Origin of the sequence: Paenarthrobacter sp. NPDC091711 (assembly GCF_044756605.1) — a bacterium.
Classification (GTDB): Bacteria; Actinomycetota; Actinomycetes; order Actinomycetales; family Micrococcaceae; genus Arthrobacter.
In genome coordinates this window covers 57,091-103,374 of the sequence record NZ_JBIVTF010000015.1, presented here as the reverse complement: position 1 = coordinate 103,374, position 46,284 = coordinate 57,091, and the positions used below count along the sequence as shown (strand labels likewise).

The following is a 46,284-nucleotide window of genomic DNA, read 5'->3' as shown; positions in this document are numbered from 1 at the left end:
TTCGGCCCGGCCTCCGGCCGGGCTTTTCCCACTCGCAACGCCCCGGCGCTCTATAACACCCACCCCCCCCCTGGCGTGTTTGGGGTGTTTGTCCCCCCCCCCCCAACCCCCCACAACTGCCACCTAGCTGGGAGAGCCCACATCACCGGTGAGGTATCGCTGAATGTTGGGGGCAACCCAGCGGACCACGTCGTCCTGATCCGCCGATGCCAGCGGCTCGAGTCGGATCACGTACCGGACCAGCATCAGCCCTACCACTTGAGTTGCCACAAGATTGCCGCGGACGCGTACTTCTTCGGCCGGGCCGGGAAGTCCTGCCATGATCCTGGACAGGATGGTGCGGTTGACCATCTCGCGCATGAGCGCCGTCTTGGCCTTGGAACCGATGGTTCCGCGCACGAAGGCCACCAGCCCGTGCTGGGCGGGGCCCTCCCACAGCCGCAGTACGGCGCGGACAATCGCTTCTGCCCGCGCTGCGGGGTCCAGGGTTTCGACGCCGGCAAGAACCTCTGCCGGGTCGGCGGGCAACTCCACGCTGGCGGCAAAGAGCTCATCCTTGCCTCCGAAAAAGTGGTGCACCATGGCAGGATCCACTGATGACTCCCGTGCGACCTGGCGCAGGCTTGTCCCTTCGAACCCTTGCTCAGCAAAGAGTTTCCGTGCAGCTGTGAGGATTGCTTGCCTCGAATGGTCTCCTGCGCTTCGGCGTCCCCGGCGCGACGGGGGGATGCTCATCGGGTTTGCCGTCGGAGGGTCAGTGATGCCAGGACCAGGACTGCCAGGACAATCCCGCCCATGATCAGGGCGTCTTGCCACATCGTTGCTGTGGCCTCGGCGTTCCCTGCAATTTCTTTCAAGGCATCCACGGAGAACGTGAGCGGCAGAACACCGGAGATAGCTTCCAGGACCTCGTTCATCTCGTCCCGCGCCACGAACAAGCCGCACAACAGGATCTGCGGGACCACCACCACTGGCATGAACTGCACGGCCTGGAACTCGGTTCGGGCAAAGGCGGAACACAGGAGACCCAGGGCGACGCCCAGGACGGCGTTGATGACGGCAATCATCACCACGAAGCCGGGGCTTCCCTTGATGTCGAGGCCGAAAACCCAATAAGCCACAGCCGTCGCCACCAGCGACTGCAGGGTGGCCATGATGGAGAAGGCCAGGGCATAGCCGAACAGCAGGTCTGCCTTATGGATGGGGGTGGTCAGGAGACGTTCCAGGGTGCCGGACGTGCGCTCCCGAAGCATGGTGATGGAGGTGACCAGGAACATGACCACGAAGGGGAAGATGGCCAGCATCATCAAGCCAACGCGGTCAAAGGTGCGGGGAAACCCCGGTGGGAGTGTTTCGTTTTCGAAGAGGAAGTAGACGGCGGTCAGCAGCAATGCGGGGACCACGAGGATGAGCGCAACGCTCCGGTGATCGTGCCGCAGTTGTCCAAGGACCCTCGTTGTTGTGGCAAGTGTCATTCTCAAGTTCACGTCGCCACCTGGCGTTCTTCCTGACCACGATCAGCGGCCTTAATGATGGTCAGGAAAGCCCGCTCCAGATCCTCGCTCCGTCCGCGGCGGGCCAGTTCCGCAGGCGTCAGTTGCGCCAGCAGGAGGCCATCACGCAGGAGTAGCAGCGAGGAACAATGGGAGGCTTCCTCCATCACGTGGCTGGAGACCAGCAGGGTTGTTCCGGCGGCCGCCATGGCGGCAAAGCGCTCCCATAGTTCGGCCCTCAGCACCGGATCAAGCCCGACGGTGGGCTCGTCCAGGACCAACAGCTTCGGGTGGGCAACCAGGGCGCATGCGAGGGAGACCCGGCTGAATTGTCCGCCGGACAGGTCCGCAGCCTTATTGCGGGCAAGCGATTCAAGTCCGACGGCGGCAATCGCCTCCGCGGTGTCCGCCGCCGTCGCGTTGTGCATGGCGCCGAAGTAGCGCACGTTCGCTTGGACGCTCAGGTCCGGGTACACGCTGGCACCCTGGGTGACGTATCCGACGTCGTGCCTGAGCGGTGCGTTGCCGGCCGGGCGGCCGAGGACGGTGACGCTACCCTGGCTGATTCGCTGGACCCCGACAATTGCCCGCATGAGAGTTGTCTTGCCGCTGCCGGAGGGGCCCAGGAGTCCTGTGATCCGGCCAGCCGCAACCTCAAAGTCCAAGCCTCTGAGGATCTTGCTGCGGGACCGGGACACATGAAGCCCCGTCGCCTCGATTGCTGCTGGAAGGGGCGTCATGCGGGCCTCCGATGCGGCTCCATTAATTCACCAGATGATGAATTAAAAGTAAGTCCGGCGTGCACCACGGTCAAGGGTCGCAACCCCGGCGCAGCTGGCAATCTTGAAAATGTGTCTGCGATCACATAGGTTCTTTCCAAGCCGTGTCGTTGGGGTGCGGGTGGTACAGGGGGGAATCATGATCAAGACCTTGACGGGCGCCATCGGCGGCCAGGCCATCCGTGAGCTCGGCAGTTTCCATTGCTTCCCAGCCGCAGGCGATCCCGTTCCGCTGGAGGGTACGGCGATCTAGTCTCCGGACAGAGTCTGCGGCCGGCCGGCCGCTGAGCCACGCCATCGCAGGATGACCAGCCGGTTGCGGCCAGGGGCTTCCAAACGCGACGGCGTGGCTCTTCTATGTGCACGCCCTTGGTATGAGCAGGCTCTTGGAGCACGCCAACCTGGCCCGTTCGAGTGGCCGCGCTGTCTGCCGGTAGATTAGTAGACAGTTGTTTTTGCCACATCTGCCATAGAAACGGATACGTACCCGTGGTCCTTCGCCTTTCCCAGCTGTTCCTGCGCACCCTGCGTGAAGATCCCGTCGACGCCGAGGTCGCCAGCCACAAGCTCCTTGTCCGCGCCGGCTACATCCGCCGCGCCGCACCCGGCATCTACACGTGGCTGCCACTGGGGCTGAGCGTCCTACGCAAGGTGGAGGAGATCATCCGCCAGGAGATGTCCGCCATCGGAGCGCAGGAAGTCCACTTCCCGGCGCTGCTTCCCCGCGAACCCTACGAGGCCACCAACCGCTGGACCGAATATGGCGAGGGCCTGTTCCGCCTCCAGGACCGTAAGGGCGCGGACTACCTCCTTGCCCCCACGCATGAGGAAATGTTCACGCTCCTGGTCAAGGACCTGTACTCCTCGTACAAGGACCTGCCGCTGAGCCTCTACCAGATCCAGAACAAATACCGCGATGAAGCACGTCCGCGGGCGGGGCTCCTCCGTGGCCGCGAGTTCATCATGAAGGATTCTTACTCCTTCGACATCGATGACGCGGGCCTGGACGCAAGCTACGCTGCACACCGCGGCGCCTACCTGAAGATCTTTGAGCGCCTCGGCCTGGAAGTCATTCCAGTAGCAGCCACGGCCGGTGCCATGGGCGGCTCCAAGAGTGAGGAATTCCTGTTCCCCACCGAGATCGGCGAGGACACGTTTGTACGCTCCGCCGGGGGCTACTATGCCAACGTCGAAGCCGTGACCACTGTTGTCCCGGACGAGATCGATTTCAGTAATGCACCGGCCGCCCAGGTGCTGGACACGCCGAACACCCCCACCATCGATACTCTGGTGGACGCTGCCAACCAGCTGGCTCCGCGCAGTGAGTCCGACGGCGGCGCATGGACTGCCGCTGACACGCTCAAGAACGTCGTCCTTGCCGTCACGCTGCCCACGGGTGAGCGCCAGATCGTGGTCATCGGTGTTCCCGGCGACCGCGGAGTGGACCTCAAGCGTGTGGAAGCAAACATCGGCTTGCACCTGCCCATCGCCGGCGAAATCGGCCTGGAAGCAGCCAACGAAGAAGACCTCAAGAAGTTGCCGTGGCTGGTCAAGGGCTACATTGGACCCGGCTTGTCCCTCGACGAGCCGGTTCTGGGCCTTGAAGGTTCGTCCAAGGTTCTCTTCCTTGTGGATCCCCGCGTTGTCTCCGGCACCAGCTGGGTGACAGGGGCCAACGCTGAGGGCAAGCACGTCTTCGGCTTGGTGGCAGGCCGCGACTTCGCGTGGGACGGCGTGATCGAGAGCACCGATGTGCGTGCGGGCGACCCCGCCCCGGACGGCTCAGGACCGCTGGAAACTGCACGAGGCATTGAAATGGGCCACATTTTCCAGCTCGGCCGCAAGTACGCTGAAGCCCTGGATCTGAAGGTCCTGGACCAGAATGGCAAGCAGCAGGTTGTCACCATGGGCTCCTACGGCGTGGGCGTGACGCGTGCCGTCGCAGCGTTGGCTGAAGCAAACCACGACGACCGTGGCCTCGTGTGGCCGCGCTCCGTGGCCCCTGCAGATGTCCACGTGGTGGCAGTCGGCCGTGGCGACGAGATCTTCGAAGCCGCTGAAAGGCTCTCCGCTGAGCTCGAAGCCGCCGGCCTGGACGTCATTTTCGATGACCGTCCCAAGGTCTCTCCCGGCGTGAAGTTCGGCGATGCGGAACTGGTGGGCGTACCGACCATCCTGGCCGTTGGCCGCGGACTGGTGGACGGTGTCGTCGAGATCAAGGACCGCCGCAGCGGCGAAGCCGAGAACATTGCGGTGGACAAAGCCGTGGATTACGTGGTCAACGCTGTACGAACCCGGTGATTTCCGGCTTCGAATCGATCCAGCTCACCACTCTCATCCTGATTGTGGTGGCTGGATTTGCAGCCGGCTGGGTTGATGCCGTCGTAGGGGGCGGGGGACTGATTCAGCTCCCCGCCCTGCTGCTGGTACCGGGCATCACTCCGGTGCAGGCCTTGGCAACCAACAAGATGGGCTCCATCTTCGGGACCACCACCAGCGCCGTGACCTACTACCGCCGCGTTGGACCGGATCTGAAGACCGCTATTCCCATGGCGGTGATCGCCCTGGCCGGCAGTTTCGGCGGAGCCATTCTTGCTGCGTCTCTTCCAGCCAGTGTTTTCAAGCCGATCATTGTGGTGGCGTTGATCGCCGTCGCCGTGTTCACCGCACTGCGTCCCGGTGCCGGCGAACTGACCGCGCTGCGCCACGACGGTCACAAACACTATGTGGTGGCATGCCTCATCGGCGCCGTCATTGGCTTTTACGACGGTTTGATTGGGCCTGGCACCGGCTCGTTCCTGGTGATCGCACTCGTGTCGGCCATGGGCTATGCCTTCCTTGAGGCCAGCGCCAAGGCGAAGATCGTCAACATGGCCACCAACGCCGGAGCTTTGATCTTCTTCCTGCCGCACGGGTCACTTCTGTGGGGCGTGGGACTGGTTCTCGGACTGGCAAACATGGCAGGCGGCTATCTTGGGGCCCGCACTGCCGTGGCCAAGGGGAGCGGCTTTGTGCGCATCGTTTTCCTGCTGGTGGTGGCCGCCTTGATCATCAAGCTCGGCGTGGATGTCTGGAACGAGAACTTCGCAGCGTAGGGCTGCCGCAGCCGGTTTCAGATGAAGCTGCCGTTGGCGTTGGCGAGGGTCCTCAAACCGCGGACGACGGCGTGAGGCACCAAGGCGCTCGACGCCGGGTTGGCAGGGGAAGCCTCGTTCGTCACGCGGATGTCGAAGGTGCCCAGGGAAGTCTCCGCTGTGACATGGTGGGACGTCTGCCGGGCTGCAGGGTCCGCGATCAATACAGCCTCCACCACACCCCAATCGCCCGCGGCGAGGGCCAACGCGGACACCACGTTGGTGGATTTGGGGAAAGCCTTGATCAGTTCGGCCGGTCCACCCCGCAGTAACTCCACGGGGTGGACAGCGGTGAGAAGTCGATCCTTCGTTTCGCCATCCATCCATGGCTGGATCAACGCAGCAGGAAGCTTTCGCGATTCCACGGTGATGCGGTGAATGGTGCCACCTGCGCAGGCAGCGGTGATCGCGTCCAGTCCACCCAACGCCCCGGTTGTCAGGTGCGTCCGGCCGGGACCGTCGTCGAGCAGCGTTTTCCGTAGGGACGCATCACACAGCGCCCCTATCGAGGTGACCAGCAGATCCTTCCCGGCCGAAACAACCCGGGGACCGAACTCGGCAATTGATCCAACGCCGGCGCACTCCACCACCACATCAGCGATGTCCAGGGCTTCTTCGAAGCTGAAACCTGTCCCTGCGTCGCCGTGGGGAACCACACCGGTGAGTTCTACTCCCGGGGCGGCCCCGGCGTCGAGCAGTTCGGCCACCCGCGATCCAATGGCGCCGGAACCGATCATTGCGACCTTCAGGGTCATGGTGTCAGGCCCCTTCGCCAGGGTCGGGGAGATCATGTGCCCGCGGCAGGGAGTCCAGTGTGCTGCCGGCCAGGGTGCTGGCAACCCAGAGGGAACGGGCAAGGTCACCGGCGTGCCGGGGTTTCGCGGCGTACCACAAGGCGTTCTGCACCTCCCGGGCGATGCTCCATTGCCGGGCAATCTCAGGATCCAATCCGGCGGCACGGCTAAAGTCATGGCAGCGCTCCAGCAGCGCGGCCTCCGGATCCGTCCGTGGAAGATCGTGGATGCGGTTCCATAGGATGGGGGCCACCGCGAACTCAGCCTCGCCGATCTGTGGCTGTGGATCGATGGCCAGATAGTCGCCGCGGAGGGACGGTTTTTTGGCGTCGGGGGTGGCAAGAATGTTCATGAAGTGAAGATCCGTGTGCACCAGGACATCTGTTCCGGAGCGGCGCCCTACGGCCCCGCGCGTCTGGCACACCTCCAGTGCCGCTTCCAGCAACCACCTGGGGAAGGGGCGATCCAGATGGTCCCATTCGGCTGGCAGTTCGTCGCTCCACCGCTCGGCGGTGGCGGCAACATGGTCCAAAGCCCGCCATTCTCCCCGGAGGTCCGGCTGGATGGAGAGCTTGCGCATGATGTCCCCCCACGCGTCCCTGGCTTCATCCAGAGGGGCGTCCTGAAGCCAGCGGGAGGCATCCAGGCGTTCAAGCAGCATGGAGCAACTTGCGTCATCCGAGGCGAGAAGCCGGACGGCGCCGTGACCGTTCCACAGAGCCAGTGCGTAGCGCTCCACCAGTGCTTCTTCGTGGGGAAATGCAATCTTCAAGGCAGCGGGGGTATCACCCTGAACGACGGGCACCACCAGGGCTCCATGGCCGTTCCAAGGCTCGCCGCCTGGCGCCAGGTCCACGGAAAGCTCCCAACGCTCCAACGCCTCAGAGATGAGCCCCGGGAGGCTTGCCAGCCAATCCCTGCCCGCCGAGTCGCGGTTGTACCGGGCGTGGAGGTCGCCCGGGATGGGAATCATCGCGTGAAGGGTCACGCCAACAGCCTAACTCTGCCTCGCCATGCGCCCCTTAGAAAACGCCGCTGGCCCCCAACAGGGTTCCCATCAAGAAGGTGGCGGCCAGGGCCAAAGCCCCGCCGAGCACTACCCTGACCGCGGCGCGGAAGCGGGAAGCACCGCCGATCCAGGCACCCACTGCACCGGTGATCGCCAGAGCCAGCAAGACTGCTACGAACGTCAGGGGAACCCGCATCCCGGGTGGAGGCAGCAGCATGGCCAGCATGGGGAGAGCAGCACCCAAAGTGAAGGCTGTGGCGGAAGCCCAGGCTGCGCTCCAGGGGCTGACGATGTCATCTTGCTGGATATTGAGCTCGGCTGAGAGGTGGGCAGCCAAGGCGTCGTGTTCGGTCAGTTCCTGTGCCACTGTCCGGGCCGTCTTTGCGCTGAGCCCTTTGGACTCGTAGATGGCGGCCAACTCCTCAAGTTCATCTTCGGGTTGCTCCGCCAGTTCACGCTTTTCCTTGTCAATCAGCGCTTTTTGGGTGTCGCTCTGGCTGCTGACGGATACGTACTCGCCCAAAGCCATGGATATGGCGCCACCCACCAGGCCTGCGGTGCCGGCAGAGAGAATAACGCCGGTGTTGGTGGTGGCACCGGCCACACCCACCAGGATCGCAGCGACGGAAACGATGCCGTCATTGGCGCCCAGGACGCCGGCCCGCAACCAGTTCAACCGATGTGCCAGATCGTCCCGGTGGGGTTCGTTTTCATGCGTGGTGGCAGTTTCCGTGGAAGCCATGCATCAAGCCAAGCACCGGCAGGCGGTCCTGACCAGCATGGATAGGCTCGCCTATCCGCCCTGGAAAGCGCCAGTGGAGGAGGCCGTGGAAGCGCCAGTCGAAGCGACAGTTGAAGTGGGCGTCGGCAGCGAAGGGAGCTCCCCGGCGTCGAGCATGAGTCCAGGCAGCGGAGGCAGCGGCGCTCCCCAGGCCATGCTCCTGCGGGCAGCGGCCACAAGGCCGTCAACGGCCCAAACACGCGTCTCGTCCGTGGACAAGGCAACAAGGTCACCGAATCGGGGCAGGGAGGCAAGTTCAACGGAACCAAGGAATGTTGCCGGATCCTGGGCAAGCTGTTCCGGTACCCGGTAGCCCGCCTCGCTCGTGGGTGCGTCTGCGCAGTTGGCGCTGGTGAGTGATTCTGCCTGCTGGAGCAACGCCTCGTGAACTTGCAAATGCTTGGCAGCGGCCACCGACTTCGTCTCATCCAGCCGCTTCAGGGCCACTTGGTAAACGTAGATCGCTTCCTGCTGCGAGCGAACCACCGCAGCCAGAGCGGTGTCGGTGGTAGCGGAGGTCGGTTCCGGGGTGGGGATGGCTGAGGGGCAGGAGACTGCCAAAGGTGTTGGCGCAGGAGCCCTGGTTTCCAAGACCGTTGTCTGATCCGGCAGCGGAAGCTGCCACTCCGCAGCCAGCTTTTCGGCCTGAAGCACCTGTGCGGATCCGACGGCGGCAAGCAGGCGGGCCATCCCGCCGTCGGCCGTGCGGGCATCAGCCAGGCGCTTCCAGCCACTGCCGGCCAACCCGGTCAGGAAAGAGCCGCGGCCGCTCGGTGCCGTTGCGGCCGTGGCCGAAGTGCCGGATGGGGTGGCGCTGGATGTCTCGCTTGATGTTGCGCCGTTGGGGTCGAATAGCGCTTGAGCGTGGGTTGTCAGCAAAGTCACAGCAGTGCCCAGTGCCGGCCTTCCGGCCTCGGGAGCCGCGGACTCTGCCAGCGTGGTGGCCGATTCCCGGAGCAGCAGCGTGTCCTCCAACGCCGTCAAGCGCGCAGTTTCGGAGAACGAGACGGCCGGGGGAGTACCGGAATCACGCGGAATAAGCACCATTCCGGTGCCGGCAACAAGCAGTGCCACCACCGTAACCAGTAAAACCCGGCCCCAAGGTGGTGTTCGTCGTTTTTCGCTTGTCTCCCCGTTCACAACAGACCATGGTGTCACGTGGACGGGGAAGTCCGTGCACCATGTTCCCGGGAAAATCGTTAGGCTAGTAGTCACAACAACATCTATCGGGAGGCGGCGGGCAACGTGAGTGACTCGGAAGCCACGACTTCAACAGACCGTTCTGAATCGAACTCAACGGCCACCATCCACAACCCGGAAGAGAGCAGGCTCAAAGCGCTGCTCGAACCGGCCGTCCTTGCCAGCAGGCTCTACCTCGAGGATGTTTCCATCCACGTTGCCGGTTCACACCGCACGGTCCACGTCGTGGTGGACCTTCCTCAGGAAGAGACCGGAGGCGTCAGCCTGGACGCTATCGCGGACGTCTCACGTGGACTGTCCGATATTTTGGACAACGATCCCCATGACGACGGTCGCCCCTATGACCTCGAGGTTTCTTCCCCGGGAGTAAGCCGCCCCTTGACCGAACCGCGTCACTGGCACCGCGCCCGCGGCCGCATGGTCAGGGTCAACGTCATTCAGGGCGACAACCTCCTGGGGCGTATTGCCTCTGTGGGTGACGACGCCGTGACCCTCATCCCTGAGCATGAGGTCAAGAAGGGCATGAAGCCCAAGCAAGGCGAACCCATCACTATTCCTTTCGACAGGATCCGCCAAGGAAAAGTCGAGATTGAATTCAGCCACCTCCATGAGGCTGCGCTGGAAGACGAGCACAACGGACCTTCCGAGGAGGCCTAATGGATATTGACATGAGCGCACTGAGACTCCTGGAGCGTGAGCGTGAAATCCCGCTGGATCTCCTGATTCCCACCATCGAGCAAGCACTGCTGGTGGCGTACCACAAGACGCCCGGCGCCTTCGAAAAGGCCCGTGCCGAGTTGGACCGCAAGAGCGGCCACGTGACCATTTGGGCTACGGAAATCGACGACGACGGCGAGCCCATCGGCGAGTTCGAGGACACCCCGGCCGGTTTCGGCCGCATCGCTGCCAGCACAGCACGCCAGATTATTCTGCAGCGCCTTCGCGATGTGGAAGACGACAACGTGCTGGGCGAATTCAAGGGCCGTGAAGGCGAGCTCGTGGCCGGCATGATCCAGCAGGGCAACAACCCGCACATGATTCAGGTCAACCTCGGAGCTGTGGAAGCATTGCTGCCGCCGCCCGAGCAGGTTCCCGGTGAGAAGTACCTCCACGGAAGCCGCTTGCGTGCCTTCGTGGTGGACGTGCACCGCGGCGCCAAGGGTCCCTCCATCACCTTGTCCCGTTCCCACCCCGGCCTGGTCCGCAAGCTGTTCGAAATGGAAGTTCCGGAAATTGCGGATCACTCGGTGGAGATCGTGGCACTGGCCCGCGAAGCCGGTCACCGTACCAAGATCGCGGTCAAGGCCAACATTCCCGGCGTCAACGCAAAGGGTGCGTGCATCGGCGAGATGGGTTCCCGTGTGCGGGCAGTCATGACCGAACTCAACGACGAAAAGATCGACATCGTTGACTTCAGCGAGGACCCCGCCACCTTCATCGCCAACTCGTTGTCGCCGTCGCGAGTGAATTCCGTCACTATCACGGACGAATCAACCCGCTCCGCCCGCGTCGTGGTGCCCGATTACCAGCTTTCGCTGGCGATCGGCAAAGAGGGCCAGAACGCTCGGCTCGCAGCCAAGCTGACCGGTTGGCGCATCGATATCGTCTCGGATGCCGCTCCGGCCAAGACGGATTAGCGGTTGAACTGGCGGCCCGTGCCGCCGGTTCCGCGCCGCGCTGGCGGCGTCCTTGGTTTCGGGAGACCGGCGCCGGGGGGCTAGACTAGATGGAACCGGGCTTACGTCCGGTATCCGCGCGCTTTGGCGTGCCTCAGCTGCATGCGCAGGACCGGGGCCCGTCGGGTGCCAGTAGCGTAAGGCAGGTTGGACACGTCGTGGCTGAACTGCTTGAACACGGCCATGGGCCTGTTCGCACGTGCATCGGATGCCGGAAGCAAGGCTCCCGGTCCGAGCTTGTCCGGCTGGTCGCCCAAGGCAGCGGTTCGTCCGCTGTTCTGGTGGATGAACGACGCCGGATGGCCGGCAGGGGTGCGTGGCTGCACCCCAGCGAAAAGTGCTTGGCATTGGCGATCAAGCGGCGAGCTTTTGGAAGGGCCCTGGCGGGTGCTTCCGACACAGACGCCGTGGAACGATTCCTGAAGCCAGGCACGCCACTTGCGGAGGCCCAGGCCGCCGCAGGAAAACCGTCCAAACCTGAAAGCGGGTCAGAAAACTGATGGAAACCCGATGAGTTCCCAGCGATGAGTGCGTAACGATGACAACTTTGTTGCGCTCTGCAATGGGCCTTTCAATCGCGCAAGCGGCGAAGGCCCGCAGTAAGAAGTAGACGGTTCGTGCCTGGCTCGGTGCGGACCGAGACAGGAGAAATGTGGCCAAGGTCCGCGTACATGAGCTCGCCAAAGAGCTCGGTATTACTTCCAAAGATGCAGTAACCAAACTGCAGGAATTGGGCGAATTCGTTCGCTCCGCCTCGTCAACAATTGAGGCCCCCGTCGTGAAGAAGCTTCGCGACGCCTACCCGGGTGCCGGCGCTGCCAAGGCCGCCGCTCCCGCAGCAGCTCCGGCGGCGAACCGCCCCGCAGCATCCCGTCCGGCCGCTCCGGCACCGGGACCTGCAGCTCCGAAGGCCCCGGCCCCGGCACCTGCAGCCCCCGCTCCGGCAGCTCCGGCAGCCGCTGCTCCGGCAGCACCGTCAGCACCTGCCCCGGCAGCCCCCGCAGCTCCGGCTGCATCCACTCCGGTTTCGGCCAAGCCCGGCGCACGTCCTGCTCCCAAGGCAGAGACTCCGGCTCCGGCACGCCAAGGTGGCCAGGCTCCGCGTCCCGGTGGTCCCCGTCCGGGTAACAACCCGTTTGCCACGTCCCAGGGAATGCCCCGTGGCCGTGGTGGCGACGGAGATCGTCCGCCGCGTCCGGGCAATAACCCGTTTGCACCGTCCCAGGGCATGCCCCGAGGCGAACGCCGCAATGATGGCGAACGCACCGGCGGTCCGCGTCCCGCGGCCGGTGCCGGTGGACCCCGTCCCGCAGCTGGTACCGGTGGTCCCCGTCCGGGCGCTCCGCGTCCCGGTGCACCCCGTCCGGGCGCACCGCGTCCCGCTGGCGGTCCCGGTGCAGGAAACCGTCCTACTCCGGGCATGATGCCCAACCGCACTGAGCGTCCGGCTCCCGGTGGCGCAGGCCGTCCGGGTGGCGCAGGCCGTCCCGGTGGCGGACCCGGTCGTCCCGGTGGCGCACCTGGTGCAGGTACCGGTGGCGGCGCTCCCGCCGGCGGTGGCTTCGGCAAGGGTGGCCGCGGTCGCGGTGGCACCCAGGGTGCCTTCGGTAAGGGCGGCGCCGGTCGCGGCAAGCAGCGCAAGTCGAAGCGTGCAAAGCGCCAGGAACTGGAGCAGATGAGTGCTCCGTCGCTGGGCGGCGTATCGGTACCCCGCGGTGATGGCGAGACCATCATCCGCCTGCGTCGTGGCTCGTCCATCACGGACTTTGCCGAGAAGATCGATGCAAACCCCGCGTCGCTGGTGACCGTGCTGTTCCACCTCGGTGAAATGGCAACGGCAACGCAGTCCCTCGACGAAGACACCTTTGGCCTGCTTGGCGCCGAACTTGGCTACAAGCTCCAGGTTGTTTCCCCTGAGGATGAAGAGCGCGAGCTGCTGGATCAGTTCGACATCAACATCCAGGACGAACTCGACGCCGAAGGTGACGACGTTCTCGAGGCACGCGCACCGGTTGTTACCGTCATGGGTCACGTTGACCATGGTAAGACCCGCCTGTTGGACGCCATCCGTAACTCGAACGTTGTGGCCGGCGAGCACGGTGGCATCACCCAGCACATCGGTGCTTACCAGATCAGCCACGTCCACGAGGGCACGGCCCGCGACATCACCTTCATTGACACCCCCGGTCACGAGGCCTTCACGGCCATGCGTGCACGTGGTGCCAAGGTCACTGACATCGCGATCCTGGTTGTTGCAGCCGACGACGGCGTTATGCCGCAGACGGTGGAAGCACTCAACCACGCCCAGGCAGCCAACGTGCCGATCGTCGTCGCAGTGAACAAGATCGACAAGGAAGGCGCCAACCCTGACAAGGTCAAGGGCCAGCTGACCGAGTACGGCCTGGTTCCGGAAGAATACGGTGGCGACACCATGTTCGTTGAGGTCTCTGCCCGCCAGAACCTGAACATCGACGAACTGATCGACGCCGTCCTGCTGACGGCCGATGCCGCCCTGGACCTGCGCGCCAACCCGGACAAGGACGCTCGAGGCATTGCCATCGAAGCGAACCTGGACAAGGGCCGCGGTGCAGTTGCCACCGTCCTGGTTCAGTCCGGAACCTTGGCAGTGGGCGACACGATCGTGGCCGGTACGGCTCACGGCCGCGTCCGCGCCATGTTCGACGAGAACGGCGAGGCACTCGATGTCGCACTGCCGTCCCGCCCGGTTCAGGTCCTCGGCCTGTCCAACGTGCCGCGTGCAGGTGACACCTTCCTGGTAACACCTGACGAGCGTACGGCCCGCCAGATCGCTGAGAAGCGTGAAGCTGCCGACCGCAACGCCGCACTGGCCAAGCGCCGCAAGCGCATCAGCCTGGAAGACTTTGACCAGGCCGTTGCCGAAGGCAAGATCGACACCCTCAACCTCATCCTCAAGGGTGACGTATCCGGTGCTGTGGAAGCCCTCGAAGACGCCTTGCTCAAGATCGACGTCGGAGACGACGACGTTCAGCTTCGTGTCATCCACCGCGGTGTGGGTGCCATCACGCAGAACGACGTCAACCTGGCCACGGTTGACAACGCCATCATCATTGGCTTCAACGTCAAGCCGGCCGAGCGTGTTGCTGAACTGGCCGATCGTGAAGGCGTGGACATGCGCTTCTACTCGGTCATCTACGCAGCAATCGATGACATCGAGATGGCTCTCAAGGGCATGCTCAAGCCGGAATACGAAGAGGTCCAACTCGGTACCGCCGAGGTCCGCGAAGTCTTCCGTTCTTCCAAGTTCGGAAACATCGCCGGCTCGATCGTCCGCACGGGCATCATCCGCCGTAACTCCAAGGCACGTGTCAGCCGCGACGGCAAGGTCATCGGTGACAACCTCACCGTTGAGACGCTCAAGCGCTTCAAGGATGACGCCACTGAAGTCCGCACCGACTTCGAGTGTGGTATCGGTCTTGGCTCCTTCAATGACATCACTGAAGGCGACATCATCGAGACCTTCGAAATGCGCGAAAAGCCGCGCAGCTAGGTTCCGTTTGGGACGGGTCCGTCGGGTAACCCCGGCGGACCCGTTCCGTTCCCTTTTCTACTTTCCAGGAGGAAGTCATGGCTGATCCCGCACGCGCTGCCAAGCTGGCACAGCGGATAAAGGTGGTTGTTGCTGAGGCCCTCGGACGCCGGGTCAAGGATCCGCGCGTCGAGTCCATCACGGTCACCGACGCCCGCGTCACCAACGACCTTCAGCACGCCACCATCTACTACACCGTTTTCGGTGACGATGTAGCCCAGGCAGATGCTGCCAGGGCATTGGAGAAGGCCAAGGGTGTGCTGCGGCAGGAAGTCGGCCGCAACATCACCGTTCGCCTCACTCCCACCCTCGAGTTCGTGGCTGACCAGATCCCGGTCAATGCCTCCAACCTTGAGGAGCTGCTCCGTGAAGCCAAGCGTCGCGACGCAGAGGTAGCCGCTCTGGCCGCCAGCGCCAAGCACGCAGGCGAAGCAGACCCCTACAAGGGCGATGCCCCGGAGGACATCGACGAGGACGACTTCGACGAAGAGGACACCGACCTCTCCGGCGACAACGAGCTCGACGAAGACGCCAACCGCTAAAACTTCAGAGTTTTTGTACAGCTCATGCCCTTAAGAAGCCTTCTTAGGGGCATTAGCTGTACTCAAACTCGCTATGATCGGGAGCATGTCGGCGCACAGTGCTCAGCAACGTGAGGAATACCTGAACCTGGCCATCAAGCTGGCCGTTCAGAACGTTTCCGACGGCGGCGGCCCTTTCGGCGCCGTGGTGGTCACCCCGGACGGAACTGTCCATGAGGGAGTGAACCGGGTGACGCGGGACCACGATCCCACAGCGCATGCCGAAGTGGTGGCGATTCGTCGTGCCGCGGCTGCCACCAAGAGCTTCGACCTGTCGGGTTCCGTTCTTTACGCGAGTTGTGAGCCGTGCCCGCTCTGCTTGTCCGCCACGCTCTGGGCCAGGATCGGGCGCGTCTACTTCGCGGCAGACCGGCATGGTGCGGCAAGGGCCGGCTTCGACGACGCCGTGTTCCATGAGTACTTCGCAGGCGCCAGGCCGGAACTACTGCCAGTGGAGCATGCCGCGTTGGCCGCCTCAGATGAACCCTTCGAGGCGTGGCGCAACCACACCCACCGGACGGCGTACTAAGGACCCGCGAAAACTAGAGCTTTGCTGGGAGGCGGTTGACGCCGTCGAGCAGGTCTTGCTGGCCACCGCAGAGGGCGATCCTGATCCATCCCTCGCCAATCGACCCAAACGCCGTGCCCGGCGCGAACGACACGCCCGATTCCGCCAGGAATTTACGCACCCAGGTCCGTACGTCCCCGCCGCTCACATGCGAGACGTCGGCCCACAAATAGAACGCTCCTTGAGCTCCCAGGAACCGGATTCCCTTTTCGGTCAGCACCGCTGATGCTGCGTCCCTGTTGCTTCGGTAGTGATCGCGCGCTTGGGACACGTAGTCCTGTGGGCCTGTCAGCGCCGCCAGGGCGGCGTACTGCGAAGGCGACGCTACGCAGGACACGATTGATTCCATCACGTTGTTCATCTTCTGTTCCAACCCCGGCGGGCAGATCAGGGCACCGATCCGCAGGCCTGTGAGTCCGTAGGTCTTGGACAGCGTCAGGGACGTGAAGACCCGGGCTTCACCGGGGACTTCGCTGTCGAACCGGGCGGGACTGACATGGGGGACATCGAACGTGAAGGCTTCATAGCACTCGTCCGAGATGATCCAGAGGTCGTGCCGGACTGCCAGCTCCACCAGCTCCCGGGTGGCCTTTTCACTGATCACGGCACCCAGAGGATTGGACGGGGAGTTCACCACGATCACGCGGGTCCGGTCCGTAATGAGGGCCTCAATGTCCTCAATATGCGGCTGGAAGTCGTTCTGCGGATACAGCGGGTACTGCACAGGTACGGCGTGCAGCAGCCGGCTGGTCATGACGAATGTGGGGTAACCGGGGTTGGGAATGAGAATCTCATCGCCGGGGGAGAGGAGGAGGCTCATGGCAAAGTGCAGTCCCTGCTGGGCGCCGTCCACTACATAGACGCGCTCCGCGCCGATCTGCACCCCCTGCTGTGCTCGGAAGCGAGCGGCAAAGGCTTCGCGGAGCGCAGGAATCCCGGCATTGGGTGTGTAGTTGGTCTCATCCCTGTCAAGGCAGGCGATGCCGGCGTCCAGGATGTGCCGCGGGAGGGCAAAGCCGGGTTCGCCGATGCTGAGGACGATCGATCCGGGGGTCGCCCAGGCGGCCTCGGTGATTTCGCGGATCTGGTTCACGGGGACGTCACGGACATGTGCGGCAAGCTCAGGCATGGGAGCCATCCTAGCCACCCATATACTGGTAAGCGTGCTTTCTGGACTGGTAATCGTTGACAAACCGCAGGGATGGACCAGCCATGATGTGGTTGGCCGGATGCGGCGGCTGGCTGGTACCCGGAAAGTGGGCCACGCGGGAACGCTGGATCCCATGGCCACCGGCGTGCTGGTGCTGGGGATTAATAAGGCAACGCGCCTGCTGACCTACATCGTGGGCACGTCCAAGACCTACACCGCCACCATCAGGTTGGGCGAGACCACCATCACCGACGACGCCGAAGGTGAGGTCACCGAAGCCCGTAGCGCCGCTGAGGTTACGGACCACGCCGTCACTGCCGGCGTAGCCGCGCTGACCGGGCCCATTCAGCAGGTCCCCAGCAGCGTGAGCGCCATCAAAGTCAACGGCGAACGCTCCTACGCCCGCGTCCGCTCTGGTGAAGAGGTCAAGCTCGCGGCCCGCCCGGTCACCATCCACCGCTTTGATATCCACTCCATCACCAGGATCGACGGCGGCAGGGTAATTGACGTCGACGTCACCGTGGAATGTTCGTCCGGCACGTATATCCGGGCCTTGGCACGGGACCTGGGCAACGCGCTCGACGTCGGGGGACACCTGACAGCCCTGCGCAGGACCCACGTTGGCCCTTATTCCCTTGATCAGGCCCGCACACTGGAAGAACTGGCAGAAGAGCTCGAGGTTCTGGACATGTCCTTGGCGGCACGCTCCCTGATGCCCAACCGGGAACTAAGCGAGGACGAAACCACAGAGATCTCCTTCGGCCGCCGGATCGCTGCCGGACCGGGAGCAGGAACCCCGAACGCCGCCACGGCAGAGAATCCCGCCGCAGCGTTCGCGCCGTCGGGGGAGCTCGTGGCACTGTTGGCAGATACCGGCAGTTTTGCAAAACCCGTGCTGGTCTTTGCGCCTGGAACCGGGACGGGTCAGGCGAAATAGGCATGGACGGATACTTTTACGCCATCCTCATCGTCGGATTGGTGTCCACCATCATGTGCATCGTGGCCGGTTTGATGAAGAAAGCCCCTAACGACCCCACCATCTTCTCGGTACTCGCTGTTGAACTGGCCCTGGTGGTGTACCTGGTGGGCTCGATCGTCCGGGTGGCCATGGGTGAACAGATGGCAGGTGAAGCCTGGGAGTTCTGGGGCTACCTCATTGTTGCCATGATGATCCCGTTAGGGGCCGTCTATTGGGCCATCCTTGAACGAACCCACTGGAGTAACTTCGTCCTTGCCGCGGTAGGCGTTACGGCGCTGGTGATGGCCGCCCGCATGAATCAGATCTGGTACTGACCTTGAAAGAAGAACACAACGTGACTGGAACCGAGACCAACCCGGCTAACCGGCAGCCGCAGCCCAAGGACACCCGGAACACCGGTCCTGGACGCTTGCTGATTGCGGTCTACGCCATCTTCGCGTTGTCGGCGACGGCACGTGCCGGGTACCAGATCGCCACCAAGTTCGCCGAAGCGCCGTTGGCACACATCCTCTCGGCCTTCGCCGCCGTCGTCTATATCGTGGCCACCATTTCGCTGGCGAAGCCCGGCCGGACCTGGTTCAAGGTTTCCGTGGCCGCTGTGCTCACTGAGCTTGTTGGTGTGCTGGTGGTAGGAGCGATCAGCCTCTTTGATCCCGTTGCGTTCCCGCACGACACTGTGTGGTCCCTGTTCGGACGCGGTTACGGCTTTGTCCCGTTGGTCCTGCCGGTCCTGGGCCTTCTGTGGCTCAACAAGCGCCGACCGTCCTGAGTCAAACACCCTAGCGGGTAACCTTAGAATGTTCCGGTGCCGGGAGGTTGCCGGGCGGAACGAACATCTGCAGTAAAAGGCGAGGTTGATGGTCCACATCTGGAACGATCCCACTGAAGTCCCCAAGGACTTCGGACCTACTGTCGTTACCATCGGGAACTTTGACGGTGTCCACCGGGGCCATCAGCACGTCCTGGCGCAAGTGACCGGCACGGCCAAGCGGCACAACATCCCGTCGGTGGCCGTGACCTTCGATCCCCATCCCGCCCAGGTGCACAGGCCGGATTCTGCTCCGGAGCTGATCATGGGGCTTCAGGACAAGCTCGAAGCGCTCGGCCACACCGGAGTGGATGCCGTGCTGGTGATGAAGTACACCCTGGACCTCGCCGCGATGACCCCGCTGGAGTTTGTCCGTGAAATTCTCGTTGAGGGTCTGCACGCCGCGCACCTCGTAGTAGGTCACGACCTCCGCTTCGGCGCGGGCAATTCAGGCGACGTCGTCACCATGCAGGAGCTGGGCGCTCAGCTCGACTTCGGGGTGCAGGTTGTCAACGAATACGGTGCGGGAGGCTTCCCCGTCCACGACGACGGCGACACCGACCGCCGCTGTTCCTCCACCTGGGTGCGGGAGGCCTTGAGTGAAGGCGACGTGGTGACTGCTGCTGCAGTATTGGGCCGCCCCCACAGGATGCGTGGGGAAGTGGTGCACGGAGCTGCCCGCGGGCGGGATCTCGGCTTCCCCACAGCGAACCTTTCCCACGATTCCACCGGATATGTGCCGGCGGATGGCATTTATGCGGGGTGGCTGATCGATCAGGCCGGCACGCGCTGGCCCGCCGCCATTTCCGTTGGTTCCAACCCCACCTTTGACGGCGTCAGCCGGCAGGTGGAGGCCCACGTGATCGATCGCCCCGAAGAGAACGTGGAAGACTTCGACCTCTACGGGCAAAACGTTGCCGTCGAATTTACGCAGCGGCTTCGTGGCATGGTGGCCTACCGTGGGCCGGAGGCGTTGGTCGAACAAATGTGCCTGGACGTAGCCCAAGCGCACGAGCTGTTGACCCGGCGCCAGGGGCATTTCGACAACACTGCTGACGTGCCGGTAAACTGATAACTGGATCCGGCTGCAGTCCGTGGCGGCTGGACCTGTTTTTGTGTGCGGCAACGCACCAAAGGCAACCCGGCAGCGAGGCGCTGCACCGGGAGGCACGGCACAACTCTAGGAGTTCACGTGGCACTTGACGCCGCTGTAAAGCAGTCCATCATCAAGGAATACGCAACCTCTGAAGGCGACACCGGTTCGCCCGAGGTTCAGGTTGCAGTCCTGACTCAGCGGATCAAGGATCTGACTGAGCACATGAAGGAGCACAAGCACGACTTCCACACCCAGCGCGGTCTGCTGGCCATGGTTGGTCGTCGCAAGCGCATGCTTTCCTACCTGAAGAACACTGACATCGCCCGCTACCGTGCGCTCATCGAGCGTCTCGGCCTGCGCCGCTAGTCTGCCTTTAGGGGCGGCCCGCTCCTTTCCGGAACGGGCCGCCTTCTTCACCAACAACTAAAAACAGGAATCAACCGCATCGCGCATTCGCGGTCCTCGGTAGTGATTCCCGGGAGAACCATCTGTGATGATGGCGCCCGTGGATCTCGATCGATGACCGGGTGTAGTACAGGCCAGGAAAAAAGAAGAGGCCTGGGTTGATGTGGCGGACTTCCGCTAACAGAAACGGAGGTGACTCTCTATGGAGGGTCCCGAAATCCAGTTCTCCGAAGCCATTATTGACAACGGACGTTTCGGCAAGCGAGTCATTCGCTTCGAAACCGGCCGTCTTGCCAAGCAGGCAGCCGGCGCGTCGATGGTTTACATCGACGAAGACACCGCACTGCTCTCGGCAACCACCGCAGGCAAGCAGCCGCGCGAAGGGTTCGACTTCTTCCCGCTGACGGTTGATGTTGAAGAGCGTATGTACGCTGCCGGCCGTATCCCGGGTTCATTCTTCCGCCGTGAAGGCCGTCCCTCCACGGAAGCCATCCTGGCTTGCCGCCTGATGGACCGCCCGCTGCGCCCCGCCTTCGTGAAGGGCCTGCGCAACGAGGTCCAGATCGTCGTCACCGTTCTGGCGATCAACCCCGATGAGCTTTACGACGTCGTCGCCATCAACGCGTCCTCGATGTCCACGCAGCTTTCCGGCCTCCCGTTCTCCGGCCCGATCGGTGGCGTCCGCGTCGCCCTCATCGCCGACGAACAGGGCTCACAGTGGGTTGCTTTCCCCAAGCATTCCCAGCTTGAGAACGCCGTCTTCAACATGGTTGTAGCCGGCCGCATCACCGGTGACGACGTCGCCATCATGATGGTTGAAGCCGAAGCCACGGACAACTCCTGGAACCTCATCAAGGAACAGGGCGCCACGGCTCCCACCGAAGAAGTTGTTTCCGAGGGCCTCGAGGCTGCCAAGCCGTTCATCAAGGCACTCTGTGAAGCACAGGCAGACCTGGCAGCACGCGCCGCCAAGCCCACTGTCGAGTTCCCGGTATTCCTTGACTACCAGGACGACGTCTACGCCGCTGTTGAAGCCGCAGCTGCTGACAAGCTGGCAGCTGTCTTCCAGATCGCTGACAAGCAGGACCGCGACACCGCATCCGACGAGCTCAAGGACGAAGTCCTGGGCGCACTTGCCGGCCAGTTCGAAGGCCGCGAGAAGGAACTGTCCGCAGCGTTCCGCTCGGTCACCAAGCAGGTTGTGCGCCAGCGCATCCTGAAGGACCAGATCCGCATCGACGGCCGTGGCCTGACGGACATCCGCCAGCTCACCGCCGAGGTAGAGGTTCTTCCCCGCGTCCACGGTTCGGCCATCTTCGAGCGCGGCGAGACCCAGATCATGGGTGTCACCACGCTGAACATGCTCAAGATGGAGCAGCAGATCGACTCGTTGTCGCCGGTGACGCGCAAGCGCTACATGCACAACTACAACTTCCCGCCGTACTCCACCGGTGAGACCGGCCGCGTCGGTTCCCCGAAGCGCCGCGAAATCGGCCACGGTGCTCTCGCCGAGCGCGCCCTGGTTCCGGTTCTGCCTACCCGTGAAGAGTTCCCGTACGCCATCCGCCAGGTATCCGAGGCGCTCAGCTCCAACGGTTCCACGTCCATGGGTTCGGTCTGTGCTTCGACCCTTTCCATGCTCAACGCCGGTGTGCCGCTGAAGGCCGCTGTTGCCGGTATCGCCATGGGCTTGGTTTCCGACCAGGTTGACGGCCAGACCCGCTACGCAGCGCTGACCGACATCCTCGGCGCCGAAGACGCCTTCGGCGACATGGACTTCAAGGTTGCCGGTACGTCCGAGTTCGTTACGGCCATCCAGCTGGACACCAAGCTCGACGGCATCCCCGCTTCCGTGCTGGCAGCAGCACTTAAGCAGGCCCGCGAAGCCCGCCTCCACATCCTCGAGGTCATCAACGCAGCGATCGACACGCCGGATGAGCTCTCCGAGTTCGCCCCGCGCGTCATCGCCGTCAAGATCCCCGTGGACAAGATCGGCGAGGTCATTGGCCCCAAGGGCAAGATGATCAACCAGATCCAGGAAGACACGGGCGCGGACATCTCCATCGAAGATGACGGCACTGTCTACATCGGCGCCACCAACGGTCCGTCTGCCGACGCAGCACGTTCCGCCATCAACGCCATCGCCAACCCGCAGGTACCGGAAATCGGTGAGCGCTACCTGGGTACGGTCGTCAAGACCACTGCCTTCGGTGCTTTCGTTTCCCTCACCCCGGGCAAGGACGGCCTGCTGCACATCTCCGAACTCCGCAAGCTGGCCAACGGCAAGCGCGTGGACAACGTTGATGACGTCGTTTCCGTCGGCCAGAAGGTCCAGGTCGAGATCACCAAGATCGACGACCGCGGAAAGCTCTCCCTCTCCCCGGTTGTTGCCGAGGAAGAAGGCGCAGCCTCAGAGGACGCTCCGGCCGAGGCCGCTGAAGAGTCCGCAGAGTAGTCTGTAAGCATTACACCCGGTAGGGCCGGTGGGCTTGAAAGAGCTCCACCGGCCCTTCCGGCCTTAACCCTAAAACCTGAAAGGCCTTGATGACTGTCGTACCCTTGCCGCTGGTGCAAACCCTTCCCGGTGGCGAATTGATCCATGGTGCCGAGGGCGGTTCCGTCGTACGGCGCTCGGTCCTTCCCGGCGGCGTGCGCGTCCTGACCGAGGCTATGCCCGGCCAGCGTTCGGCCACCATTGGTTTCTGGGTGGCAGTGGGTTCGCGCGATGAAGCGGACGGCCAGCACGGTTCAACACACTTCCTTGAGCACCTGCTGTTCAAGGGCACCAAAAGGCGCACGGCCCTGGAGATCGCGTCCGCTTTTGACGAGGTGGGCGGCGAATCCAATGCGGCTACAGCCAAGGAAAGCACCTGCTACTTCGCCCGTGTCCTGGACACGGACCTCCCCATGGCCATTGATGTCATCGCCGACATGATCACGGGAGCGGTCCTTGACCCGGCCGAACTGGAGCAGGAACGCGACGTCATCCTTGAGGAAATCGCCATGGACAGCGACGACCCCACGGACGTCGCCCACGAGAAATTCGTAGCAGCGGTCCTCGGCGACCACCCGCTGGCACGCCCCATTGGCGGAACACCCGATGCCATCAAAGCAGTGGCAAGGGATTCAGTGTGGTCGCACTATCAGCGCTATTACCGCCCGGAGGAACTGGTCATCACCGCTGCCGGCGGGCTTGATCACGACGTCGTCTGCGAACTCGTGCTGGATGCCCTGAGGGCTGCCGGCTGGCAGCTCGATGCGGAAGCTGCGCCAGTAGACCGCCGGGGTACCGGACGCGCAGTCATCACGGGCACCTCGGGCCTGCATGTGGTCAAGCGTCCTGTGGAGCAAGCCAACATCATCATGGGTTGCCCCACGATCGTGGCTACCGACGACCGCCGCTTTGTCATGAGTGTGCTTAACGCCGTACTGGGCGGTGGCATGTCCTCGCGCCTGTTCCAGGAGATCCGTGAAAAGCGCGGGCTGGTGTACTCCACGTACTCGTTCACTGCAGCGTATGCGGACGCCGGGTACTTTGGGATGTACGCCGGATGCACGCCTTCCAAGGTCCGCCAGGTGTTGGAACTCCTGGGCCTTGAACTGGATAAGCTGGCCAAGGAAGGCATCACTGACGAAGAGCTCCGAAAAGCTGTGGGTCAGCTCAGCGGTGGCATTGTCCTTGCTCTTGAGGACACGGGCTCGCGGATGTCGCGGCTTGGCCGGGCGGAATTGGTGTCCGGGGAGTTCCAGGACATTGACGAGACCTTGGCCCGCATCAAGGCGGTTACGGTGGAGGACGTTCAAGACCTGGCCCGCGAACTCGCAGCGGCGCCCCGCACCATCACTGTTGTTGGTCCCTTCGAGGAAACCGAGACTTTCGGCCTTTAGGTTCCAGTCCGGAATCTCTGGACTCCCGCACTGTCAACAGGGCAGCATGATCTCACGATGATGCTGCCCTGACTACATTGGAGACCTGATGGATGTGCCCCCAGGCGGCCATGCCGCGGAGATGCTGCGGGAGTTCCTGGGCCATTGGCGGGGCATCACGGAGCTCGCCGCGTCACCGTGGGGACCTGCGCGGACTGCTGAGGCCGAAGCGGTGTTTACCAAGGCTGCGGGTGGATACGCAGTGGTTCAGAGTTACCGGCACCGCGAAGCCGACGGCACGCATTTCGAAGGCCATGGAATGTTCACCGTTGATCGGGACCATGGTGACACGCTGTGGTACTACGTTGACAGCCTGGGACGGCCGCCGGCCAGCCCGGTTCGCGGGACCTGGCATGCAGGTACGTTGACTCTGGACAGGAGAACTGCCGACGGCGTGGCCCGGCATTCGTTCCGGGTTGAGGACGACGTTCTGGTGCACACTGCAGACCTGAGGCTCGAAGGAACGGCCGGGTACAGCCCGTTGCTGAAGAGCGTGTTCAGGAAAGCCTGAGTTTCAGCCGCCGGCGAATGGCGGCAGGACGTCAATCACGTCATCGTTTCCCAGGGGAACCGTGCGATCCCGCACGGCCACCTCGTTGCGGAGGAAACTGCTGCGCGCCACGATCCTGGCGAGCGTCGGGGTACCTTCGGGAGGCACTGGACGTTCGACGGCGAGTGCCGCTTCCAGCAGCGCCTCAAGGCTGGTGCCTTCCGGCAGGACGTGACGTTCTTCTTCGACCCCGGCGGCCGCGCGCGCGGCAGCGAAGTAACGGACAAGCAAGGGCTCAGCCTCCGATTGCGCTCATGCTGCGGTCCGGCTGGACGAAGTCCGCTGCGCCGAGACCGGTGTGGTCCATGCCGTGGGCCTTGGGCTTGACCCACATGGCATCTTGCCACCGCGATGCCAGTTCGTCGTCCGTGGCGCCTCCACGAAGGAGTCCCAGGAGATCGAATTCTTCGCGGGAGAAAAGGCAGCTCATGATCTTGCCCTCCGCAGTGATGCGGGTGCGGCGACAATCGGAGCAGAACGGCTCCGTGACCGAGGCGATGATGCCGACTGTACCGAGGACCGGACCGGTGGCATCCCCTGTTGCCGTGTCACGGCGTCGTACTTCAAAGCGTTCGGCCGGGGCGCCGTCCCTCTCGCGGGGGTCCGTGCCCAGCACGAAGTCGCGGGAGAGCAGTTCTCGAATCTCGGCGGCCGTGATCATGTTTCGGCGCGTCCACCCGTGGTCTGCGTCCAGGGGCATTTGCTCGATGAAGCGGAGTTCGTAGCCACGGCCCAGTGCCCACGCCAGAAGATCCGGCGATTCGGCGTCGTTAATGCCGCGCATGAGTACCGCGTTCAGTTTCACCGGGCCCAACCCGGCTGCCCAAGCGGCATCGACGCCGGCCAGGACGCGGTCCAGGAAGGGACGCCGGGTGAGTTTTGTGAAGGTCTCCTCGTGGAGGGAATCGAGCGAGACGTTGATCCGGGTGAGGCCGGCGGCCTTCAGGGCTGCAGCCTTCTTATCCAGCCCCACGCCGTTGGTGGTCATGGAGATGGGGAGGTCCGGGTGATCGGACCGGAGACCGGAAATAATGTCTACCAAGTCGGCGCGCACCAAAGGCTCACCGCCGGTGAGCCGGAGCTCCCGTACACCCAGGGAGTTCACGCCGATGCGGACGATGCGGACTATTTCGTCCTTGGTCATCACGGCTTGCTTCGAGAGCCAGTCCAGTCCCTCGGCAGGCATGCAGTAGGTGCAGCGCAGGTTGCACTTGTCCGTCAGGGACAGCCGCATATCCGTTGCACGTCTGCCATAGCGGTCCCACAGCCCTGTGGGCGTGCCTGCTGGACGTGGAGGCGGACTTGCCACGCCGCTTTCCGTGCTGCCCGTGGCGCCGCCCGAAGGGGGCACCGGCATGCCTAGCTGAACACTCATAAATTCAGGCTACGCCACCGTGGCTGGATCAGTGACACCAGTTACAGTCACAGAGTTCCTGCGGCACATAAGTTCTTACGGATTCCATACACTTGTGTCCTTGGGGCCGGGATCGGGTGCTGCCTACAGCCAGCAAACCTATGCTGAAAGCGTGACCACAAATTCGGCAGCATCAGCGGAGCCCGGGAATCGTAGGATCCTGCTGGTAGAGGATGAGCAGACCATTGCTGACGTCGTCCGTGACTACCTGCTCAAGGCGGGATTCCAGGTGGATATGGCGGGGGATGGTTTTACCGCCCTTGAGCTTGCCGCGTCCCGGCAACCCGATCTTGTGATCCTGGACCGTATGCTCCCGGGACTGGACGGTGTTGAGGTCTGCCGCCGGCTCCGTCAAAGCATGAGCGTGCCGGTCATCATGGTCACTGCTCTGGGAACCGAGGACGACCGGATTCTGGGCTTGGAGATGGGTGCGGACGACTACGTCACCAAACCCTTTTCCCCACGGGAACTGGTCCTCCGGGTGAAGTCGGTATTGCGCCGGAGTATCAAGGAGTTCACTCCGGAGCCGCCCGTGGAGGCTGCGGGACTCGAACTTGATCCTGCCTCCCGGACTGTGACGCACCGCGGAGTTCCCTTAGCGTTGACGGTCCGCGAGTTCGACCTCCTGGCCTTCCTGATGCGAAGGCCCCACCAGGTCTTCAGCAGGGAAGAACTCATCAAAGCCGTGTGGGGCTGGGACTTCGGTGACCTGTCCACAGTCACGGTCCACGTCCGGCGCCTGCGGGAGAAGATCGAAGCCAATCCCACCAAACCCGAACTGCTCAAGACTGTTTGGGGTGTTGGCTACCGCTTCGATGGCAAGCGGTCCGAGACGGGCAATGTGCGCCCCGGCAGTGGAGAGGGCAGCTATGGAAGGCAGTGAGCTGTGGACCATCCTGGCGTGGGTCCTGTTCTGGGCCGTTCTCATCGGGGTCGCCACCTGGGTGCTTCTCAGGCTGCTTCGCCGGGCTTCGGTACTCGCCCAGATCTGTTTGATAGTGGTGGCCACGGTTGCGGTGCTGGTGGCAGGAATGGTCAGTGCTTTCAACGCGATGTTCATTTCCGCGAGGGACCTCGAAGTCATGTGGTACATCCTGGCCACTGCATCGGCTGTAGCCGTGGCGTTGTCCCTGATGCTGGGGGCCGGCGTCTCCAGGAACGCGGCCCGCCTGGTGGACGCGGCCCGACGCCTTGGGCGCGGCGAAACCTTGGAACACACCGATGCAGAGGGCCGGGGGAGCGCCCCCGCCATGACGTCCGAACTCGCCGAGCTGGCCCAGGAACTTGAGGCCAGCAGCCGGAGCCTGGCCGAATCGCGTCGCCGTGAAGCCGCCATTGAGACGGCCCGCCGCGAGCTGGTGTCATGGATATCCCATGACCTCCGGACACCCTTGGCCAGCATGCGCGCCATGACCGAAGCCCTTGAAGACGGAATGGCATCAGATGTGCAGGGCTACTACCGGAAGATCATCGGGCAAACAGAGCAGATGACCGCCATGGTCAACGACCTCTTGGAACTGTCCAAGATCCAGGCGGGCACTCTCCGCCTGCGGGCTGAACCGCTGGACCTCTATGACCTCGTCAGCGATGCAATCTCGGACTTGTCGCCGCTGGCGGCCCAACGCGGCATCAGGCTCGAGGGCGGCGGGGACCGGCAGTGCATGGCAGTTGCCGACGGGCCCAGCCTTGCCCGGGCCGTACGGAACATACTGCTCAACGCCATCATCTACAGCAGGCCGGACAGCGACGTCCACATCAGCGTGGGACGGGGCGGAGTGGGCGGAGGTGGCGTGGTACCGGACGGCGTCGCGCTCTCCGGCGGAAACGCCGTGATCGCCGTCGAAGATCGTTGCGGCGGCATCCCTGAAGAAGATCTCCCGCACTTGTTCGAAACGGGCTGGCAGAAAGACCCCGCCCGCCGCACCACCGAAGAGCTTCACGGCAGCTATAGCGGTGCCGGCATCGGCCTCAGCATGGTGGCGGGCATCGTCAAGGCACACGGGGGTTCGGTGAGCGTGGACAACGTCGACGGCGGGTGCCGCTTTGCGTTGTCACTTCCGGCCGGGGCGCCCCCACCGGAGTCATTGATGGCCCCGGGGACATCAATGACTCCCACCCAACAACCCATCAACAGTGATAACCGCCCTGGAGGCATCTCATGAGTACGCTCGCGCCCGGTACAACCCAGCATCGGCGCACTCTGGGCAAGCCTGCGCTGTGGGCCGCAGCCGCCGGCGTGGCAGCCGGCGCTGCCGGGATCGCGGCCGGTGAACTGACAGCCGGTCTCCTGAGCCCGCTGGTCTCGCCCGTTACGGCCCTTGGTGGCGCGGTGATCGATGCCGTGCCGCCGGGAGTCAAGGATCTGGCAGTGCAGTTATTCGGCACCGCTGACAAGATCGTGCTGGTGGCCTGCATCGTGGGCGTCGCTGGAATTCTGGCTGCGCTTGCTGGTGTCCTGGAACGTCGCCGCCCCGGTTGGGGCCTGGCACTGGCCGGACTGGCTGGCGCGGCGGGACTGACCGCCGTCGTAACCCGGGCCCAAACCAGCCCGCAAGCAGCCCTTGCACCGATCGTCGCCGCGGTGGTCACCATGATGCTGCTGCGGATGCTCGTGCGACGACTCGCCACCTGGGCACCGTCGAACGAAGCCCAGGGGCCTGAGCGGGCGCCACTGGCCCGGCGAAGTTTCCTGAACGCCTTGGCCGGGACTTCGCTTGCCGCCGTCGTGGCCGGAACGGTCACCGCCGTCCTCACCAGGGCCACAGCAGTTGCCTCAGGTTTCCGGGGCTCCATGACGCTCCCTGAACCCGCTACGCCGGCACAATCCATCCCGGCAGGGGCTTCCCTGTCCGTGGAAGGCATCAGTCCTTTGGTTACCCCGAATGCGGACTTCTACAGAATAGATACCGCTTTGACGGTGCCTGCCATTGATCCCCCTGCCTGGAGGCTGAAGGTCACCGGCATGGTGGAACGCGAGGTGGACATCGACTTTGCCACGCTCCTCGCCAAGCCCATGACGGAGCGCCACATCACCATCGCCTGTGTGTCCAACAACGTAGGTGGCGACCTCATTGGAAACGCCCTCTGGCTGGGCTGGCCCGTCCGGGAACTGCTGGCCATGGCAGGACCCAAAGCCGGTGCGGACATGGTCCTGTCCACCAGCAACGACGGCTGGACAGCCAGCACTCCTCTGGAGGCCCTCACCGATGACCGTGACGCACTCTTGGCCGTCGGCATGAACGGTGAGCCGCTCCCGCTCGAACACGGATTCCCCGTCCGGATGATCGTGCCAGGACTCTACGGCTTCGTCTCCGCCACTAAATGGTTGACGGAACTGAAAGTCACACGCTTCGCTGACGACACCGCGTACTGGACGCCCAGGGGCTGGAGTGATCACGGACCAGTCAAGACCCAATCACGGATGGATGTACCCCGCAGCGGCCGCAGCGTCCAAGCGGGCATGGTGCAATTCGGCGGTGTTGCGTGGGCCCAGCACAGGGGCATCAACCGCGTGGAGCTCCGCGTCAATCGCGGACCATGGCAGCAGGCAACGCTCGCCGGCGCGATCTCCACAGATACCTGGTATCAGTGGCAGCTGGGCATCGACCTCACCCCAGGCGACTACGAAGTCCAGGTCCGGGCCACCGACTCCACCGGTGTTCCACAAACCGAAGACAAAGCACCGGTAGCTCCGGACGGGGCCACCGGCTATCACACCATCAACGTCAAAGTGAGCTGAGGCCCTAGTCTGGGTATGTCCGGAGAATTCACCGGAAGCCAGCGTGTCCACACAGGAGGATGTCCGTGCCCACATCTGTTGCAGCCCACCGCCAGGCAGTGGTGGAACTGCTGACCGGCGTCCTTGCGGGCAAAGGAACCATCACGCTACCCATGCTGGATGCACTGGGCAAGGCGCTCGCCGTGGACGTTTACGCGCCACTTTCCCTGCCCCCGTTCGCCAACTCCCAAATGGACGGATTCGCCGTCCGCTCAGCAGATATCCCCGACGGCGGCGCGGAGCTCCGGGTAGCGGCGCCGGTTCCGGCAGGTGCCGCACCGGCGGCACTTAAGCCCGGCTTCGCCGCCCCCATCATGACCGGGGCCATGATCCCCGAGGGGGCCGACGCCGTCGTACCCATTGAAAAGGCGACGCCGAACACTTTCCCGGACCCTGCCGCAGAAGAAGCTGTTGTGGAACTACCTCCGGTGCCGCCCGGCACGTATATCCGGGACAGCGGCAGCGACATCGGCAAGGGTACGTTGGCGCTGGCCGCCGGTACCCGGATGGGACCGGCTCAACTGGGCTTGCTGGCAGCCTTGGGCTTGACCACCGTTGACGTCCGGCGTCCGTGCCGCGTCCTCCTGGTCACCACCGGAGATGAGGTGGTGGAACCGGGGGCCGAACTCACGTCCGGCAAGATTTTCGACTCCAACGGAACATTGCTCGAAGCGTCCATGCGGCAAGCCGGCCTCGAGGTGGTTCGCACCGGGATTTCCGACGACGAGCCCTCCACGCTGCTGACAGTCCTCCGCCACCACACCGGGCCGGCGGACAGTCGCGTGGATCTCATCGTCACCACCGGGGGAGTGAGCAAGGGCGCCTACGAAGTGGTCCGGCAGGCCATGGCTGATCAGCCGGTGGATTTCCTCCCGGTGGCCATGCAGCCGGGTGGACCCCAGGGACTGGGCACCTTTGAGGGTGTTCCCTTCCTCGGCTTTCCGGGAAACCCTGTCAGCTGCCTGGTCTCCTTCGAGATGTTTCTCCGGCCGGCCCTTTCGCTGGTCCTGGGAACCCCGGCGCCGCGACAGGTGCTCAGGGCACGCCTGGCCGAACCGCTGACCTCGCCGGAAGGCAAGCATCAGGTCCGTCGGGGGACCGTGGACGCTAATGGATCGGTCCGGATGGAGGGCGGGGCAGGTTCGCACCTGGTCCATTCCTTGGCAAGGGCCAACGCACTGGTACAGATTCCCGGCGACGTCACGGAACTCGCCGAAGGGGACGAAGTGGAAGTATGGATGCTGTGAACCACACTTCCGAAAATTCCGGTGGCCTGACCCACCTCAGGCAGGACGGCACCGCGCAGATGGTGGACGTCTCTCAAAAAGCCGTCACTACACGTGTCGCGACTGCCACGGCCACTGTCCGCAGCACGCCCGCGGTGCTGGCCCTGTTGGGTGCCGGCGAGCTGCCCAAGGGCGATGCCCTCGCCGTGGCGCGCGTCGCAGGGATCATGGCGGCAAAGAAGACCCCCGATCTGATTCCGTTGTGCCATCCGTTGCCGATCTCCAAGGTCACTGTGGACTTTGAGCTGGGCACCGACTCGATTGGCATCCTGGCAACCGTCAAGACCAAAGGCGTGACCGGCGTCGAAATGGAAGCCCTGACGGCGGCCTCCGTTGCGGCCTTGAGCGTCTACGACATGATCAAGGCCGTGGACAAGCATGCCGTGCTGACCGATATTCGGGTCTTGGCCAAGAGCGGCGGAAAAAGCGGGGACTGGGACGTCTCTGGAGTATCGACGCCACGTGAGGCCGGCGCGTGAGTGCGTGCGAGCCGAACACGTCGCGGAAGGCCGGCGTTGTGATCGCGTCAACCCGCGCAGCTGCAGGAGTCTACGCCGACGAGACAGGTCCGATCATCCTCGATTGGCTCAGCGAGCACGGCTTCGATACGTTCCCCGCCATGGTGGTGCCGGACGGTGAGCCTGTTGGAGCTGCCCTGAGAGCACTCCTGACACAGGAACCCGCCGTGATTGTCACCAGCGGAGGAACGGGCCTTAGCCCGGATGACCGCACGCCCGAAATGACCCTGCCGCTCCTGGAACGTGAGATTCCGGGCATCATGGAGGGCATTCGGCGCGCCGGTGCTGCCAAAACCCCCATGGCCATGCTGAGCCGAGGCCACGCCGGGGCGGCCGGCAGCACGTTCATCATCAACCTGCCCGGATCCCCGAAAGGCGTCATGGACGGATTGGCTGTCCTGGACCCTTTGATCGGGCATCTCTGTGAGCAATTGGAAGGAAACCATGGGCACTGAAACAAACTTTGAAGTGATCAGCGCTGTTCTCAGCGCCGAGCCCATTTCCGTGGACCAAGCCATCGCGGCTGTTGAATCGGACACAGCGGGTGCGGTTGTCAGCTTTAGCGGCGTTGTCCGAAATCACGACGGCGGCAAGGCCGTGGACCGGCTGAGCTACAGTGCCCATCCCACCGCGCATCAGGTGATGTCAGACGTTGTGGCGCAATTGGTGGCCGAGCACTCCGGAGAAGCTGCCCAACCTGTGCGGATCTGGGCAGCGCACCGGATCGGCATGCTGGAGATCGGGGACCCCGCCCTGGTGTGTGCGGTTGCTGCTGCCCACCGCGGTCAGGCGTTTGCTGTGTGCGCCGAGCTCGTGGACCGGGTCAAAGAGCAGGTCCCCATTTGGAAGGAACAGTTCTTCACGGACGGCACTGTGGAATGGGTGGGAGCAGGGGAGTAGGCCGGAGTAACGGTTCCTGCCGGGCTCCGGGCCGGCGGTAGGGTTAACGGCATGACCGAACAACTTGCTGTTGCAGTGCTGGGCGCCCACGGGCGCATGGGAATGGAAGCCGTTAAGGCTGTTGACGCAGCCGAAGACATGAAGCTGGTGGCCGCTTTGGGTCGCGGCGATTCCTTGGAGAAACTGCTCGACGCCGGTGCACAGTACGTTGTTGACCTGACCGTTCCGGACACCACCGAAACCAACGTCCGGTTCGCCGTCGAGCACGGGATCCACGCCGTGGTAGGTACCACTGGCTGGGATGCCCAACGCCTTGAATCCTTGCGTAGCCTCCTGGAGCAGAATCCGGCCACCGGTGTCCTGATCGCGCCGAACTTCGCCCTTGGTTCGGTGCTCGCGTCCGCCTTCGCGGCGAAGGCTTCGCAATACTTCGAGTCCGTGGAAATCATCGAACTGCACCACCCCAACAAGGTTGATGCTCCCTCCGGCACCGCTGTGCGCACAGCGCAGCTGATCGCCGAAGCCCGCCAGGATGCCGGTGTCCCGGCGAGCCCGGATGCCACTGAAACAGCCTTGGACGGTGCCCGGGGCTGCGATGTGGACGGTGTCCGTGTACACAGTGTTCGCCTCCGCGGCCTGGTGGCCCACCAGGAAGTGCTTTTCGGTGGCCCCGGCGAGCAGCTGACGTTGCGGCACGACTCCTTCGACCGCGCCTCCTTCATGCCGGGTGTCCTGCTGGGACTCCGCAAAGTTGCAGCCAACCCCGGCCTCACCGTGGGCTTGGATGGCTACCTGGACTTGGGGCTCTAAGACCATGGGTAATTTCTGGACTTCGCTCAAGAAAAACCGCACCAAAATCTGGGTAGGGGCCATTACCTTGCTGTTGGTGCTGTACCTGGTGGTTTCCGTACAGCGCTCGTTCCTTTTGCTCGGCGACCCCAACCTGGTTGCCAAGGGGATCGGAGCGGCCTATTTGGTCCTGCCGGTGGTTGGTGCGTGGGCGCTCATCCGTGAGCTGCTCTTTGGCGCCCGGACCGAGCAAATGGCCAAGGTCCTGGAGGCCGAGGGCGGCTTGCCGGTAGACGACCTTCCACGCACTCCGGGCGGCCGCATAGTCCGCGCGGCAGCTGACGCCGAGTTTGAGAAGTACCGCGTCGAGGCCGAGGCTGCTCCCGGGGATTGGCGCTCCTGGTTCCGCCTGAGCTGCGCCTATGACGCCTCAGGGGACCGCAAGCGTGCCCGCGCTGCCATGCGTGACGCCGTGAAACTTTTCCGTTCTCAGCCCACCGCCGCAGGCCGGTGACCGGCCAGGCGTGATGCAGTGTGGGCTACCCATTCCAGGGGGCCACGGCGATGGAGCACGGCAAAGAGGACCCCGATGGCAACGGCAGTGAGTGCTTGGGCCCAGTACATGCCTTCGTCAGTCCACCCGGAAGGCAGGGGCTGGTTGGTGAAGCCGGACACCACCCAGACGTGGGCAGAGTAGAGGCTTAAGGTCATGGCCCCCGGCCCGCTCAACAGGACCAGGAAATTGACCTTGATCCGTTCCGCCAGGGTGCCCAGCAGCAAGAACAAACCCACTACCGCCGCAGCAACGCCGCCGCTGTGCAGGAGGTCCAAGGTGGTCCCGGCGTGCGGGGCTGCCGTGGCCAGCCACCACCAGGAGCCCGTTTGTTCCAAGCCGGTGACGTTCACCTGAAGCATGCTTTCCAACGGATATCCCCGGGTGCCCGGGAGGACTGACAACGCGGTCCGTCCGCCCCACACCTCCATGGCCAGGATCCCGACCACCTTTGCGAGGCCGGCTACGGCAATCCCGCAACTCACCAGCAGCAGCTGAACTCTCGCCGTCGTCAGCGCCATACGGCCGATGACCAGGCCGATCAGCAGGTACGAGATCCACTGGAACACGGGGTAATAGCCGGTAAAGAAGAGGTCGCCGAGGAGGCGGGCCGGGGTCCCCAGATCCTCCCAGTTGGGGTTGTGGCCCAACGCCAGCGGAGGGGTGGAATCCAGCAGGAGGGGGCGGACAAGGTAGGCCAACAATGGGGATAGCAGGACCCACCCGAGCGCCCAGAAGCAGAGTGCCTTGAGCCGGAGGCCGAGGAACGGCAGGATGCACAGGAACAGGACTGCATAGTGAACCAGGATGATGGCAACGTTGACGTCAAGGCCTCCCAGCATCAGCCCGACGACGGCAATCACCAGGGCGCGCATGGCAACTCCCCGCCGGGCAGCCCACAGGTCCGCGCCGCTGCGGGGCTCCTGCTTGCCTGTGCTGAGCGCCAGTCCGATGCCAGCCAGCACCGCGAAGAGGGCTGCCGAACGGCCTGAGAAGACCAGCCCTACAAACGTTGGTTCCCACTGCGGGGAAGGACCGAACGTCGGCATCAAGTGGGTGGACATCATTCCCAGTAATGCCGCACCCCTGGCGGCATCGACTCCTGTGAGCCGCGAGGAGGCCGTGCGTTTACCGGGGGCTTTCCGCGGTGGCGCCGTCTCTTGCGAAGTCATGCAGCGATCGTCTCATAATCAACCGGGCGCTGACGGTAGAGTTCCATGACATGGAATCCGTGAACGCCCAATGGGCCGGTGCTTTCGAGGTGGTCCACGACGCCGATGGCTGGCAGCAGTTCAGACGCCTTGACTCGGCGCTGTTCATGCCTCCAGCTACAGATGGGCTGGAGGAACGTGCCAGGATGTGCGCCGGAATCCACGCGACATGGACGGCAACATCGGGGCGTCTGGTGATCGAAGCCGAAGGCCCGAAGGATGGATCTCCCTTCGACGTCCTGGTTAACGGAGTCCTCCGGCATCGGGTCCCAGGGGCCGGACGCGTCAGCCATGACCTTGACCTTGGTGATATGCCGCCTCACTCCAAAGTCCAGTTGTGGCTGCCGCAGTATGGTTTCCTGAGGGTGCTGGAGGTTTCCGTGAAAGGCCAGGACGTAGAGGTTGCCGCGGAAACCGGTAAGAGGTGGATCGCCTACGGAAGTTCCATCACCCAGTGCCGCACAGCACATGGTCCCTCCGAGGCGTGGCCGGCGTTGGTGGCCAGGGAACTCGGCTGGCGATTGCAGTCGCTGGGCTTCGGCGGCGAATGCCAACTGGACCCTGCAGCGGAGAGCACCATCTCCCAACTTCCGGCAGATGTTATTTCCCTGTGCCTGGGCATCAACAGCTACAACGTCGCCGCCTTCTCGGGAAGGACGTTCGCGAGCCAGGTCCTTGGTTTTATCACCACTGTCCGCCGGGCACATCCGGGCGTGCCTATCGCGGTCATTTCTCCCGTGGTGTCAGTTCCCCGTGAAGATGTGCCCAACTCTGCGGGCTGGACGCTCGCTGACTACAGGAAGGCAGTAGCCGACGTTGTCCGGACGGTCCGCGAACGCGGGGATGCATGCGTTCACCTGCTCGATGGTGCCAGCGTCTTCACGCCGGAGGAGGCCGTTGCTTTGATGCCCGATACGTTGCATCCCAACAACGAGGGCTACCGGCTGATGGCTGAGAGGCTGGGGCCGCGCCTGGCAGCGGTAGCCTCTGGCTGACCCGCTGGCTGGACAACCACCCCTTGTCTTCGAATATATGTTCGAATAACATTGCTGCATGAGCGATGATCCCAAACCGCCTGAAGGCCTCCAAGGACCCATGAAGGCGATGAGCCCCGGCGTGGTCGATTTCCTTTTCAGGCAACTCGTTGCCGGCGAACCTCCCGAAGACACCCAGTGGCACCGCGAAGGTACTGCACTGGCTGACCAGGTGCCGGGTGCCGAACTCGCCCGCCGGTTAGCGGAAACGGACTTGGCATCGCTGACACCCCTGGAACTCTTTGAGTATGTTCGCGCTTCCCAACGCCTGGTGGCATGGGCGGAGCAACTCAAGGAGCGGGCCGTGGCGCACTATTGTGCGGAGGAGCCGGTGCGGGCACCCAAACCAGCGTGATGGTCGCCGATTAGGATGGCAGCGTGACCTACACATCGGAAGCGCCGCAAAGCCGCTTCCACACACCATCAGGCGAAGAAACGCGGACCCCGGCCGATCTGCTGGCCGCCGTCGTGCAGTACGAAGCACTACCTGCTGAATCCGTGGGGGAGGCTGTCGCAGCAAACGTCTCAGCCCACGTTGGGTTAGTGGAGCGTGCCCGGGCGGAAGGGGCGCGCTTGGTGCTGTTCCCCGAGCTCTCGCTGACAGGCTATGAACTGAGTGCGCTTGCCGCAGCCGAATCGCCAGGTCATCCAAGTCCCTGGCTGACGGACCATGATGCAAGGTTGCAGCCTCTTCAGGACGTTTGCGCCCGAACCGAAACAACGGCAGTCGTGGGGGCGCCGTGGCGGGAGGCAGACCTAACGCCCCGGTTGGCTTCTCTCGTCATCGGGCCTGACGGGACAACTCGTCCCGTTTTCAAGACCCACCTGCACGGAGCGGAAGCCGAGCTGTTCGTTGCCGGCGCGGGACCCGGCATGATCACTGTCGACGGCTGGCGGATAGCGCTCGCAGTCTGCGCCGACGCCGCGTATCCCTCACACGCTGCGGCCGCGGCGGAGGCCCAAGCGGACGTGTACGCAGTTTCCGCGCTGTACACGCAGGGTGAGGAGCTCCGCCTTGGTCTTCATCTGGGTGCCCGATCAATGGACCACAGGTTGTTCGGGCTCCTGGCAAACCTGGGTGGAGAAACTCCGCTGGGCACCTCGTGCGGGCTCAGCGGTGCGTGGGGCCCGGATGGGGCATCGATGGTCCACGTGGAAGGCGTCGGAACGGAAATTGTCATGGCAAAGTTGGAGCGGTCACGCCTCGATCACTACAGATAGCCACGGTGAATGAGGACCATCAGGCGGGACCCATTATTCCAACAAGCCTGTCACAGGGTAACGTTTTTCATATGTCTGACTTGCGCGCTAACGTTCCCGCCCTTGGTACCCTCCTGACCGCCATGGTCACCCCGTTCACTGAGGACGGCAAGGTGGACTATGACCAAGCCGCAGCGCTGGCAGAAAAGCTCGTACAAGATGGTTGCGATGGACTCGTGGTCACCGGTACCACTGGAGAGACCTCAACCCTGACGGACGACGAGAACCTTGGTATGTTCCGGGCAGTCAAAGAGGCTGTTGGTGGCAAGGCCGCCATCATCGCCGGGACCGGCACCAACGACACCGCCCACTCCGTGCACCTCTCGCAGCGCGCGGCGGAAGTCGGCGTCGATGGCCTCCTGATCGTCACCCCTTACTACAACAAGCCCAGCCAGGCGGGCGTTCGTGCACACTTTGAGACGATTGCGTCGGCCACGGATCTGCCCGTCATGCTCTACGACATTCCGGGCCGATCCTCCATTGCAATCGCTCCTGAGACCATGATTGCGCTGGCGAAGCACCAGAACATCGTGGCGGTAAAAGATGCCAAAGCGGACTTTGCAGCCGCTACGCGCGTGATGGCTGAGACGGACCTGGTCTTCTACTCCGGTGATGACGGATTGACCCTGCAGTGGATGGCGCTCGGCGCCGTCGGCCTGGTGGGCGTCACCACCCACGTAGCCACGCGCCGCTTCCGTGAGCTGATCGACGCCGTCAACGCCAGCGACCTCGCCACGGCCAGGGCCATCAATTTTGAACTGGAACCCGTTATTCGTGCAACCATGACGCGGGTCCAAGGCGCAGTAGCCGCCAAGCAGATTCTCAAGTGGCAGGGAGTCCTGCCCAACTCGGTTGTCCGTTTGCCCCTCGTGGAGCCGGACGCGACCGAGATCGAAATCATCCGCGGGGATTTGGCGGAAGCCGGAATGGACTTCGACGTCCAGGACGGTTCCGCCGGAAAGTAGCAAAACATGACCCAAACCGCCCTTCCCGGACTGGTTACTCCGCCGAAACTGCCCAAAGGCACGCTGCGGATTGTCCCGCTCGGTGGACTGGGAGAGATTGGCCGCAACATGGCGGTCTTCGAAATCGACGGCAAACTGCTGGTGGTTGACTGCGGCGTGCTCTTTCCCGAAGAGACCCAGCCCGGCGTCGACCTGATCCTGCCTGATTTCTCCTACATCGAGGACCGGCTGCAGGACATCGTAGGCGTCGTACTGACCCATGGTCACGAGGACCATATTGGTGCGGTTCCCTACCTCCTCCGCCTCAAGGCTGACATCCCTCTGATCGGATCCCAGCTGACTCTTGCCCTGGTGGAGGCCAAGCTCCAAGAACACCGGATCAAGCCGTACACGCTGACCGTCACGGAGGGGCAGGTGGAGCAGTTCGGCCCGTTCGAGTGCGAATTCGTGGCTGTCAACCACTCCATTCCGGATGCCCTGGCAGTATTCATCCGCACTGAAGGCGGAAATGTCCTTCACACGGGTGACTTCAAGATGGATCAGCTGCCTTTGGATGGCCGCATCACGGACCTCCGGCACTTCGCCCGCTTGGGCGAAGAGGGCGTGGACCTGTTCATGGCAGACTCCACCAACGCTGACGTGCCTGGATTCACCACAGCCGAGAAAGAAATCGGCCCCACCCTGGACCGGTTGTTCGGCCAGGCCAGGAAGCGCATCATCGTGGCTTCGTTCTCGTCCCACGTCCACCGTGTCCAGCAGGTGCTCGATGCCGCTGCCAAGCACCAGCGCAAGGTGGCCTTCGTAGGCCGTTCGATGGTCCGCAACATGGCCATCGCTGCAAAGCTCGGGTACCTGGATGTTCCGGAAGGCATCCTGGTGGACATCAAGAACATCGACAACATGCCGGACGACCGCGTAGTCCTCATGTCCACTGGTTCGCAGGGTGAGCCGATGGCAGCGCTCTCCCGGATGGCCAACGGTGACCACCGGGTGATCGTCGGCAAGGGCGATACCGTCATCCTGGCCTCCAGCCTCATCCCGGGCAACGAGAACGCCGTTTTCCGCATCATCAACGGCCTCCTGAAACTCGGCGCAGACGTGATCCACAAGGGCACTGCCAAAGTCCACGTGTCCGGGCATGCGGCCGCTGGTGAACTGCTCTATTGCTACAACATCCTCGAGCCCCTCAATGCCATGCCTGTCCACGGTGAAACGCGCCACCTGATCGCCAACGGCAACATTGCGCTTGAATCGGGCGTTCCGTCCGAGGGCATCATCCTGAGCGATAACGGCACAGTCATCGACCTCAAGGACCATAAAGCAAAAGTGGTGGGTCAGGTGGAAGTGGGCTTTGTCTACGTGGACGGTTCCAGCGTGGGTGAGATTACCGACGCCGACCTCAAGGATCGTCGTGTCCTGGGGGACGAGGGCTTCATTTCCGTTATCACGGTCATCAGCCGTACCACCGGCAAGATCGTGTCCGGCCCGGAGATCCACGCCCGTGGTGTAGCCGAGGATGATTCGGTGTTTGACGAGATCATCCCCAAGATCAACGCCGCGCTCGAAGAAGCTGTGCTTAATCACACAGACCACACCAACCACCAGCTCCAGCAGGTGGTTCGCAGGATCATTGGCACGTGGGTTAACCGCAAGCTGCGCCGCCGCCCGATGATCATTCCGGTGGTCCTGGAAGCGTAGCCGCCCAGCAACATGAATGCCCGAGGGGGCCTGAAATCCGCGGATTTCGGGCCCCTTTGCGGTACCGTGGCACTTATGGCGACCCGTACTACCTCCACGCCACGAGGCAGCTCCAGCACTAAATCCGGCGGCACAGGCCGGGGCTCCGCCGCGTCCAAAAACAGCGCAGCCACTGCCAAAAGCGGCAGGGGCAGCACTGCCCGCACCAAGCAAGCGGCCGCCGTCGAACCCCAAGCGCCGCTGCCGCTGCGCATGCTGTCAGGTTTCTGGCAGGGGATCGGACATGTAGTGGGCGCCGGTGTCCGGCGAATCGGCTACGACGTCAGCGACCTCGACCCCGCCGACCGCCGGGATGGTGCGGCCCTGTTCAATTTGGTGCTGGGCATCGGGATCGCCACCTTTGCCTGGTGGGGTTTGACCGGCTGGCTTCCGGACATGGTTTACAGCGTCGTCAATGGCACGTTCGGTTGGATGTCCCTCGTCCTGCCGTTCATGCTGTTCGTCTGCGCTTTCCGGCTCTTCCGCAAGCCACAGGACGGCCGGGGCAACAACCGGGTAGGCATCGGCTTCATGATCATGACCCTGGCTGGCTCCGGTTTGGCTCACGTCATCGGAGGTCTGCCCACGGTCGCGGACGGCTTCGATGGCTTGCGCAAGGCGGGCGGAATGCTGGGCTTCCTCGCGGCAGCTCCTTTGGCTGCAATCCACGCGGCTGTTCCGGTTGTTCTCTATGGATTGCTGGCTTTCGTCTCCCTGTTGATCGTCACAGCCACGCCCTTTGGTGCCATCCCCTCCCGCATCCTGGGCGCCTACGAGCACCTCATGGGCGTGGACCTCATGGACGAGTCCGGCAAGGACGCCCATGACCGCAGCTACCTCTACGAAAACGAGGCCGCCACCAAGCCCAAGAAGAAGAAACGCATGCGTTTCTTCGGCAAGGACGAGGAAACTGACACCAGTTTGGAGGGCTACGTCGGGGACGAGGCCTTCGAACACGCAATTGTGGACGACGACGAAAATCCAGATAAGTCTGCACCACGGGTTCCGCCGGGGGTGCGTCGTCCGACGCAGGCGGAAATCGCCGTCGGGAAGATCAAGGCAGCCCAGGGCCTGGGCGCCACCCCGGGAATCGAGAACCCCACAGAAGCCATCCCGATCCTTACCCCGGAGATGTCCGCACCTGCACCTCCCGTTGCGCAGGTCCCGGCGAAGCCTGCGGGAGCACCGCTCCCGCAGACGCCCATCCCGCAACGCACAGAGCAACTGTCTTTGGCAGGCGACGTTACTTACACCTTGCCGGCGTCGGACTACCTGACGCCAGGCTCCATCCCGAAGGAGCGCACGGAGGCGAATGACGCCGTCGTTGCCGCCCTGACGGACACCCTCACTCAGTTCAACGTGGAAGCCGCTGTGACGGGCTTCAGCCGTGGTCCTACTGTGACGCGCTATGAGATCGAACTGTCACCGGGTACCAAGGTGGAGCGCGTCACGGCCCTGTCCAAGAACATCTCCTATGCCGTGGCGTCGAGTGATGTGCGGATCCTGAGCCCCATCCCCGGCAAATCAGCCATCGGCATCGAGATCCCCAACACGGACCGCGAAACCGTGTCGCTTGGCGATGTTCTCCGGAGCCAGAATGCGCGCCGGACGGACCACCCCATGGTCATGGGTGTGGGCAAGGACGTCGAAGGTGGCTACGTTGTAGCCAACCTCGCCAAGATGCCCCACTTGCTCGTTGCCGGTGCCACCGGTGCTGGTAAGTCCAGCTTTGTGAACTCCATGATCACCTCCATCCTCATGCGCGCCACGCCGGATGAGGTACGGATGGTCATGGTGGATCCCAAGCGCGTGGAACTCACGGCCTACGAGGGCGTTCCGCACCTCATCACGCCCATCATCACCAACCCCAAGAAGGCCGCCGAGGCCCTTCAATGGGTGGTTCGTGAGATGGACGCCCGCTACGATGACCTCGCCAACTACGGCTACAAGCACATTGACGACTTCAACAAAGCGGTCAGGGCCGGCAAGGTTGTGCCGCCGGTGGACTCCAAGCGCATCATCAAGCCCTACCCGTACCTGCTGGTGATCGTGGACGAGCTCGCCGACCTCATGATGGTCGCACCACGCGACGTCGAAGACTCGATTGTCCGCATCACCCAGCTCGCACGTGCCGCCGGTATCCACTTGGTGCTGGCAACGCAGCGTCCATCCGTGGACGTTGTCACAGGCCTGATCAAAGCGAACGTTCCATCCCGTATGGCGTTTGCTACGTCGTCCGTCACGGACTCCCGTGTTGTGTTGGACCAGCCGGGCGCTGAAAAGCTGATCGGACAAGGCGACGCGCTGTTCCTTCCGATGGGTGCTTCCAAGGCCATGCGTGTTCAGGGTGCCTGGGTCACGGAATCCGAGATCCACAAGGTTGTGGAGCACGTCAAGGGGCAGCTGCAGGCCGTCTACCGCGACGACGTCGCTGCGGAGGCGCCCAAGAAGCAGATCGACGACGACATCGGAGACGACCTCGAGGTCCTGCTCCAGGCAACGGAGCTGGTGGTGACCACACAGTTCGGTTCAACCTCCATGCTGCAGCGAAAGTTGCGAGTGGGATTTGCCAAGGCCGGCCGTCTCATGGACTTGTTGGAATCCCGCGGAGTCGTGGGCCCCTCGGAGGGTTCCAAGGCCCGCGATGTCCTGGTCAAGCCTGATGACCTCGCTGCTGTCCTGGCCGCGATGAAGGGTCAGGAGTCACCCGCTGCGCCTGACGCCCACACCGCGGCCTTGAGCGACAACGCGAACTCCAACATCGCCGTCGGCGGTTATGCCGAAGACCTTGTCCAGGCGGACCTGGACAACCGGACGCAGGCCATCGAATATTACGACGGCGCTGACAGCCCGAATGATGACGAAGAGGGCGGCGAAGACGCTTGGTCGCTCACGGGAAGGTAGCCCAAAGAGGGTAGCCTTGTGGGGTGACTAAAGCCGAGGGTGATAACGCGACTTCCAGCAGCTCCGACGTCTGGAACCTGCCCAACATCCTCACAATGCTCCGGATTGCCCTGGTTCCGTTCTTCGTTTGGTTCCTTGTGGCCGACGACGGCGAGTACGGGATCTGGCGCTGGGCGGCTGTCGCGGCCTTCGCTGTTGCCATCTATACGGACAAGCTCGACGGCGACATCGCCAGGGCGCGCGGCCTGATCACCAACTTCGGCAAGATCGCCGATCCCATTGCCGACAAGCTGCTGATCGGTTCCGCGCTGGTTCTCTTGTCCATCCTGGGGGAGTTGCCGTGGTGGGTGACCATCCTTATTCTCGTGCGGGAGTGGGGGATTACCGCCCTTCGGTTCGTCGTTATCAGATACGGCGTCATGCCGGCCTCCAGGGGCGGCAAGCTGAAGACAGTAGTCCAAACGGTGGCCATCTTCCTCTACCTGCTTCCGCTGAAGGCGATGGCTCCTTGGCTGGGTGACCTCGCATTCTGGGTCATGATGGCGGCCCTCGCCATCACTCTGTGGACCGGAGTGGAATATGTGGTCCAGGCGCTGAAGCTGCGTGCGGCAGGGCGGCGTGCATGACGCCACGTGAAGGCGAATCCGCCGCAGCGCAGACAGCCACGGCTGCGGTCGCCATGGCTATCGGGAACAAACTCACCGTGGCCACAGCTGAGTCCCTCACGGCCGGAATGGTGGCCGCAACGCTGGCCAACACGCCGGGGGCTTCCGGGATGCTGCAGGGCGGAGTGGTCGCCTACCAGAACTCGGTGAAGGCCGGCGTCCTGGGTGTTTCGCAGGAACTGCTGGCAGCGGTGGGCTCAGTTGACGGGCACGTGGCTGAGGCAATGGCCGACGGCGCCCGGCGGGCCTGCGGGGCCGACCTCGGGATTTCCACCACTGGTGTGGCGGGACCCGAGCCGCACGACGGCAAAGCGGTAGGCTCTGTGTTCATCGGAATTGCCGATAAATCCGGAACCGGCTCGTTTGAATACAGTTTTTCGGGGGACAGGCATTCCATCAGGGAACAAGCCTGTGAGGCCGCGCTGGCGCGTCTGCTTGCTGCTCTGAGTGACGTTGGTTACCGTTCGTAAAGTAGTCGGGAACAAAAACTGATTGCCAATAGTTGTGTCATTGTGTCGCTTCGGAAGAGCCGGGGCGCCTAGGATGTAGAAACCAACCCGGTCCGCCAGCCAGCGAACCGGACGAATGAGGGAGCAAGGCGATACAGATGGTAAAGCAGCCCGTATCCGTAAACGGCGTTGTCCGCTGGAAGGATGTGGGCTTGGCTGATCAGACACAGAGCGAACAGAAGGAGCGCAAAATGGTTGTACTACGCCACGAGATCGGTGATGTACTGCGCGATGTCCGCCAGCGTCAGGGCCGTACCCTCCGCGAGGTTTCGCACAGCGCCCGCGTTTCACTCGGTTACCTGAGTGAAGTTGAACGCGGCCAAAAGGAGGCTTCTTCCGAGCTCCTGTCTTCTATCTGCACAGCCCTGGATGTTCCGCTGTCCCACATGCTTCGCGAAGTCAGCGATCGCGTGGCCGTCGCAGAAGGTGTTGCAGTTCCGGACACCGTTCCGCAGGAATTCTCACAGCGTTATGGTCGCGATCTGGACCTCACGGACGACTTCCCGCAAGGAATGCTCTCCGGAGCCCGGTAACCGTTCCGCTTGAATCATGGAAAAGGTCCCCAGCCTGAGGCTGGGGACCTTTTTCGTGGAATGCGCGGAATCTCGGTTTGGGGCGGGTGCTGCTCAAACGGCCTCGGTTTTCTCCTCGACGTCAAGTCCTGGTTCCCTAACGTTGAGAACGCCATCACCGTAAATGGCGTTGAGGCGGCCCATGTAGTCAGCCAGCGTTTGGACGTCCTCCAGCGGCCATTCGCCGAGTCGTTCACGGAATACCTGCCTCCGTGCGTCCTGGACCTGGTGCATCTTCTCTTCGCCCTTGTCCGTCAACCGGATGGATTGGGCCCGGCCGTCCTGCGGGTCCGCCTCCTTGTAGACAAGGCCGATGCTCTCCAGGAAGGCGATCTGACGGCTCACGGACGGCTTGCCCACCCCAATGCAGGTGGCAAGGTCCGTGAGTCGGATGGGCCCTTCCCTGCGGATGACGGTAAGGAGCCCGTAGGCGGCAGGTTCCATGTCCGGATGGACCTGGCGTGACAGTTGGTGGGAGATCGAACGGGCGCGGCGCCAGAGCAGGCTCAGCTGGTGTTCCACCTGCTGGAGGGCGTCGTCCACGGCGTCGCCTGGCACAGCCGGACTGGGCGTGCTCTGGAGAGGATTGCTCATGGCAACCATTCTAGAGTCCGGCGCCATGAGAGACTCTATCGGTGAGGGCAAGTGACTTTTGGCGATTAATGGACGACGAATTCGGGGCAGGCTACTCCCGGGTCCTGGCCAACACGCTGGTACTCGCCGGTGTGGGCGGGCGGACCGCTGTGGAGGCCTTGGCTTCCGGTTTTCAACCCCGAGAAGTGTGGTTGGCTGTGTGCGAGGTTCAGGATGTTCCTCCCGAGCGCAGGCTGGGCAGGGACATCAAGCCGGCCTCAAACTGACCACATGTGTCTCTCTGGGGCAAAGGGCCCCGAAAGACACACCGTGCCCGTTATTCGAATATCTGTTCGGATGGGGATATGCTCCTGAAAGAGGAAAATTGATCCTGAACGACGCGTCCGGGGCATGCCGACAGTCCTGTTTATCCACATAGCAGGGGTTGGCTTGTAAAAATGTCAGGGCGCCGTAATAGCGTCTGACATGACAGGAAAGCGGCCTTTCAGGCCACTCCACAGCGAGAAAGCATCAGAGGTGTGAACCATGGCGGCAGCCCCGGATCGTGAGAAGGCGCTCGAAGCAGCGCTTGCCCAGATCGACAAGCAGTTCGGTAAAGGCTCTATCATGCGCCTGGGTGATGACACCCGGGCACCGATTGAGGTCATTCCCACCGGCTCCATTGCACTGGATGTCGCCCTTGGCATTGGTGGCCTGCCCCGTGGCCGCGTCGTGGAAATCTACGGTCCGGAATCCTCGGGTAAAACCACCGTGGCGCTTCACGCCGTAGCCAATGCACAGCGCGCAGGCGGCATCGCGGCCTTCATCGACGCCGAACACGCACTTGATCCGGACTACGCCGCCAAGCTTGGCGTGGACACGGACGCACTCCTGGTCTCCCAGCCGGACACCGGCGAGCAAGCCCTCGAAATCATGGACATGCTGGTGGGCTCCGGCTCGCTGGACATCGTGGTCATCGACTCCGTGGCAGCCCTGGTACCCCGCGCTGAAATCGAAGGCGAAATGGGCGACTCCCACGTTGGCCTCCAGGCCAGGCTCATGAGCCAGGCACTGCGTAAGATCACCGGTCGCTTGAGCCAGACCAAGACCACCGCCAT

The 46,284-nt window shown here is 63.3% G+C and carries 49 protein-coding genes (1 of these 49 only partly in view); 36 read left to right on the top strand and 13 right to left on the bottom strand.

The window, feature by feature from the left end; translation table 11 throughout:
* Positions 1-123: 123 nt before the first annotated feature.
* The 3 genes from ACIQH5_RS18820 to ACIQH5_RS18810 are packed head-to-tail and all read right to left on the bottom strand — an operon-like array spanning position 124 to position 2,233.
* Positions 124-735 carry a TetR family transcriptional regulator gene (locus ACIQH5_RS18820; protein ID WP_400406358.1) on the bottom strand — a complete coding sequence of 204 codons (612 nt, stop codon included), beginning with the start codon at positions 733-735 and terminating at the stop codon, positions 124-126.
* Complete coding sequence (locus tag ACIQH5_RS18815) at positions 732-1,475, bottom strand: ABC transporter permease (RefSeq protein WP_400406355.1); 744 nt, start codon at positions 1,473-1,475, stop codon at positions 732-734. Before ACIQH5_RS18815 ends, ACIQH5_RS18820 begins: the two co-directional genes overlap by 4 nt.
* Positions 1,476-1,483: 8 nt before the next feature.
* Positions 1,484-2,233: an ABC transporter ATP-binding protein gene (locus ACIQH5_RS18810; RefSeq protein WP_400406352.1), complete on the bottom strand. Its 750-nt coding sequence runs from the start codon at positions 2,231-2,233 to the stop codon at positions 1,484-1,486.
* A gap of 528 nt (positions 2,234-2,761) precedes the next feature.
* Between ACIQH5_RS18810 and ACIQH5_RS18805 the strand changes: the two genes are divergently transcribed.
* The gene (locus ACIQH5_RS18805; protein ID WP_400406350.1) at positions 2,762-4,573 is read left to right on the top strand and encodes a proline--tRNA ligase; all 1,812 of its coding nucleotides are present in this window, start codon (positions 2,762-2,764) and stop codon (positions 4,571-4,573) included.
* Positions 4,570-5,367, top strand: coding sequence for a sulfite exporter TauE/SafE family protein (locus ACIQH5_RS18800; protein ID WP_400406347.1), 798 nt, complete (start codon positions 4,570-4,572; stop codon positions 5,365-5,367). Before ACIQH5_RS18805 ends, ACIQH5_RS18800 begins: the two co-directional genes overlap by 4 nt.
* A 17-nt stretch (positions 5,368-5,384) precedes the next feature.
* Here ACIQH5_RS18800 and ACIQH5_RS18795 read toward each other — a convergent pair whose 3' ends face one another.
* From ACIQH5_RS18795 to ACIQH5_RS18780, 4 genes are read right to left on the bottom strand one after another with little or no spacing between them, the layout of a single operon-like run.
* Positions 5,385-6,161 (bottom strand): aspartate dehydrogenase domain-containing protein, encoded by a 777-nt coding sequence (locus ACIQH5_RS18795; RefSeq protein WP_400406345.1) that lies wholly within the window; start codon positions 6,159-6,161, stop codon positions 5,385-5,387.
* A gap of 4 nt (positions 6,162-6,165) precedes the next feature.
* Positions 6,166-7,188, bottom strand: a complete 1,023-nt coding sequence (locus ACIQH5_RS18790) for an aminoglycoside phosphotransferase family protein (RefSeq protein WP_400406342.1) — start codon at positions 7,186-7,188, stop codon at positions 6,166-6,168.
* Positions 7,189-7,222: 34 nt separating this feature from the next.
* Positions 7,223-7,951, bottom strand: coding sequence for a VIT family protein (locus ACIQH5_RS18785; protein WP_400406339.1), 729 nt, complete (start codon positions 7,949-7,951; stop codon positions 7,223-7,225).
* Between the two features lie 51 nt (positions 7,952-8,002).
* Positions 8,003-9,067 carry a DUF4439 domain-containing protein gene (locus ACIQH5_RS18780; RefSeq protein WP_400406336.1) on the bottom strand — a complete coding sequence of 355 codons (1,065 nt, stop codon included), beginning with the start codon at positions 9,065-9,067 and terminating at the stop codon, positions 8,003-8,005.
* 168 nt (positions 9,068-9,235) lie between these two features.
* Here ACIQH5_RS18780 and rimP point away from each other — a divergent pair, with 168 nt between their 5' ends.
* Positions 9,236-9,847, top strand: a complete 612-nt coding sequence (gene rimP, locus ACIQH5_RS18775) for a ribosome maturation factor RimP (RefSeq protein ID WP_011774270.1) — start codon at positions 9,236-9,238, stop codon at positions 9,845-9,847.
* Positions 9,847-10,827 carry a transcription termination factor NusA gene (gene nusA / locus ACIQH5_RS18770; protein ID WP_062067548.1) on the top strand — a complete coding sequence of 327 codons (981 nt, stop codon included), beginning with the start codon at positions 9,847-9,849 and terminating at the stop codon, positions 10,825-10,827. The genes rimP and nusA overlap by 1 nt, the downstream gene beginning before the upstream one ends.
* Positions 10,828-10,928: 101 nt before the next feature.
* Here the strand turns inward: nusA and ACIQH5_RS18765 are convergent, their stop codons facing one another.
* Positions 10,929-11,192: a hypothetical protein gene (locus tag ACIQH5_RS18765; protein WP_400406373.1), complete on the bottom strand. Its 264-nt coding sequence runs from the start codon at positions 11,190-11,192 to the stop codon at positions 10,929-10,931.
* Between ACIQH5_RS18765 and ACIQH5_RS18760 the strand changes: the two genes are divergently transcribed.
* From ACIQH5_RS18760 to ACIQH5_RS18745, 4 genes are all read left to right on the top strand, one after another.
* Complete coding sequence (locus ACIQH5_RS18760) at positions 11,112-11,366, top strand: YlxR family protein (RefSeq protein ID WP_400406367.1); 255 nt, start codon at positions 11,112-11,114, stop codon at positions 11,364-11,366. The two genes, ACIQH5_RS18765 and ACIQH5_RS18760, sit on opposite strands and share 81 nt — an antisense overlap.
* A gap of 152 nt (positions 11,367-11,518) precedes the next feature.
* Entirely contained in the window at positions 11,519-14,395 is a 2,877-nt protein-coding gene (infB, locus tag ACIQH5_RS18755; RefSeq protein ID WP_400406332.1) for a translation initiation factor IF-2, read from the top strand.
* A 77-nt stretch (positions 14,396-14,472) separates the two neighbouring features.
* Positions 14,473-14,976, top strand: a complete 504-nt coding sequence (gene rbfA / locus ACIQH5_RS18750; protein WP_062067557.1) for a 30S ribosome-binding factor RbfA — start codon at positions 14,473-14,475, stop codon at positions 14,974-14,976.
* A gap of 85 nt (positions 14,977-15,061) precedes the next feature.
* On the top strand, positions 15,062-15,544 hold the full coding sequence (locus ACIQH5_RS18745) for a nucleoside deaminase (RefSeq protein WP_400406329.1): 483 nt from the start codon (positions 15,062-15,064) through the stop codon (positions 15,542-15,544).
* A 13-nt stretch (positions 15,545-15,557) separates the two neighbouring features.
* On the opposite strand, the gene ACIQH5_RS18740 is transcribed toward ACIQH5_RS18745, so the two are convergent.
* Entirely contained in the window at positions 15,558-16,712 is a 1,155-nt protein-coding gene (locus ACIQH5_RS18740; protein WP_400406326.1) for a pyridoxal phosphate-dependent aminotransferase, read from the bottom strand.
* 34 nt (positions 16,713-16,746) lie between these two features.
* Between ACIQH5_RS18740 and truB the strand changes: the two genes are divergently transcribed.
* The 8 genes from truB (at position 16,747) to ACIQH5_RS18700 (ending at position 24,459) form a co-directional block, all read left to right on the top strand.
* Positions 16,747-17,670, top strand: coding sequence for a tRNA pseudouridine(55) synthase TruB (gene truB / locus ACIQH5_RS18735; protein ID WP_400406323.1), 924 nt, complete (start codon positions 16,747-16,749; stop codon positions 17,668-17,670).
* 2 nt (positions 17,671-17,672) lie between these two features.
* Complete coding sequence (locus tag ACIQH5_RS18730; protein WP_024820337.1) at positions 17,673-18,026, top strand: hypothetical protein; 354 nt, start codon at positions 17,673-17,675, stop codon at positions 18,024-18,026.
* Between the two features lie 2 nt (positions 18,027-18,028).
* Positions 18,029-18,481 (top strand): hypothetical protein, encoded by a 453-nt coding sequence (locus ACIQH5_RS18725; protein WP_400406320.1) that lies wholly within the window; start codon positions 18,029-18,031, stop codon positions 18,479-18,481.
* 88 nt (positions 18,482-18,569) lie between these two features.
* Complete coding sequence (locus tag ACIQH5_RS18720) at positions 18,570-19,592, top strand: bifunctional riboflavin kinase/FAD synthetase (protein ID WP_400406317.1); 1,023 nt, start codon at positions 18,570-18,572, stop codon at positions 19,590-19,592.
* 120 nt (positions 19,593-19,712) lie between these two features.
* Positions 19,713-19,982, top strand: a complete 270-nt coding sequence (gene rpsO, locus ACIQH5_RS18715) for a 30S ribosomal protein S15 (protein ID WP_017198030.1) — start codon at positions 19,713-19,715, stop codon at positions 19,980-19,982.
* 241 nt (positions 19,983-20,223) lie between these two features.
* Entirely contained in the window at positions 20,224-22,476 is a 2,253-nt protein-coding gene (locus ACIQH5_RS18710; protein ID WP_400406314.1) for a polyribonucleotide nucleotidyltransferase, read from the top strand.
* 89 nt (positions 22,477-22,565) lie between these two features.
* On the top strand, positions 22,566-23,909 hold the full coding sequence (locus ACIQH5_RS18705; RefSeq protein ID WP_400406312.1) for a M16 family metallopeptidase: 1,344 nt from the start codon (positions 22,566-22,568) through the stop codon (positions 23,907-23,909).
* Positions 23,910-23,997: 88 nt separating this feature from the next.
* On the top strand, positions 23,998-24,459 hold the full coding sequence (locus ACIQH5_RS18700) for a DUF1579 family protein (RefSeq protein WP_400406310.1): 462 nt from the start codon (positions 23,998-24,000) through the stop codon (positions 24,457-24,459).
* Positions 24,460-24,462: 3 nt separating this feature from the next.
* Here ACIQH5_RS18700 and ACIQH5_RS18695 read toward each other — a convergent pair whose 3' ends face one another.
* Entirely contained in the window at positions 24,463-24,729 is a 267-nt protein-coding gene (locus ACIQH5_RS18695) for a MoaD/ThiS family protein (protein ID WP_400406308.1), read from the bottom strand.
* Between the two features lie 4 nt (positions 24,730-24,733).
* Positions 24,734-25,873, bottom strand: a complete 1,140-nt coding sequence (gene moaA / locus ACIQH5_RS18690; protein ID WP_400406306.1) for a GTP 3',8-cyclase MoaA — start codon at positions 25,871-25,873, stop codon at positions 24,734-24,736.
* Between the two features lie 151 nt (positions 25,874-26,024).
* Between moaA and ACIQH5_RS18685 the strand changes: the two genes are divergently transcribed.
* Genes ACIQH5_RS18685 through ACIQH5_RS18645 form a run of 9 tightly spaced genes read left to right on the top strand, consistent with a single transcriptional unit; the run spans position 26,025 to position 33,697 of the window.
* Positions 26,025-26,795, top strand: a complete 771-nt coding sequence (locus ACIQH5_RS18685; protein ID WP_400406303.1) for a response regulator transcription factor — start codon at positions 26,025-26,027, stop codon at positions 26,793-26,795.
* Positions 26,782-28,074 carry a sensor histidine kinase gene (locus ACIQH5_RS18680; protein ID WP_400406301.1) on the top strand — a complete coding sequence of 431 codons (1,293 nt, stop codon included), beginning with the start codon at positions 26,782-26,784 and terminating at the stop codon, positions 28,072-28,074. The genes ACIQH5_RS18685 and ACIQH5_RS18680 overlap by 14 nt, the downstream gene beginning before the upstream one ends.
* The gene (locus tag ACIQH5_RS18675) at positions 28,071-29,651 is read left to right on the top strand and encodes a molybdopterin-dependent oxidoreductase (RefSeq protein ID WP_400406299.1); all 1,581 of its coding nucleotides are present in this window, start codon (positions 28,071-28,073) and stop codon (positions 29,649-29,651) included. Before ACIQH5_RS18680 ends, ACIQH5_RS18675 begins: the two co-directional genes overlap by 4 nt.
* Before the next feature lie 59 nt (positions 29,652-29,710).
* Positions 29,711-30,937, top strand: coding sequence for a gephyrin-like molybdotransferase Glp (gene glp / locus ACIQH5_RS18670; RefSeq protein WP_400406296.1), 1,227 nt, complete (start codon positions 29,711-29,713; stop codon positions 30,935-30,937).
* Complete coding sequence (moaC, locus tag ACIQH5_RS18665) at positions 30,925-31,455, top strand: cyclic pyranopterin monophosphate synthase MoaC (RefSeq protein ID WP_400406294.1); 531 nt, start codon at positions 30,925-30,927, stop codon at positions 31,453-31,455. The genes glp and moaC overlap by 13 nt, the downstream gene beginning before the upstream one ends.
* The gene (locus tag ACIQH5_RS18660; protein ID WP_400406292.1) at positions 31,452-31,949 is read left to right on the top strand and encodes a molybdenum cofactor biosynthesis protein B; all 498 of its coding nucleotides are present in this window, start codon (positions 31,452-31,454) and stop codon (positions 31,947-31,949) included. The genes moaC and ACIQH5_RS18660 overlap by 4 nt, the downstream gene beginning before the upstream one ends.
* Positions 31,939-32,394 (top strand): molybdenum cofactor biosynthesis protein MoaE, encoded by a 456-nt coding sequence (locus tag ACIQH5_RS18655; protein ID WP_400406289.1) that lies wholly within the window; start codon positions 31,939-31,941, stop codon positions 32,392-32,394. The genes ACIQH5_RS18660 and ACIQH5_RS18655 overlap by 11 nt, the downstream gene beginning before the upstream one ends.
* A gap of 51 nt (positions 32,395-32,445) precedes the next feature.
* Complete coding sequence (gene dapB / locus ACIQH5_RS18650) at positions 32,446-33,204, top strand: 4-hydroxy-tetrahydrodipicolinate reductase (protein WP_400406286.1); 759 nt, start codon at positions 32,446-32,448, stop codon at positions 33,202-33,204.
* A gap of 4 nt (positions 33,205-33,208) precedes the next feature.
* A complete protein-coding gene (locus ACIQH5_RS18645; RefSeq protein ID WP_062067603.1) occupies positions 33,209-33,697 on the top strand; it encodes a hypothetical protein in 489 nt (162 codons plus the stop codon).
* Here ACIQH5_RS18645 and ACIQH5_RS18640 read toward each other — a convergent pair.
* Positions 33,673-34,908, bottom strand: coding sequence for a heparan-alpha-glucosaminide N-acetyltransferase domain-containing protein (locus ACIQH5_RS18640; RefSeq protein WP_400406283.1), 1,236 nt, complete (start codon positions 34,906-34,908; stop codon positions 33,673-33,675). The genes ACIQH5_RS18645 and ACIQH5_RS18640 overlap by 25 nt on opposite strands.
* Before the next feature lie 50 nt (positions 34,909-34,958).
* On the opposite strand from ACIQH5_RS18640, the gene ACIQH5_RS18635 reads away from it, so the two are divergent.
* The 9 genes from ACIQH5_RS18635 (at position 34,959) to ACIQH5_RS18595 (ending at position 44,554) form a co-directional block, all read left to right on the top strand.
* Positions 34,959-35,942, top strand: coding sequence for a GDSL-type esterase/lipase family protein (locus ACIQH5_RS18635; RefSeq protein WP_400406280.1), 984 nt, complete (start codon positions 34,959-34,961; stop codon positions 35,940-35,942).
* A gap of 58 nt (positions 35,943-36,000) precedes the next feature.
* Positions 36,001-36,336: a hypothetical protein gene (locus ACIQH5_RS18630; protein WP_400406277.1), complete on the top strand. Its 336-nt coding sequence runs from the start codon at positions 36,001-36,003 to the stop codon at positions 36,334-36,336.
* A 23-nt stretch (positions 36,337-36,359) separates the two neighbouring features.
* Complete coding sequence (locus ACIQH5_RS18625) at positions 36,360-37,202, top strand: carbon-nitrogen hydrolase family protein (protein ID WP_400406274.1); 843 nt, start codon at positions 36,360-36,362, stop codon at positions 37,200-37,202.
* Positions 37,203-37,273: 71 nt separating this feature from the next.
* Positions 37,274-38,206 (top strand): 4-hydroxy-tetrahydrodipicolinate synthase, encoded by a 933-nt coding sequence (gene dapA, locus ACIQH5_RS18620; protein WP_062067625.1) that lies wholly within the window; start codon positions 37,274-37,276, stop codon positions 38,204-38,206.
* A 6-nt stretch (positions 38,207-38,212) separates the two neighbouring features.
* Positions 38,213-39,904 carry a ribonuclease J gene (locus ACIQH5_RS18615; RefSeq protein WP_400406271.1) on the top strand — a complete coding sequence of 564 codons (1,692 nt, stop codon included), beginning with the start codon at positions 38,213-38,215 and terminating at the stop codon, positions 39,902-39,904.
* Positions 39,905-39,979: 75 nt separating this feature from the next.
* Positions 39,980-42,847, top strand: a complete 2,868-nt coding sequence (locus ACIQH5_RS18610) for a DNA translocase FtsK (RefSeq protein ID WP_400406269.1) — start codon at positions 39,980-39,982, stop codon at positions 42,845-42,847.
* A 23-nt stretch (positions 42,848-42,870) separates the two neighbouring features.
* Complete coding sequence (pgsA, locus tag ACIQH5_RS18605; RefSeq protein ID WP_400406266.1) at positions 42,871-43,473, top strand: CDP-diacylglycerol--glycerol-3-phosphate 3-phosphatidyltransferase; 603 nt, start codon at positions 42,871-42,873, stop codon at positions 43,471-43,473.
* Complete coding sequence (locus ACIQH5_RS18600; protein ID WP_400406263.1) at positions 43,470-43,982, top strand: CinA family protein; 513 nt, start codon at positions 43,470-43,472, stop codon at positions 43,980-43,982. Before pgsA ends, ACIQH5_RS18600 begins: the two co-directional genes overlap by 4 nt.
* 137 nt (positions 43,983-44,119) lie before the next feature.
* Positions 44,120-44,554 (top strand): helix-turn-helix domain-containing protein, encoded by a 435-nt coding sequence (locus ACIQH5_RS18595; RefSeq protein WP_024820363.1) that lies wholly within the window; start codon positions 44,120-44,122, stop codon positions 44,552-44,554.
* A gap of 93 nt (positions 44,555-44,647) precedes the next feature.
* Here ACIQH5_RS18595 and ACIQH5_RS18590 read toward each other — a convergent pair whose 3' ends face one another.
* Positions 44,648-45,187, bottom strand: coding sequence for a MarR family winged helix-turn-helix transcriptional regulator (locus ACIQH5_RS18590; RefSeq protein ID WP_400406260.1), 540 nt, complete (start codon positions 45,185-45,187; stop codon positions 44,648-44,650).
* A 68-nt stretch (positions 45,188-45,255) separates the two neighbouring features.
* On the opposite strand from ACIQH5_RS18590, the gene ACIQH5_RS18585 reads away from it, so the two are divergent.
* Together ACIQH5_RS18585 and recA are read left to right on the top strand one after the other, a co-directional pair.
* The gene (locus ACIQH5_RS18585) at positions 45,256-45,453 is read left to right on the top strand and encodes a DUF3046 domain-containing protein (protein ID WP_400406257.1); all 198 of its coding nucleotides are present in this window, start codon (positions 45,256-45,258) and stop codon (positions 45,451-45,453) included.
* Between the two features lie 259 nt (positions 45,454-45,712).
* Positions 45,713-46,284, top strand: the 5' portion of a protein-coding gene (recA, locus tag ACIQH5_RS18580) for a recombinase RecA (protein ID WP_062067643.1). It continues 472 nt past the right edge of the window; only the first 572 of its 1,044 coding nucleotides appear in the window; it begins with the start codon at positions 45,713-45,715; its stop codon lies off the right edge, out of view.

Bases quoted from the DNA above. Each gene is read 5' to 3' on its own strand.
- ACIQH5_RS18820 (WP_400406358.1), bottom strand. From the start codon at position 735: ATGAGCATCCCCCCGTCGCGCCGGGGACGCCGAAGCGCAGGAGACCAT.
- ACIQH5_RS18815 (WP_400406355.1), bottom strand. From the start codon at position 1,475: ATGACACTTGCCACAACAACGAGGGTCCTTGGACAACTGCGGCACGAT.
- ACIQH5_RS18810 (WP_400406352.1), bottom strand. From the start codon at position 2,233: ATGACGCCCCTTCCAGCAGCAATCGAGGCGACGGGGCTTCATGTGTCC.
- ACIQH5_RS18795 (WP_400406345.1), bottom strand. From the start codon at position 6,161: ATGACCCTGAAGGTCGCAATGATCGGTTCCGGCGCCATTGGATCGCGG.
- ACIQH5_RS18785 (WP_400406339.1), bottom strand. From the start codon at position 7,951: ATGGCTTCCACGGAAACTGCCACCACGCATGAAAACGAACCCCACCGG.
- nusA (WP_062067548.1), top strand. From the start codon at position 9,847: ATGGATATTGACATGAGCGCACTGAGACTCCTGGAGCGTGAGCGTGAA.
- rbfA (WP_062067557.1), top strand. From the start codon at position 14,473: ATGGCTGATCCCGCACGCGCTGCCAAGCTGGCACAGCGGATAAAGGTG.
- ACIQH5_RS18745 (WP_400406329.1), top strand. From the start codon at position 15,062: ATGTCGGCGCACAGTGCTCAGCAACGTGAGGAATACCTGAACCTGGCC.
- ACIQH5_RS18740 (WP_400406326.1), bottom strand. From the start codon at position 16,712: ATGCCTGAGCTTGCCGCACATGTCCGTGACGTCCCCGTGAACCAGATC.
- ACIQH5_RS18730 (WP_024820337.1), top strand. From the start codon at position 17,673: ATGGACGGATACTTTTACGCCATCCTCATCGTCGGATTGGTGTCCACC.
- ACIQH5_RS18720 (WP_400406317.1), top strand. From the start codon at position 18,570: ATGGTCCACATCTGGAACGATCCCACTGAAGTCCCCAAGGACTTCGGA.
- ACIQH5_RS18710 (WP_400406314.1), top strand. From the start codon at position 20,224: ATGGAGGGTCCCGAAATCCAGTTCTCCGAAGCCATTATTGACAACGGA.
- ACIQH5_RS18705 (WP_400406312.1), top strand. From the start codon at position 22,566: ATGACTGTCGTACCCTTGCCGCTGGTGCAAACCCTTCCCGGTGGCGAA.
- ACIQH5_RS18700 (WP_400406310.1), top strand. From the start codon at position 23,998: ATGGATGTGCCCCCAGGCGGCCATGCCGCGGAGATGCTGCGGGAGTTC.
- moaA (WP_400406306.1), bottom strand. From the start codon at position 25,873: ATGAGTGTTCAGCTAGGCATGCCGGTGCCCCCTTCGGGCGGCGCCACG.
- ACIQH5_RS18680 (WP_400406301.1), top strand. From the start codon at position 26,782: ATGGAAGGCAGTGAGCTGTGGACCATCCTGGCGTGGGTCCTGTTCTGG.
- ACIQH5_RS18675 (WP_400406299.1), top strand. From the start codon at position 28,071: ATGAGTACGCTCGCGCCCGGTACAACCCAGCATCGGCGCACTCTGGGC.
- glp (WP_400406296.1), top strand. From the start codon at position 29,711: ATGTCCGTGCCCACATCTGTTGCAGCCCACCGCCAGGCAGTGGTGGAA.
- moaC (WP_400406294.1), top strand. From the start codon at position 30,925: ATGGATGCTGTGAACCACACTTCCGAAAATTCCGGTGGCCTGACCCAC.
- ACIQH5_RS18655 (WP_400406289.1), top strand. From the start codon at position 31,939: ATGGGCACTGAAACAAACTTTGAAGTGATCAGCGCTGTTCTCAGCGCC.
- dapB (WP_400406286.1), top strand. From the start codon at position 32,446: ATGACCGAACAACTTGCTGTTGCAGTGCTGGGCGCCCACGGGCGCATG.
- ACIQH5_RS18645 (WP_062067603.1), top strand. From the start codon at position 33,209: ATGGGTAATTTCTGGACTTCGCTCAAGAAAAACCGCACCAAAATCTGG.
- ACIQH5_RS18640 (WP_400406283.1), bottom strand. From the start codon at position 34,908: ATGACTTCGCAAGAGACGGCGCCACCGCGGAAAGCCCCCGGTAAACGC.
- ACIQH5_RS18635 (WP_400406280.1), top strand. From the start codon at position 34,959: ATGGAATCCGTGAACGCCCAATGGGCCGGTGCTTTCGAGGTGGTCCAC.
- ACIQH5_RS18630 (WP_400406277.1), top strand. From the start codon at position 36,001: ATGAGCGATGATCCCAAACCGCCTGAAGGCCTCCAAGGACCCATGAAG.
- dapA (WP_062067625.1), top strand. From the start codon at position 37,274: ATGTCTGACTTGCGCGCTAACGTTCCCGCCCTTGGTACCCTCCTGACC.
- ACIQH5_RS18615 (WP_400406271.1), top strand. From the start codon at position 38,213: ATGACCCAAACCGCCCTTCCCGGACTGGTTACTCCGCCGAAACTGCCC.
- ACIQH5_RS18610 (WP_400406269.1), top strand. From the start codon at position 39,980: ATGGCGACCCGTACTACCTCCACGCCACGAGGCAGCTCCAGCACTAAA.
- ACIQH5_RS18600 (WP_400406263.1), top strand. From the start codon at position 43,470: ATGACGCCACGTGAAGGCGAATCCGCCGCAGCGCAGACAGCCACGGCT.
- ACIQH5_RS18595 (WP_024820363.1), top strand. From the start codon at position 44,120: ATGGTAAAGCAGCCCGTATCCGTAAACGGCGTTGTCCGCTGGAAGGAT.
- ACIQH5_RS18590 (WP_400406260.1), bottom strand. From the start codon at position 45,187: ATGAGCAATCCTCTCCAGAGCACGCCCAGTCCGGCTGTGCCAGGCGAC.
- ACIQH5_RS18585 (WP_400406257.1), top strand. From the start codon at position 45,256: ATGGACGACGAATTCGGGGCAGGCTACTCCCGGGTCCTGGCCAACACG.